Annotated in this window: 41 protein-coding genes; 25 read left to right on the top strand and 16 right to left on the bottom strand. The window is 65.5% G+C overall.

Going from position 1 to position 42,766, the window contains the following annotated elements:
* Positions 1-746 precede the first annotated feature (746 nt).
* The 5 genes from ACO6D5_RS20480 to ACO6D5_RS20460 all read left to right on the top strand — a co-directional run bounded on the left by ACO6D5_RS20480 (position 747) and on the right by ACO6D5_RS20460 (position 4,717).
* Entirely contained in the window at positions 747-1,538 is a 792-nt protein-coding gene (locus tag ACO6D5_RS20480; protein WP_485826376.1) for a response regulator transcription factor, read from the top strand.
* Positions 1,535-2,269, top strand: a complete 735-nt coding sequence (locus tag ACO6D5_RS20475; protein WP_485826375.1) for an ATP-binding protein — start codon at positions 1,535-1,537, stop codon at positions 2,267-2,269. The genes ACO6D5_RS20480 and ACO6D5_RS20475 overlap by 4 nt, the downstream gene beginning before the upstream one ends.
* Before the next feature lie 259 nt (positions 2,270-2,528).
* Positions 2,529-3,212 (top strand): imm11 family protein, encoded by a 684-nt coding sequence (locus tag ACO6D5_RS20470; protein WP_485826374.1) that lies wholly within the window; start codon positions 2,529-2,531, stop codon positions 3,210-3,212.
* Positions 3,213-3,371: 159 nt separating this feature from the next.
* The gene (locus ACO6D5_RS20465; RefSeq protein ID WP_485826373.1) at positions 3,372-3,662 is read left to right on the top strand and encodes a hypothetical protein; all 291 of its coding nucleotides are present in this window, start codon (positions 3,372-3,374) and stop codon (positions 3,660-3,662) included.
* Between the two features lie 143 nt (positions 3,663-3,805).
* Positions 3,806-4,717: a hypothetical protein gene (locus tag ACO6D5_RS20460; protein ID WP_485826372.1), complete on the top strand. Its 912-nt coding sequence runs from the start codon at positions 3,806-3,808 to the stop codon at positions 4,715-4,717.
* Positions 4,718-4,873: 156 nt separating this feature from the next.
* Here ACO6D5_RS20460 and ACO6D5_RS20455 read toward each other — a convergent pair whose 3' ends face one another.
* Both ACO6D5_RS20455 and ACO6D5_RS20450 read right to left on the bottom strand, forming a co-directional pair.
* Complete coding sequence (locus ACO6D5_RS20455) at positions 4,874-5,044, bottom strand: hypothetical protein (RefSeq protein WP_485826371.1); 171 nt, start codon at positions 5,042-5,044, stop codon at positions 4,874-4,876.
* Between the two features lie 238 nt (positions 5,045-5,282).
* Positions 5,283-6,140 (bottom strand): IclR family transcriptional regulator, encoded by an 858-nt coding sequence (locus tag ACO6D5_RS20450; protein WP_485826370.1) that lies wholly within the window; start codon positions 6,138-6,140, stop codon positions 5,283-5,285.
* A 200-nt stretch (positions 6,141-6,340) separates the two neighbouring features.
* On the opposite strand from ACO6D5_RS20450, the gene ACO6D5_RS20445 reads away from it, so the two are divergent.
* Together ACO6D5_RS20445 and ACO6D5_RS20440 are read left to right on the top strand one after the other, a co-directional pair.
* Positions 6,341-7,978 (top strand): GMC family oxidoreductase, encoded by a 1,638-nt coding sequence (locus ACO6D5_RS20445; RefSeq protein WP_485826369.1) that lies wholly within the window; start codon positions 6,341-6,343, stop codon positions 7,976-7,978.
* A gap of 78 nt (positions 7,979-8,056) precedes the next feature.
* Positions 8,057-9,397 carry an MFS transporter gene (locus tag ACO6D5_RS20440; protein ID WP_006224402.1) on the top strand — a complete coding sequence of 447 codons (1,341 nt, stop codon included), beginning with the start codon at positions 8,057-8,059 and terminating at the stop codon, positions 9,395-9,397.
* 19 nt (positions 9,398-9,416) lie between these two features.
* Here ACO6D5_RS20440 and ACO6D5_RS20435 read toward each other — a convergent pair whose 3' ends face one another.
* The 5 genes from ACO6D5_RS20435 to ACO6D5_RS20415 form a co-directional block, all read right to left on the bottom strand.
* Entirely contained in the window at positions 9,417-10,616 is a 1,200-nt protein-coding gene (locus tag ACO6D5_RS20435; RefSeq protein WP_315847094.1) for a M20 aminoacylase family protein, read from the bottom strand.
* 64 nt (positions 10,617-10,680) lie between these two features.
* A complete protein-coding gene (locus tag ACO6D5_RS20430; protein WP_485826368.1) occupies positions 10,681-11,637 on the bottom strand; it encodes a Bug family tripartite tricarboxylate transporter substrate binding protein in 957 nt (318 codons plus the stop codon).
* A 261-nt stretch (positions 11,638-11,898) separates the two neighbouring features.
* Entirely contained in the window at positions 11,899-13,359 is a 1,461-nt protein-coding gene (locus tag ACO6D5_RS20425; RefSeq protein ID WP_485826367.1) for an efflux transporter outer membrane subunit, read from the bottom strand.
* Positions 13,360-13,364: 5 nt separating this feature from the next.
* Complete coding sequence (locus tag ACO6D5_RS20420; RefSeq protein ID WP_485826366.1) at positions 13,365-16,514, bottom strand: multidrug efflux RND transporter permease subunit; 3,150 nt, start codon at positions 16,512-16,514, stop codon at positions 13,365-13,367.
* Between the two features lie 41 nt (positions 16,515-16,555).
* On the bottom strand, positions 16,556-17,737 hold the full coding sequence (locus tag ACO6D5_RS20415; RefSeq protein WP_485826365.1) for an efflux RND transporter periplasmic adaptor subunit: 1,182 nt from the start codon (positions 17,735-17,737) through the stop codon (positions 16,556-16,558).
* A 215-nt stretch (positions 17,738-17,952) separates the two neighbouring features.
* Here ACO6D5_RS20415 and ACO6D5_RS20410 point away from each other — a divergent pair, with 215 nt between their 5' ends.
* On the top strand, positions 17,953-18,525 hold the full coding sequence (locus ACO6D5_RS20410) for a TetR/AcrR family transcriptional regulator (protein ID WP_315847089.1): 573 nt from the start codon (positions 17,953-17,955) through the stop codon (positions 18,523-18,525).
* A 90-nt stretch (positions 18,526-18,615) separates the two neighbouring features.
* On the opposite strand, the gene ACO6D5_RS20405 is transcribed toward ACO6D5_RS20410, so the two are convergent.
* The 3 genes from ACO6D5_RS20405 to ACO6D5_RS20395 are packed head-to-tail and all read right to left on the bottom strand — an operon-like array spanning position 18,616 to position 21,937.
* On the bottom strand, positions 18,616-19,626 hold the full coding sequence (locus ACO6D5_RS20405; protein ID WP_485826364.1) for an aldo/keto reductase: 1,011 nt from the start codon (positions 19,624-19,626) through the stop codon (positions 18,616-18,618).
* 34 nt (positions 19,627-19,660) lie between these two features.
* Positions 19,661-20,716 (bottom strand): serine hydrolase, encoded by a 1,056-nt coding sequence (locus ACO6D5_RS20400; protein WP_315847087.1) that lies wholly within the window; start codon positions 20,714-20,716, stop codon positions 19,661-19,663.
* Between the two features lie 24 nt (positions 20,717-20,740).
* A complete protein-coding gene (locus ACO6D5_RS20395) occupies positions 20,741-21,937 on the bottom strand; it encodes a pyridoxal-phosphate-dependent aminotransferase family protein (RefSeq protein ID WP_485826363.1) in 1,197 nt (398 codons plus the stop codon).
* Between the two features lie 201 nt (positions 21,938-22,138).
* Here ACO6D5_RS20395 and ACO6D5_RS20390 point away from each other — a divergent pair, with 201 nt between their 5' ends.
* The 7 genes from ACO6D5_RS20390 to ACO6D5_RS20360 all read left to right on the top strand — a co-directional run bounded on the left by ACO6D5_RS20390 (position 22,139) and on the right by ACO6D5_RS20360 (position 29,873).
* Complete coding sequence (locus tag ACO6D5_RS20390; RefSeq protein ID WP_485826362.1) at positions 22,139-22,933, top strand: GntR family transcriptional regulator; 795 nt, start codon at positions 22,139-22,141, stop codon at positions 22,931-22,933.
* A gap of 107 nt (positions 22,934-23,040) precedes the next feature.
* Entirely contained in the window at positions 23,041-24,612 is a 1,572-nt protein-coding gene (locus ACO6D5_RS20385) for an ABC transporter substrate-binding protein (protein WP_315847490.1), read from the top strand.
* Positions 24,613-24,676: 64 nt separating this feature from the next.
* Complete coding sequence (locus ACO6D5_RS20380) at positions 24,677-25,594, top strand: ABC transporter permease (RefSeq protein WP_006224390.1); 918 nt, start codon at positions 24,677-24,679, stop codon at positions 25,592-25,594.
* A 1-nt stretch (position 25,595) separates the two neighbouring features.
* A complete protein-coding gene (locus ACO6D5_RS20375; protein ID WP_485826361.1) occupies positions 25,596-26,513 on the top strand; it encodes an ABC transporter permease in 918 nt (305 codons plus the stop codon).
* A gap of 2 nt (positions 26,514-26,515) precedes the next feature.
* Positions 26,516-27,505, top strand: a complete 990-nt coding sequence (locus ACO6D5_RS20370) for an ABC transporter ATP-binding protein (RefSeq protein WP_485826360.1) — start codon at positions 26,516-26,518, stop codon at positions 27,503-27,505.
* Positions 27,502-28,482 (top strand): ABC transporter ATP-binding protein, encoded by a 981-nt coding sequence (locus tag ACO6D5_RS20365; protein WP_485826359.1) that lies wholly within the window; start codon positions 27,502-27,504, stop codon positions 28,480-28,482. The genes ACO6D5_RS20370 and ACO6D5_RS20365 overlap by 4 nt, the downstream gene beginning before the upstream one ends.
* A complete protein-coding gene (locus tag ACO6D5_RS20360; protein ID WP_485826358.1) occupies positions 28,479-29,873 on the top strand; it encodes a M20 family metallopeptidase in 1,395 nt (464 codons plus the stop codon). Before ACO6D5_RS20365 ends, ACO6D5_RS20360 begins: the two co-directional genes overlap by 4 nt.
* Here the strand turns inward: ACO6D5_RS20360 and ACO6D5_RS20355 are convergent.
* Positions 29,870-30,754, bottom strand: coding sequence for a LysR family transcriptional regulator (locus ACO6D5_RS20355; protein ID WP_485826357.1), 885 nt, complete (start codon positions 30,752-30,754; stop codon positions 29,870-29,872). The two genes, ACO6D5_RS20360 and ACO6D5_RS20355, sit on opposite strands and share 4 nt — an antisense overlap.
* A gap of 110 nt (positions 30,755-30,864) precedes the next feature.
* On the opposite strand from ACO6D5_RS20355, the gene ACO6D5_RS20350 reads away from it, so the two are divergent.
* Both ACO6D5_RS20350 and ACO6D5_RS20345 read left to right on the top strand, forming a co-directional pair.
* On the top strand, positions 30,865-31,260 hold the full coding sequence (locus ACO6D5_RS20350) for a hypothetical protein (protein ID WP_485826356.1): 396 nt from the start codon (positions 30,865-30,867) through the stop codon (positions 31,258-31,260).
* Positions 31,261-31,411: 151 nt separating this feature from the next.
* Positions 31,412-32,386, top strand: coding sequence for a Bug family tripartite tricarboxylate transporter substrate binding protein (locus ACO6D5_RS20345; protein WP_485826355.1), 975 nt, complete (start codon positions 31,412-31,414; stop codon positions 32,384-32,386).
* 41 nt (positions 32,387-32,427) lie between these two features.
* On the opposite strand, the gene ACO6D5_RS20340 is transcribed toward ACO6D5_RS20345, so the two are convergent.
* Positions 32,428-33,078, bottom strand: a complete 651-nt coding sequence (locus ACO6D5_RS20340; protein WP_315845821.1) for a TetR family transcriptional regulator — start codon at positions 33,076-33,078, stop codon at positions 32,428-32,430.
* 111 nt (positions 33,079-33,189) lie between these two features.
* Between ACO6D5_RS20340 and ACO6D5_RS20335 the strand changes: the two genes are divergently transcribed.
* From ACO6D5_RS20335 to ACO6D5_RS20325, 3 genes are all read left to right on the top strand, one after another.
* A complete protein-coding gene (locus ACO6D5_RS20335) occupies positions 33,190-33,591 on the top strand; it encodes a carboxypeptidase regulatory-like domain-containing protein (protein WP_485826354.1) in 402 nt (133 codons plus the stop codon).
* Between the two features lie 119 nt (positions 33,592-33,710).
* Positions 33,711-34,313 carry a hypothetical protein gene (locus ACO6D5_RS20330; protein WP_315845819.1) on the top strand — a complete coding sequence of 201 codons (603 nt, stop codon included), beginning with the start codon at positions 33,711-33,713 and terminating at the stop codon, positions 34,311-34,313.
* A 127-nt stretch (positions 34,314-34,440) separates the two neighbouring features.
* Positions 34,441-35,430 (top strand): Bug family tripartite tricarboxylate transporter substrate binding protein, encoded by a 990-nt coding sequence (locus ACO6D5_RS20325; RefSeq protein WP_485826353.1) that lies wholly within the window; start codon positions 34,441-34,443, stop codon positions 35,428-35,430.
* A 22-nt stretch (positions 35,431-35,452) separates the two neighbouring features.
* On the opposite strand, the gene ACO6D5_RS20320 is transcribed toward ACO6D5_RS20325, so the two are convergent.
* The 3 genes from ACO6D5_RS20320 to ACO6D5_RS20310 form a co-directional block, all read right to left on the bottom strand.
* Entirely contained in the window at positions 35,453-35,785 is a 333-nt protein-coding gene (locus ACO6D5_RS20320) for a hypothetical protein (RefSeq protein ID WP_315845817.1), read from the bottom strand.
* Positions 35,775-36,281 (bottom strand): 2-thiouracil desulfurase family protein, encoded by a 507-nt coding sequence (locus ACO6D5_RS20315; RefSeq protein WP_315845816.1) that lies wholly within the window; start codon positions 36,279-36,281, stop codon positions 35,775-35,777. The genes ACO6D5_RS20320 and ACO6D5_RS20315 overlap by 11 nt, the downstream gene beginning before the upstream one ends.
* Before the next feature lie 101 nt (positions 36,282-36,382).
* Positions 36,383-36,658, bottom strand: coding sequence for a hypothetical protein (locus ACO6D5_RS20310; protein WP_485826352.1), 276 nt, complete (start codon positions 36,656-36,658; stop codon positions 36,383-36,385).
* A gap of 96 nt (positions 36,659-36,754) precedes the next feature.
* Here ACO6D5_RS20310 and ACO6D5_RS20305 point away from each other — a divergent pair, with 96 nt between their 5' ends.
* On the top strand, positions 36,755-37,549 hold the full coding sequence (locus ACO6D5_RS20305) for an AraC family transcriptional regulator (protein WP_485826351.1): 795 nt from the start codon (positions 36,755-36,757) through the stop codon (positions 37,547-37,549).
* Positions 37,550-37,561: 12 nt separating this feature from the next.
* On the opposite strand, the gene ACO6D5_RS20300 is transcribed toward ACO6D5_RS20305, so the two are convergent.
* Positions 37,562-39,334 (bottom strand): NYN domain-containing protein, encoded by a 1,773-nt coding sequence (locus ACO6D5_RS20300; RefSeq protein WP_485826350.1) that lies wholly within the window; start codon positions 39,332-39,334, stop codon positions 37,562-37,564.
* A gap of 126 nt (positions 39,335-39,460) precedes the next feature.
* Between ACO6D5_RS20300 and ACO6D5_RS20295 the strand changes: the two genes are divergently transcribed.
* The 4 genes from ACO6D5_RS20295 to ACO6D5_RS20280 all read left to right on the top strand — a co-directional run bounded on the left by ACO6D5_RS20295 (position 39,461) and on the right by ACO6D5_RS20280 (position 42,703).
* On the top strand, positions 39,461-40,018 hold the full coding sequence (locus ACO6D5_RS20295) for a GNAT family N-acetyltransferase (protein ID WP_485826349.1): 558 nt from the start codon (positions 39,461-39,463) through the stop codon (positions 40,016-40,018).
* 196 nt (positions 40,019-40,214) lie between these two features.
* Entirely contained in the window at positions 40,215-41,087 is an 873-nt protein-coding gene (locus ACO6D5_RS20290) for a motility protein A (RefSeq protein ID WP_006224372.1), read from the top strand.
* A complete protein-coding gene (locus ACO6D5_RS20285) occupies positions 41,084-42,028 on the top strand; it encodes an OmpA/MotB family protein (protein WP_315845810.1) in 945 nt (314 codons plus the stop codon). The genes ACO6D5_RS20290 and ACO6D5_RS20285 overlap by 4 nt, the downstream gene beginning before the upstream one ends.
* 78 nt (positions 42,029-42,106) lie before the next feature.
* The gene (locus ACO6D5_RS20280; protein WP_485826377.1) at positions 42,107-42,703 is read left to right on the top strand and encodes an HD domain-containing protein; all 597 of its coding nucleotides are present in this window, start codon (positions 42,107-42,109) and stop codon (positions 42,701-42,703) included.
* Positions 42,704-42,766: the final 63 nt, after the last annotated feature.

The raw sequence follows: 42,766 nt of genomic DNA, 5'->3' as shown, positions 1-42,766 counted from the left end.
CGGGCGTGTGGGTGCTGGCGTTGCGCACGGCGCGGACGTTGCGCTTGTAGCAGTGGCGATCCGACCACCCCGCGGCCTGGTCAATCGATAATCTAGAGAGCGCTTCGGCGGCCTACCCACCGCATCGCTCTGGCGAATGCCTGATGTCCAAGACGCCGAGAAAACGCACGCTGCCATCGGTCGGTGCATGTCGCTTTCGTTCCTTCTACCGATGACTGACTCTTGAAAATGCGAATCCCGACCGTCCAGGAGGCGATCCTGGCCGCCAGCGGATGCCGGATTCTGGCTGGAAACAGCAGTTGATGGCCGACCGCTCCCGACCCAAAGCGGCCCTACAGATGAACGCTCAAAAGCCGTCATTCAGCCGGGCTGCAAGTGCCAGGGCAACATGCCCAGAAAACACTCGATTTCCAATTGCACCCTTCCTCGCAGATGCCGCAAACCATGCATTGCACATAAGCCTGCCCGGTGTGTAAGCTATACTGTTTGTAACTAATACGCTCAGGGATCTGATCTCGCAGTGGCGAGCGACACGGGAGGGGCCGGTTACATGGGTGTATTTAGCACTGTATGTTTGTACAAAATGCATGCCGAAGTACTCGGCTTCAATTCCCGTTCCGCGTTTTTTTGTGCCAATTTTTTTCTGTGCCAATTTAGACCGCACGCGCCAGATATGGCCTTCGGTTTGGTGCTGTCGACATTAGGTTAGCCGTCCAGATCGCGTAAAAGAACTTTGGAGGAAGCTCGTGTTTGAAGAAATGAAGAAGAAAGGGATCCATCTCTACTGCACGATCTTGGCAAGGCATCGCGCGAAGACCACATACCCAGAAACTTTAACGGTCAACCTAAGTGATCTTCTTGCTTCACCTCGCCCAATAAAGGTTGCAATCGTCGACGATCGACCTTTTCCTTGGAAGGATGCGCTAGAGAGCCGGGGCTGCAGAGTCACCTATCTACCTGATTACACAAAGCCGATCAAGCAGGCCGACCAAAAGATAAAGGCTCATGATCTTTCTTCGCACGACATAATAATTTGCGATATCCATGGAGTCGGCTCCGCTCTGTATCCTGAGATCGATGGCCTAGGTGTGATTGAAGAGTTGAGAAGGAAGAATCCTCTTCACGTCATTTGCGCCTATACGGGGAATCCGGGAGCCATTTATTCAAGGTTCAAGAGGCAGGACGCATTGGACATGGTGTTTTCCAAAGAATGGGGAATAGACGACTTCCTCTTTAACTTTGATCAGGTGGCGCGAATATTTACATCGCCGAAATTTCGATGGGACTTCATTCGGAGGCGCCTTGTCTATCTTGGTCTCAGTGAGCGCGAGATAAGTGGTGTGCAGCGAGTGTTCGTCGAGAATACGCTGCTCAGTGAGATGTTGAATCAGCGATTCCACAGTGATGCTGTTGACACTAAGCGCCTTATCTGCAATACGCCATCTCGGATTGATGTTGCGTCATTGGCGAAGTTCGGGATTAAGGCGGCTGAGTTGGCTAGTTTGGTAAGTCCATTTATTCTGGAGGCGGGGAAATGATTGATTCTGGTCAACTCTTGGAAAGATTCCGATCTTTATCTCGTGAGATCCAAAATGGATTGCAGACCGCTCAAAAGCAGTTGGAGCCATTAAAGCGAGGAGGGGAGGCGCTTGAGGCAGGACGATTGGCTGGCACTCTTGATGGCATCAGCGAGGCGTGGCAGGATTTTTCCGGTTGGATCTTAATCAGTACGCTTGATGACCTTGGGGACGCCCGGACGAATTGTGCGCCCGGGCGGGTCGATCTTCAGTCGAAGATAACAAGATCAAAGATCAGGCGGAAAAATGACCTTGAGAGAAATGGGATAAAGATTGACACAAGTGGCGTCGAGTCCTTGGTTGTTGAAACTTACATTCCATACTTCGAGCAATTGCTGGACTTGCTATTTGGGAATGCGATTAAGTACTCGCCTCGCGCTGGCGTTGTGGAAATCAGCTGTTCAAGAAATAAGAGCGGAGCCACAATAGCAATTCAGTCTGTCGGCCCAATTGTTTTGAAGCATGAAGCGGGGCAGCTGGGCGTAGCAGGATTCAGGGCGGAGAATGCTAAGAAGTTGTCTTTGACAGGACAAGGGTACGGGCTGTTCAACTGTCTCCGCTTGGCAGACTTGCTCAACGCGAGTTTGGAGTTTCGTCCTGAAGCGCGTCCCATCTTTGAAATAGGCGGGGTTCAGTATGCGAACTTCACGGCCGTACTCTCTCTACCTGATGCTCCTGACCAAGACGGCTAACCCCTCCATTGAGCGGATACCCAACCGGCTGCGCCGGTCGGTCCCCGCTTATGTCATTCGTTGAATGTCTGCTTCTTGATCCCAGCAGTGTCGGCTCATGGCCGGGATCGGTCCTCGCATAGCGACTGCGCCGCACGCTGCGACACCGGCACCGTCCGCAGCAGGTCATCCAGCACGGCCCGAGCGGTAGATGCCTGGCTCGCCACAGCCGCGACACAAAGGTGTCAGGCTAAAATTTCGCAGCATCTAGATAGAAAAAATGTGGTCTGACACCATCGCTATGGAAGCCGCCGTGACCGAACCGACCGCCGTTGAGATTTCAGTCGAAACCGCATCTCATGAGGGCGAATTTTTCCTGATCGACGCCAGCTTCCTGGGCAATGGCGGGGTTCCCGGCATCGAAATCGCCAACGAAGAGAAGCTGATCCATCCGGGGATGAATGTCGTCTCGCGTCCTGACGGAATGCCAAATCAGTATCCGGAGCGTCCCCGCCTGGTTCATGTACCCGAGAAGGGCGGAATGCCACGCGATCTGGAAGAACTCGCCGGCATATGGATTGTGTCGGAAGCTTTGAAGCAGCTGTTTGAGCAGATGGACGCCGAGGCGTTTGCATTTGTGGCGTGCGACTTCAGCCTGGCTGACGGCAGCCCCGGTCCTCGGTACTACCTGGGCAATGTGCTGCGCGGACTCGATGCCCTGGATGAAGCCTCGTCTCGCGTGAGGATCAAGCTCGACAACAATTATCAGACCGGCGAGGACGAGAAGCTTTATAGCCTCGTCGGCGGAGCCAGCTTGGTGTTCAAACAGGATGTTGTGGGAGATGCCCATATCTTCCGCCAGGATCGCATGGGAGCACCTCCCATCTGCGACCGCGCGATGTATGACGCATTGAGAGCGGCCAACTTCTCCGGCGTACGGCTGCGCGATGTAGCCGATATCTAAGAATGGCCCCTGCAAACGGCGATCGGTCCATTTTCCTGCCCCAATGCCATGGCGCAAATTCGCGCAGTGCTGACCCAAACCCTATTTCGGGGGACGTCAGTGGCGGCTGACCCCGAGCAACGTAAAATGTCAGGTCTCCAGCCTCTACATGCATCTCTAATGAACCTTGAACGACTGCGTCGCGAATTTCCCGACTTTGACATAACAACCCTGCCGCCCATACCCGAAGGGTATTTCGACGCGTCGAGCTACATCGATGCAGCCCCTTCATTCGAGAACAAGGAGCGCGGTTTGAAAGTGTATGTCGACTACGCCAACTATGCCGACCGCGAATCCGGCAGGAGCCAGCGCTTCTGCGTTTCGCGCTACGACGAGGACGCTGGCGACTTCGAAGACGTCGCCCTGTCGACTAACGATTGGGCCGAAGTCACTCGCTTCCTGAGCGCGTGAACGCCCTCACCCGGGGCGATCGGTTTTCGCGCCGATCGTCGGATGATCGCCCCCGCGACCTCTAGCGCTCCTGCGGTCTTTCTTGATTTCGACGGCATCCTGCACTTCTTCAGAGACAAGCGGTTGACGAGTACTCTCGACTGTTGCCGAACCTGAATCTGTGCAATGGATTCCCGCATGAAATCGGCGGCCTGGATGTCAAACGACCGTTCCTGGCCGGGATCGGTCCTTGCGCCGCGGCACCTCCGCCGCGGGCGCTTGGCAGGCCCCTTCCGCCCCGCGTTACTATCGCGAGACCACGAGCCGCAAGGAAGGGAATGAACCAGAAGCCGCGCACGACCAAACGCCGCCGGATTCCACGCAAGGCCTGGGCCTTGGGTCTGGCCATCGCCGCAGCCGCAGGGTTTTATGTCTGGAAGGCATCACCGCTGGGTCCAGGCCTGACCGAAAGCAAGATACACAAGATCCTGGTCGCCGCCATGGCGACGCCCACCAATGCGCCAGACAGCGCCTGCGTCAAGGTGGTGGGTGTGCGGCCCTTGCCGACCGATGCCTACACCGCCTTCCTGCAAGAGCAGGACAAAATCGTGCAAGGGCTGATCAAACATCAGCTCATCACGGTCAAGCGCGTCAGCGCCAACGGCGACGGTTCGCCTCCAAGACCGGATGAGAATCCCGAGGACGCCACCAGCCACATCGCGCTGACCGAAAAAGGCCGCGCGTACTACACAGACGGCGAGACCCGCATCGGTTCGAAACTGGTCTATACCGCGAAGTTCTGCGCCCCCGGCCTTCAGGTCGGCAAGATCCTCGATTACTCCAAGCCGGGCAAGAATCCCTTCGACGACAACCCCAACACGGTTTCGGCGGTGAAGTTCGAATGGCGGCTAGATCGCGCCACCGCGGACTGGGCGGCTGACCCCGTCTTTTATCAGCAGATAAGCGGCTTTCCCTCCGAATACCAGCCGGACGAATGGCAGACCCGGCACATCATGCTGGAACGGAAAGACGGGGTATGGGGCCTGGGAGACAGGCCCTACACGATCCGCTGGTAAGCATGTCAGATAGAAATTGAGAATGCCGCTCAGTCGTCGGAGGCTCGGCCTCGACCTTCGGCGACTACGCAGAATGCGGGAGCTGTGGTGGACCGGCTGCGCATGCATCGCTCTGGCGGCTGATGCTGTCTCTCTCGCGATAAGTCGCGACATCCACTACGGTGCTTTCATCTCCTTCTTCTCCTTCTTCTCCTTTTTTTCTCCATCGTAATGGGACTTGATGGCGAAAAACATGCCCGTGCCCAACACGAAGAGTTTGAACGTACCGAAGACGACAGGGACCCAAAAATTCATCATTTCCTCAAAACACTGCTTCAGCAGCTTCATTTACGACTCGTGGGCCCGGCAAAGACAAACGAACGATAGCCATGAGGGCCACGAAAAGCATCAGCCCGATTCCGACGAGTGTGAGATCACGCTGCTCGATTTCACCCATAGACACTCAAATGTTACCGCCCAGTTCCGTACAAATTGTTGAAACGGGCGAACTCAATGAACCAATCTTCGTTAAGCGATTGATGTCTATGGATTGTTGTTCTCGCTTCGACTGGATCCTTGCAACCGCTCAGCCCCCCGGCCGATGCTGGGCCAGCACCTCGTGCAGCGATTGCGCGGCACGCTGCAACACGGGCACCGCCCGCAACAGATCATCCAGCATGACGCGCGCGGTCGGCGCATGGCAGGCCACGGCCGCCACGACCCGGTCTTCCGCATCCCTGACCGGCACCGCCACCGCGCTCATGCCGCGCACGAATTCCTCGTTGTCGATGCCGATGCCGCGCGCCGCCAGCCGTTCCAGTTCCTCTTCCAATTGCGCGGGATCGGTCAAGGTGCGCGGCGTGTTGCGCGTCAGCGGCAAGCGGGCCAGCACGCGGCCGCGTTCCAGCCGGTTCATGGACGCCAGGAATAGTTTGCCGCTGGCCGTGCAGTGCATCGGCACGTGGCTGCCCACCGCGAAGAACAGGCGCAGCGGCTCGGTGGTTTCCACCCGTTCCATATAGATCACGCGGTCGCCGTCCGGGGCCGTCAGGTTGCAGGTTTCGCCCAGCGTGCCGGCCAGTTGCGCCAGCACGGCGCGGCACGCCCGCGTGAACGCCGAGGCGCGCAACGTGGACAACGCCAGCGACGTGGCCTGCGGCCCCGGCACGAAGCCGTGCTCGGTCGGTGTCGCGGCGACGAAGCCGGCGCGCTGCATGGCGGCCAATAGGCGCATCAGCGTGGTCTTCGGCATGTCCAGGCGCTGCGCCAATTGCGCCAGCGTGGGCGGATGCTGGGCCCGGGCCAGATGCTCCAGCACCACCAGGGCGCGCAGCGATCGCGCGGCCTCTTGCCGCACGGCGGGCGTGTCGACCGATGCGTCAGCCGGCGCCTGCACCGATGCTGCACTGCGATTTTGAAACCGAAGTTGCATGTTCCGTTCCATTTTGCCGCCCCCACGCGTGTTGTGCTTTGCGCGACGCGCCCGCTTCCTAGAATCGCCACAGATCCCCGGCCCGCATGCGGCCTCGCAAGGCGATGTCGGGATCGACCCAGTATATAAGTGCGCCCCGCCGCGGCAAGCAGGGTAAACGCGCCGTCCCGCCGACGTGGCGCAGGCGGACGGCAACAGGGAGACAAGGCAATATGTCCGACACCGTGGATGTCATCGTGGTTGGCGCCGGCTCGGCCGGATGTGTGATGGCCAACCGGCTGAGCGCCGACGGCGCGCTGTCCGTCTGTCTGCTGGAGGCCGGCCCCAGGGACCGCTCCCCGTGGATACATATCCCCATCGGCTATGGCAAGACCATGTTCCACAAGGTGGTGAACTGGGGGTACTACACCGACCCCGACCCCAACATGCTGGACCGGCGCATCTACTGGCCGCGAGGCCGCACCCTGGGCGGGTCCAGCGCCATCAACGGGCTGATCTACATTCGGGGCCAGCGGCAGGACTACGACGCCTGGGCCCGCGCCGGCAACCCGGGATGGAGCTGGGACGATTGCCTGCCCACCTTCCGCAAACTGGAAGACAACGACCTGGGCGCGGGGCCCACCCGCGGCGTGGGCGGTCCTTTGAACGCCACCTCCATCAGGACGCCGCATCCGCTGGTGGAAGCCATGATCGCGGCGGCCGGCACGCGGGGCGTGCCACATGTGCAGGACTTCAATACGGGCGAGCAGGAAGGCGTCGGCTATTACCAGCTGACCACGCGCAATGGCCGCCGCTGCTCTACCGCCGTCGCCTATCTGCGCCCGGCCGAAGGCCGACCCAACCTGCGCGTGGAAACCGGCGCCCACACGATGGCCGTGCTGTTCGAAGGCAGCCGCGCCTGCGGCGTGCGGTATCGGCAGGACGGCCAGGTGCGCACGCTGCGGGCAAGGCGCGAAGTCGTGCTGTGCGCGGGCGCGCTGCAATCGCCGCAGTTGCTGCAATTGTCCGGCGTCGGGCCGGCCGCGCTGCTGCGGCAGTTCGGCATCGGCGTGCTGCGGGATCTGCCAGGTGTCGGCGAAAACCTGCAAGACCATCTGCAGATCAGACTGATCTACGAAACGACGCAGCCCATTACCACCAACGACCAGTTGCGCACGCTCGCCGGCCGCGCCCGCATGGGGCTGCAATGGCTGCTGTTCCGCAGCGGGCCGCTGGCCGTCGGCATCAACCAGGGCGGCCTGTTCTGCCGGGTGGACCCGGCCAGCCGCACGCCCGATACCCAGTTCCATTTCGCGACGCTGTCGGCCGACCTGGCCGGCGGCAAGGTGCATCCGTTTTCGGGCTGCACGTATTCCGTCTGCCAGCTGCGCCCGTCTTCGCGCGGTCAGGTCCGGCTGCGCAGCGCCGACCCGTTCGAAGCGCCGTCCATGCAGCCCAATTACCTGTCCACCGAGCTGGACCGGCGCATGACGGTGGCGGCCGTCAAGTACGCGCGCCAGCTGGCCGCGACCGAACCCCTGGCCGGGCTGATGAAGCGGGAATTCCGCCCGGGGCCCGATGTGCGCACGGATGACGAGATCCTGCACTTCTGCCGGGAGTATGGCGCCACCATCTTCCACCCTTCCGGCACCGCCAAGATGGGGCCGCGCAGCGACCCGATGGCCGTGGTGGACGAACGCTTGCGCGTGCATGGCGTGGCCGGTCTGCGGGTGGTCGATTGCTCCATCATGCCCACGCTGGTTTCCGGCAATACCAACGCGCCCGTCGTGATGCTGGCCGAACGCGCGGCCGGCTTCATGCTGGAGGATCTGAAGGCAACGCGGCGGCAGACCGAGCTGGTCGCCGCGTAAACGCGCAAGAAAACCCCGCAGGAAAGCATGGCGAGCGGCAACGCAGAGTGCCCCGCCCCCCCATCAAAGGAGACTGGAATGGCCAAGCAGAATGAAGCCGCAGTACGCCGTGTCGTCACCGCGTCGCTGATCGGCGCCACGATCGAGTGGTACGACTTTTTCCTCTACGGTGTCGTGGCGGGCATCGTATTCAACAAGCTGTACTTCCCCACCGGCGACCCGCTGGTCTCGACCATGCTGGCCTACACCACGTTCGCCGTGGGCTTTGTGACGCGGCCGCTGGGCGGCCTGATCTTCGGCCATTTTGGCGACCGCATCGGCAGGAAGAGCATGCTGGTGATGACGCTGATGATCATGGGCGTGTCCACGTTCCTGATCGGCCTGGTGCCCACCTATGACAGCATCGGCGTCTGGGCGCCCATCCTGTTGCTGCTGCTGCGCGTGTTCCAGGGCATCGGCCTGGGCGGCGAATGGGGCGGCGCGGTGCTGATGGCCTATGAATACGCGCCGCCGGGCAAAAAAGGCTTCTACGCGTCGCTGCCGCAGATCGGGTTGGCGATCGGCCTGTGCCTGGCCTCCGGCACCGTGGCGCTGCTGTCCACCTTGCTGACGGACGAACAGTTCATGGCCTGGGGCTGGCGCATCGCCTTCCTGGCGTCGGCCGCCATGGTGCTGGTGGGCATGTACATCCGCCTGAACATCAAGGAAACGCCCGAGTTCACTGCCGTCAAGGAAAGCAACGCTGAAAGCCGCATCCCGTTTTTCGACATGCTCAAGCGCTACCCCGGCAACGTCTTCAAGGGCATGGGGGCCCGCTACATCGACGGCGTGTTCTTCAACGTGTTCGGCGTGTTCTCGATCTCGTACCTGACGCAAACCGTGCAGATCACACGGACCGAAGCGCTGACGGGCGTGATGGCCGCAGCCCTGGTGATGTGCTTCTTCATCCCCTTCTTCGGCCGTCTGTCCGACCGCATCGGCCGCACGCGCGTCTATTTCTGGGGATCGCTGATCACCGCCGCGGCCTCCTTCCCGGGCTTCTGGCTGATGCTGCACAGCGAGGGTAGCGTGATGCTGATCTGGCTGGCGATCATCATCCCCTTCGGCATCTTCTATGCCGCCGTGTATGGCCCCGAGGCCGCGCTGTTCTGCGAGCTGTTCGACGCCAAGGTGCGCTACACCGGCATCTCGTTCGTCTACCAGTTCTCGGGAATATTCGCCTCGGGCATCACCCCCATCATCGCCACCGCCCTGCTCAAGACCGGCGGCGGCCAGCCTTGGCTGATCTGCCTGTACGTGCTGTTTGCCGGGGTGGTGTCGGCGCTGTGCGCATGGCTGATCGGCCGCGGCAGGCCGGCGGACGAGCCCGCCAGCCATCCGGCGGCGCCCCTGCCCCGCGCGGGGTTGCGCAAGGCGTAAGCGGGGCGCGGCGCCGTGCTCAGGCGCGCGGCGGCCGTGCGAACCAGGCTTCGGCCAGCTTCACGAACGCGCTGGCGCCAATCGGCAACAGCGCGTCGTTGAAGTCGTAGCTGGTGTTGTGGACCAGGCACGGCCCCTCGCCGTGGCCAAGCTCGCGGTGCCCGCCGTCGCCGTTGCCGATGAAGCAATAGCTGCCCGGCACCGCTTCCAGCATGAAGGAGAAGTCTTCCGCCGCCATGATGGGCGTCTGCGCCAGCAGCCGCTCCTGGCCGACCACCTGCGCCAGCGCCTCGCGCATGAAGGCGGTCTCGGCCTCGTGGTTGATCGTCGACGGATAGTGGCGCGTGAAGACGAAATCGCATTCGGCGCCAAACATCGCGGCCACGTGCTGCGCCACCTCGCCCATGCGCCGCTCGATCAGGTCCAGGGTCTCGGCGGTGTAGGCGCGCACCGTGCCGCCCAGTTCGCAAGTGTCGGGGATGACGTTGACGGCCTCGCCCGCCCGCAGCGTGGTCACGGAAATGACGGCCGTCTCCAGCGGCTTCTTGTTGCGGCTGATGATGGTCTGGAAGGCCTCGATCATCTGGCCCGCCGCCGGGATCGGGTCGACGGCCAGGTGCGGCATGGCAGCGTGGCCGCCCTTGCCGCGTATCGTCACGTGGAATTCGCTGTTGGACGCCAGCACGGGGCCGGGCGACGACGCGAAACAGCCTTCCGGGATGCCCGGCATGTTGTGCATGCCGAACACGGCCTCCATCGGGAATTTCTCGAACAGGCCGTCGCGCATCATCTCGCGCGCGCCGCCGCCGCGTTCTTCGGCGGGTTGGAAGATCAGGTAGACGGTGCCGTCGAAATTGCGATGACGCGCCAGGTACTGGGCGGCGCCCAGCAGCATGGCGGTGTGGCCGTCGTGGCCGCAGGCGTGCATCACGCCTGCGTGCTTGCTGGCATGCGCGAACTGGTTCGCCTCTTGCATCGGCAGCGCGTCCATGTCGGCGCGCAGCCCCAGCGTGCGCGACGACGTGCCGTTGCGGATCACGCCCACCAGGCCGGTCTTGCCGAAGCCGCGGTGCAGTTCGATGCCCCAGCTCTCCAGCAGTTCGGCTACCCGTTGCGCGGTGCGGTTCTCCTCGAACGCCAGCTCAGGGTGGGCGTGGATGTCGCGCCGAACTTCTCGGATGGCGGGGGCGTTGTCAACAATCTCTTCAATCAGGTTCATGGCTACCGGTGCCGGCGCCCCGCAGGGCGCCGTTGATTCCAGGGTTGGAGGGAAAGGATGCGGATCAATCGGGCTTGATGCCCAGCTTGCGCAGCACGGGGCCCGTGGCCTCGCGCTCATCGGCGACGCGCTGTGCGAAGGCGCTGGCCTCCAGATGGTACGGCAGCGAGCCATGGCTGGCGTACATCTGGCGCATGGCGCCGTCCTGCTGCGCGCGGCCGATCTCGGCGTTCAGGCGCTGGATGATGGCCTGGGGCGTGCCCGCACGCGCGGCCAACCCCAGCCACACCGCGCCTTCGAAGCCGCGGAAGTCCTGCTGCGCCAGCGTCGGCGCGCGGCCAAAGGCGGCATCGGGCACCGCGTCGCTGATGGCCAGCACGCGCAGGCGCCCTTCCTTGACCATCGGTTCGACCAGCGCGGTGCCGGCGAAATACATCTGCGTATCGCCGGCAAGCACCGAATTAAGCGCGCCCGTACCGGTTTTGAACGGCACGTGCATGATGTCCGCGCCGGCCTGTTCGCGCAGCATTTCGAACAGCACGTGCGGCGGGCTGCCGTTGCCCGACGACGCGTAGTTCAGCCGGCCCGGCTGCTGGCGCGCCAGCGCGAACAACTGCGCCAGCGACTGCGCGGGCACCTTGTCGTTGACTGTCAGCGCCATGGGAATGACGGCCAGCGGGCTGACCGGCACGAGGTCGCGGACCGGGTCATACGTCAGCGCGGGAAAGATATAGGGATTCCAGACCAGATGGGCGTTGGTGACGAGCGCCAGCGTGTACCCGTCGGCGGGCGCCGACTTCAACTGCTGCATCGCCAGCAGGCCGCCGGCGCCAGGCTTGTTTTCCACGACGACAGGCTGGCCGAAAGCGTTGTGCAGCCGCTCGGCCAGCGGCCGCGCGAACAGGTCGGGCAGGCTGCCCGGCCCGCCATTGACCACGATGGTCATCGGCCGGGCCGGCCAATCGGCCGCCACGGCGGGCGCACCCGCCGCCAGCGCGGCGCACGCCGCCAGACTGTGCAAGGCCCGTCGTAGCCAGGACCGCAAGCACCCGCCCTCGCGTGCCGAGTGCGCACGGCCGGCACGCGGGGACGCCGCGCGGGATCGCTGCCGGCCCGGCCGGCTGTCGCATGGACGTATCACTGCTTGTCTCCTCGTGCGCCTGCCGCCGGCGAAAAGCCAGGGAATGGCAGCCGGCTATCTGGCGGCGCTTTTTTTCTACGATAAGCAGCATAAATCTCGACGTCAATATCTTTTATCGAGATTTTTGAAAATAAGGCTAAATCATCCCTCCCCGGCTCCCGCCGCCGCGACCGGCGGCCGTTCGCCTGGCCATCCTCCGCCCAAGGCCTTGAACAGGCTCGCCAGGGCCATCTGGCGCTGGGTGCTGACCTCGATGTAGCTCAGCTGGTCGGTAAACGCGCTGCGCTGCGCGTCCAGGTAGCGCAGATGGCTATCCACGCCGCCGCGGTAGCGGGCTTCCGACAGGCGCATGGCTTCCAGGCTGGACTCGGCCAAGGCGCGACGCGACGCTTCCTCGCGCCGCAGGGTGTCGGTGGCCGCCAACGCGTCGGCCACTTCCTTGAACGCCGTCTGGATGGTCTTTTCATAAGCGGCCACGGCGATGTCCTTGCGCACGTGCGACAGGTCCAGGTTGGCAGTGTTGCGGCCGCCCGCGAAGATCGGTAGCGTGATCTGCGGCGTGAACGACCAGGCGCGCTGGCCGCCGTCGAACAGGTTGGACAGGTCGGCGCTGGACGAGCCGAACAGTCCGGTCAGCGAAATGCTGGGGAAGAACGCCGCCCGCGCCGCGCCGATGCTGGCGTTGCGCGACTGCAGCTGATGTTCGGCGGCCAGAATGTCCGGGCGGCGCTCCAGCAGTTCAGAGGGCGCGCCTGCCGCGATCTCCTGCAGCAGCACGGGCGACGCCGCCAGTTGCTGCGGCAGGTAGGGACCCAGATCGTTCACGCCCACCAGCAGCGCCAGCGCGTTGCCGGCCTGCCGCACTTCGCGGTCCATGCGTTCCAGTTCCGCCCTTGCCTGCTCGGTCAAACCCAGCGCTTCCTGGTAATCCAGCGCCGTGGCCGCGCCGGCCTGGCGCCGTTTGACGATCAGTTCCAGCGACGATTCGCGGCTGGCCAGGGTCTGGCGCGTGACCAGCAGGCGGCGCTGCGCGCTGTCGCGCGTCAGATAGGCCTGGATCACTTCGGCCACCAGGCTGATCCGCGTGCTGTGCGCGGTTTCTTCGGTCGCCAGGTACTCCTGCAACGCGGCGTCCGACAGGCTGCGCACGCGGCCGAACAGGTCGATCTCGAACGCGGTCAGCCCGATTCCCGCCTGGTAGGTGCTTTGCACGCCGGCGCTGCCGGTGCTGCTCAAGTCGCCCGGCACCCGCTGGCGCGTGCCGGTGCCTTGAGCGTTGATGCCCGGCAGCCGGTCCGCGCGTTCAATCCGGTACTGCGCGCGCGCCGCTTCGATGTTCAACACGGCCTGGCGCAGGTCGCGGTTGTTCTCAAGCGCCAGCGCCACCAGTTGGCGCAAGGGCGCATCGGTCACGAACGACTGCCAATCCAGCGTGGCCGCCGCCGACGGCGCGGCAGGCGCGGCAGACTGGTTGAACTGCGCCGGATACTGCGCGGGGATCGGCGCATCGGGCCGCTGGTGCACCGGCGCCAGCGAGCATCCCGCCAGCACCGCGCTCAACGCCAGGGCGCCAAGGCGCAAGGGGAAGAAGGTTTGCATCATGAGTCTTACTCCTCTGCCGTGCGCGGGGCCGGCAAGGGTTCGGATGCCGGCCGGCCGCGTTGCTTCGACACCAGCGACAGCACCCACACAAAGAAGATAGGCACGAAAATCACGCCCAGCAGCGTGGCGGTCAGCATCCCGCCGATCACGCCCACGCCCAGCGCGCGCTGGCTGGCGGCGCCCGCGCCGCTGGCCAGCGCCAGCGGCACCACGCCCAGGATGAACGCCAGCGACGTCATCACAATGGGGCGGAAGCGCAGCTTGGCGGCCTGGATGGCGGAATCCATCAGCGAATGGCCCTGCTCGCGCAGGCTCTTGGCGAATTCCACGATCAGGATCGCGTTCTTGGCGGCCAGGCCGATGATGGTGATCAGGCCAACCTTGAAGTACACGTCGTTCGACATGCCCAGCACCGTCACCGCCAGCACCGAACCGAGCGCGCCGATCGGCACGATCAACATGACGGACGCGGGGATGGCCCAGCTTTCATACAGGGCGACCATCAGCAGGAACACCACCAGGAACGCCAGCGCGAACAGCATCGGCGCCTGCGCCCCGGCGAACTTCTCCTGGTAGGACAAGCCCGTCCATTCGTAGCCGATGCCGCTGGGCAGTTCCGACACGATGCGCTCGATCTCGGCCATCGCTTCGCCGGTGCTGCGCCCCGGCATCGCGTCGCCGGCGATCTTGAACGCCGGATAGCCGTTGTAGCGCGAGATCTGCACCGGGCCGTTTTCCCAACTGGTCTGCACGAACGCGCTCAGCGGGACCATGCCGCCCGACTTGTTGCGCACGTTCAGCATCAGGATGCTTTCCGGCGTCATGCGGTCGCGCACGTCCGCCTGCACCACCACGCGCTGCAAGCGCCCGGCGTTGGCGAAGTCGTTGATGGTGGCGGACCCGTAGGCAGACGAGATCGCCGTGCTGATCGTGTCGAACCCGATGCCCAGCGCTTCCGCCTTCTGGCGGTCGATGTCCAGGCGCAGCTGCGGCGCGTCGGCCAGGCCTTCCATCATGGCATAGGCGATCACCGGCGAACTGTTGGCCTTGGCCAGCAGCTGGTTGCGCGCGTCCGTCAGGGCCGCGCGGCCCAGGCCGCCGCGGTCCTGCAGGCGCAGCGCGAAGCCGCCGGAGTTGCCCAGGCCGTCGATGGGCGGCGGGTTCACCGCCATGATCGAACCGTCGTCGATGGCCGCGAAGCGCGCGTTCACGCTATTGGCCACGTCGCTGGCGGCCTGCCCCTTGCCGCGCTCGGACCAGTCCTTCAACGTCGGGAACGCGATGCCGGCGTTCTGGCCCGTGCCCGAGAAGCTGAAGCCCATCACCGTGAAGGCGTCGCCCATGGCGTCCAGCGACATCAGGTGCTGCTCGACGTCCGCCACGACCTTGTCGGTGCGCGTGTGGGTGGCCCCCGGCGGCAACTGGACGTCGACAATGACGTAGCCCTGGTCTTCCGGCGGCACGAACGATTCAGGCACGCGCACGTACAGCACGCCCAGCACCGCCACGATCGCCACGTAGATCACCATGTAGCGGCCGGTGCGCTTGACCAGCCGCGTGTTCAGCGCCTCGAAACGTCCGGTCAGGCGGTTGAAGCTGCGGTTGAACCAGCCGAAAAAGCATTTCTTTTCATCGTGATGGCCCTTGGGGATGGGCTTGAGGAACGTGGCGCACAAGGCGGGCGTGAAGGTCAGCGCCAGAAAGCCCGAGAACAGGATCGACACCGCCAGCGACAGCGAGAACTGCTGGTAGATCACGCCGACCGAACCGCTCATGAACGCCAGCGGCAGGAACACGGCGGACAGCACCAGCGTGATGCCGACGATGGCGCCCGACACCTGCTCCATCGCCTTGACCGTGGCCTCGCGCGGCGGCAGGCCTTCTTCGGCCATGATGCGTTCCACGTTCTCGACCACCACGATGGCGTCGTCCACCAGGATGCCGATGGCCAGCACCATGCCGAACATCGTCATCATGTTCACCGAGAAGCCCAGCACGGACATCACAGCAAAGGTGCCCAGCAAACACACCGGCACGACGATCGTCGGGATCAGCGTGTAGCGGATGTTCTGCAGGAACAGGAACATCACCAGGAAGACCAGCACCATCGCCTCAAGCAACGTGTGCACCACCTTTTCGATGGCCACGCTGACAAAGCGCGACGTGTCGAACGGCACCGAGAATTCCACGTCTTCGGGGAATGAGGCGGACAGCTCCTGCAGGCGCGCCTTCACGGCCTTGACCGTATCGATCGCATTGGCGCCCGGTGCCAGCTGCACGGCCGCGCCGACCGACTTCTTGCCGTTCAGGCGCGTCTCGAAGTCGTAGCTCTGGCGGCCCACTTCCAGGCGCGCCACGTCGGCCAGGTGCACGGACGAGCCGTCGTCGTTGGCGCGCAGCACGATCCTGCCGAATTCTTCCGGCGAATCCAGCATGCCCTTCACGGCCAGCGTGGCCGTCAGTTCCTGCTCGGCCGAACCCGGACGGCTGCCGAAGCTGCCTGCCGGCACCTGCACGTTCTGGGCAGCGATGGCCGCGTTGACGTCGGCCACCGACAGGCCCAGGCCCAGCAGCTTCTGCGGGTCGATCCATACCCGCATGGCGGCCTCGGCGCCGAAGAACTGCACCTTGCCCACGCCGTCGACGCGACGGATCTCGTTGTTGATGTGGCGCGCCGCGTAGTCGGACAGGCCCACTACGTCCTTGTGCGCATCGTCGCCCTTGTAGGTCAGGGCGTAGATCATCAGGAAGTTCGAGCTGGCCTGCTCGACCTGCAGGCCCTGCTGCGTCACGGCGGACGGCAGGCGGGCTTCCGCCTTCTTGATGCGGTTCTGCACGTCCACCTGGGCCAGGTCCGGGTCCGTGCCCGGCTCGAACGTGACGGTGATTTCCGCGCTGCCGCTGGAGCTGCTGGACGACTCGTAGTACAGCATGTGCTTGGCGCCGTTCAGCTCTTCTTCGATGACGCTCGTCACCGAATCCACCAGCACCGACGCGGAGGCGCCCGGGTACACGGCGGCGATGGTCACCTGGGGCGGCGCCACTACCGGAAACTGCGAGACCGGCAGCGACGGGATCGCCAGCAGGCCGGCCAGCGAAATGAAGATGGCCACCACCCACGCGAAATTGGGGCGGCCAATGAAAAACTTGGACATGATCTATCCTTGCGAAGGCATGGGGATGCGCGGGCGGACGGTCAGTTCGCGGCGGGCGCGGACGGTCCGCCGGCGGCCGCGACCTTGGGCTCGGCCGCCGGCGTCACGCTGACCTTCTGGCCGGGCACGGCGGCGTTGACGCCGCCCACGATGACGCGGTCGCCCGCGTTCAGGCCCTCGACGATGTGCCAATCGCCGCCGCGCATCGTGCCGGTCTGCACCAGGCGGGACTCCACTACCTCGTCCTTGCCCACCACCATCACCTGCGGCTTGCCGTCGGTGCTGCGCAGCACGGCGCGCTGCGGCACCAGGATGGCCTCGGGATCCACCCCTTGCCGCGTCTGCACGCGCACGTACATGCCCGGCAGCAGCAGCACGTCGGGGTTGGCGAATTCGCCGCGCACGGACACCTGGCCCGTGGTTCGGTCCACCGCGATGTCCGAGAACAGCAGGCGCCCGTTGCGTTTCTGGTCGGTGCCGTCGATGGAGAGGGAAATGTCGGCGCCCTCGCCTTGCCCCAGGCTGCCGTCCTGCAGCGCGGCGCGCATGCGCAGCATGTCCGCCACCGGTTGGGTGAAGTCCACGTAGATCGGGTCCAGTTGCTGGATCTTCGCCATGACGGTGGCTTCGTTCTGGCCCACCAGCGCGCCCTCGGTGACCTGCGCGCGTCCGATGCGGCCCGAAATCGGCGCCTTGACCGTGGCGTAGTCCAGGTTCAATTGCGCGGTTTCCACATCAGCCTGCGCGGAGCGGCGCGCGGCCTGGGCGCTCTTGAGCGTGGTGGTGGCGGTGTCGAAGTCCTGCTGGCTCACGGCTTCGATCTTGACCAGCGGCGTGTAGCGCTTGACGATGGCCTGGGCGTCCGACACGGCGGCATCCGCCTTGGCCAGTTCGCCCTGGGCGCGCGACAACGCCGCCTTGAATGGCGCCGGGTCGATGCGAAACAGCACGTCGCCCGCCTTCACGTCGGCGCCTTCCTCGAAGTTGCGGCTGAGCACGATGCCCGCCACGCGGGCGCGCACTTCCGCCACCCGCATGGGCTCCACCCGCCCCGGCAACGCGCTGGTCAGCGCGTAGCGTTCGGGTTGCACCGACAGCACTTGCACCGCGCGCGGTTCGGATGCTTGCGAATGCGCATCCTGATCACCGCCGCATCCTGCCAACACGATTGACGCCAACAACGCCGTCAGGGGCCACTGCCGCCTGGTTTGATTCTTCAACATCTGTAACCCCCGCCCGCGGCGACCTGAATTCAACAAGCCGCTGATGCTACCGCAGAGTTCAATTTGAATCAATGATGATTCATATGATTCTGTTAAGTTGATTACATTCTGCTTAACAAGTTTTTACTTGCCAATTCGGCCAAAGTTTGTACAAAGTGAATCACCCGTGATTCAATAGCGCCTGATCAAGTTCGAAAACAGAACAGGGGCAGAGCATGTCTGACGAGGCGGGGCACGAGAAGCTACTGGTGGCATTGGCCATCGCAATGGTCGACCAGCCGCGGGCCACGTTGCAGGAACTGGCGAAGGCCGTGGGCGTCAGCAAGGCGACGCTGTACCGCTTCTGTCAGACGCGGGACCAACTGGTCCTGCGCCTCACGACGCACAGCGCCCATGTCATGAAAAAAGCGCTGGCGGACTCGCATCTGGAGACCGCGCCTGCGCGCGAGGCGCTGCGAAACCTGATCGATCAGAATCTCGCGCATAAGGAATTGGCGACCTTTCTGACCTACAACTGGAAGCCCGACAACGAGCAACAGCCCGACATCATGAACAGTTGGTCGGGCTACGTGGAATCCCTGGACGCGTTTTTTCTGCGCGGACAGCGCGAAGGCGCCTTCCGCGTGGACATCACGGCGGCGGCGTTGACGGAAATGTTCTTCGGCGTGCTGACCAGCCTGATGGACGCCGAACGGCGCGGACGCGTCGCGCGGCTGGGCATCGCGTCCGTGGTCGAGCAGATGATGCTGCACGGCATCGCGGCCGAGCCGGTGCGCGCCCCGGCCTGAGGCGCGCGCGGGACATCGGGACGCGGCGCGTCGCCCGGCCTGACAGGCGGGCCGAGATGCAGCCCGCCCTCCAGCCTGGCATGCCGCCGCTTATGCGCCGGCTACCGGCCGCCCGTAGAACGGGTAGTTCGGGTCGTTGTAGCCATGCGTCGACGCATGGCCGGGCGTTACCCAGCCGTCCACGACGGCTTCGTCTTCCGCCGTGATCTTCACGTCCAGCGCGGCGTAGTAGTCGTCCATCTGCGCCAGCGTGCGCGGGCCGGCGATCACGCTCGTGATGACCGGATTGGCCAGCACCCAGGCCGTGGCGAAGTGGCCGGGCTGCACGCCGCGCGCCGCGCTGTGTTGAACCAGCTGCTGCGCGATCTGCAGGGACTCTTCACGGAATTCGGTGGCCAGGATGCGGCGGTCGCCACGCCCCGCGCGGGTGTCGGCGGCCGGCGCCTGACCCGGCAGGTACTTGCCCGTCAGCACGCCGCGCGCGATGGGACTGTACGGCACCACGCCCAATCCGTAATGCTTGCATGCGGGCAGGATTTCCACTTCCGGGCCGCGGTTCAGCATGTTGTAGTACGGCTGGCACACCACCGGTTGCGGCACGCCCAGCTTTTCGGCGAGGCGCATGGCCTCGGCAATGCGCCATCCGCGGAAGTTCGACAGGCCGAAGCTGCGCAGCTTGCCCGCGCGGATCAGGTCGCCCAGCGCCCAGAGCGCTTCTTCCAGGTTTTCCTCGTGGTAGTCGCGATGCAGGTACAGGATGTCCATGAAATCCGTGCCCAGGCGCGAAAGGCTTTGCTCCACGCCGCGCATCAGCCACTGGCGCGAATAGTGCGCCTGGTTCGGGCCCTTGCCCACCGGGTTGCCGATCTTGCTGGCCAGCACCCAGTCGTGGCGCTGCCCCTGCAGCAGCTTGCCCACCACTTCTTCCGAACGGCCTTCGTTGTAGACGTCGGCCGTATCGATGAAATTCAAGCCATGGTCGCGCGCCGACGCGACAATGCGCGCCGCCTCGTCGTCAGGCGTCTGCTCTCCGAACATCATGGTGCCCAGGCATAGCGGCGAAACACGCAGATTGCTGGTTCCCAGTCGGCGGTAGTTCATGGCTTCATTCCTTGGTCGGTAAGAGGTCAGAATGTTACGCCTGTGGCGCGTCCACCGCTGCAAGGATCTTGCCGAACAGCGCATCCGCATGGGCGGAATTCAACCAACGCACGATCACCACCATCTTGCGCTCCGGCTCCACCCAGGTGAACGAGCTGCCCGCGCCCACGCCGAAAAAGCTTGAGGCCGGCACGCTGGGGAAGACGCGGCCTTCGTGGTTCAGCCAGATCAGGTAGCCGTAGTACGGCGCGATGGCGCAGGGGGTGCGCATCGCTTGAATCCATTCCCGCGACAGGATCTGCTTGCCGTTGGCCTGGCCGTCGGCAAGCAGCATCTGGCCGATCAGCGCCTGGTCGCGCGCGCTGATGGACATGCCGCCGCCCCAGTGGGAGCCGCCCGGCACCGACGGCATGCGCTGGCCGTCGATCTCGACCCAGGCGGTGTCGTAGCCCACCCATTGCCAGTCTTCGCTCGCGCCGATGGGGCGCGTGACGGCTTCGCGGAAGACCTCCGGCAGCGGCTTGCGGAACAAGTGCAGCAACGCATAGGACAGCTGGTTGATGCGCACGTCGTTGTATTCCCAGTACGTGCCGGGGCGCTGCAAGGGGCGCGCGTCGCCCTTCTTGCCATCGGGCGGCACGCCGAACGTGACGGCGCGGTAGCGGTCCGCCTGGTCCGACACGCCAAAGCGCTCGCCTTCCCATTCGCTGGTCTGCTGCAGCAGGTGACGCCACGTGATGTCGGCGTTCTGCCCCTCGTCGAAACCGATGCCGGGCACCCGCTTGCCGACGGGCTCGTCCACGTCGGGCAGCAAGCCGCGGTCATGCGCCACGCCTGCCAGGATCGCCAGATACAGCTTGGCCACGCTGAAGGTCAGGTCGGCGCGCTCGGGTTCGCCCCAGGACGCGACGGTCTTGCCGTCGACCACGACCACGCCCGATACCGGGCCGCGGTCATGGATCGGCCCCAGCAGGCGGTTCCAGGGCGGCGGATCGTTCAGGTGCACGCCGAAGTTGCCCTTGACGCTGCGGTCCCAGGTGGATTCGTGTTCATTGGCGAACTGGATCGCCTGCTGCATAAGCGTGTTCATTGCTTCCCTCGTTATTGTGGTGTGTCAGGCCGTGGCGCCTTCGGGCGTACGGGCCAGGTATTCCATCGCGGCCTGCATGCCGCCTGCGCGGTGCGGCACGCCGGCGGCGGCCAGGCCCATCTCGACGCCGGCCAGGGTGCCGCACAGGGTCAGGTCGTTGAAGTGGCCAAGGTGGCCGATGCGGAAGACCCGGTCGGTGAGCTTGCCCAGGCCCTGCCCCAACGACATGTCGAAGCGGTCCAGGATGATCTTGCGCAGCGCATCCGCGCCGTGGCCGTCGGGCATCAGCACCGCGGTCAGCGCGGGGCTGTGCGCGGCCGGATCCAGGCTTAGCAGTTCCAGCCCCCATCCGGCCACGGCCAGGCGCGTGGCGCGCGCATGCCGTTCGTGCCGCGCGAACACGCGCGGCAGGCCTTCGGCTTGCAGCATGGCCAAGGCCTCGTGCAGGCCGTACAGCAAGTTTGTCGACGGCGTATACGGAAAATAGCCTTTGGCGTTGGCGGTCAGCATGTCGCGCCAGTCCCAATAGGCGCGCGGCAGGCGCGCGGTATCGGCGGCGGCCAGCGCCCGCGTGCTGACGGCATTGAACGCCAGGCCGGGCGGCAGCATCAGGCCCTTTTGCGAGCCGGCCACGGTCACGTCCACGCCCCATTCGTCGTGGCGGTAGTCGATCGAGCCCAGCGACGAAATCGTGTCCACCATCAGCAACGCGGGATGCGCGGCGCGGTCGATCGCGGCGCGCACGGCGGCGATGTCGCTGGTGACGCCCGTCGACGTTTCGTTGTGCACCACGCACACGGCCTTGATGCGGTGTTGCGTGTCTTCGGCCAGGCGCGCGCCGATGACGGCGGCGTCCACCGGGTGGCGCCAGTCGCCTTCGATGTAGTCGACCTCAAGCCCCAGGCGCCCCGCCAGCTTCTTCCACAGGCTGGCGAAGTGGCCGGTTTCCACCATCAGCACCCGGTCGCCAGGCGACAGCGTGTTGACCAGCGCCGCTTCCCACGCGCCGGTGCCCGACGACGGAAAAATGACCACGGGGGATTGCGTCTGGAAAACCTGCTTCACTCCCCCCAGCACGGCCAGCCCCAGCGCGCCGAACTCCGGCCCCCGATGGTCGATGGTGGGCTGATCGATGGCCCGCAGCACGCGGTCAGGCACATTCGTCGGCCCCGGAATCTGCAGGAAATGCCGGCCGGACGGATGGGAGTTCAGGGTAAGCATGCGTAGCCCCAGAGTGGAATTTTTTGTATACCAACGAAAGATGCGCGACGCATAAACGGCGTTTGTCTCGCATGCGGACTTGCGGCATGCGCCACTCTATCCCATTGTTTTTACATCGATAACCTAGGGTATACACCCATGATTGAACCGCCGGCCACAGGTTTATAGTCTAGAAAAATACGGGGAAATGTTGGTATACCAATGAGCAGCAATCCTAGCCTGATGCCGGATCTGGCCGGGCCGGCAGATGCCGGCCGCGCCGATTCCGATGCGACGCCGAACGCCGGGGCCCAGCCTTCGGCGCCGCGCGCCGCCGGCAACGGCCGCACGCTGCCCGGCGCGGTCGCCGGCCAACTGCGCGAACGCATCATCCAGGGCGAATTCCCGCCCGGCTCCCGCCTGAACGAACGTGCGCTGTGCGACCTGCTGGGCGTCTCGCGCACGCCGATGCGCGAAGCGTTCCGCGTGCTGGCGGCCGAAGGGCTGGTGCAGATTGAACCGAACCGCGGCGCGCAGGTGGTGGCGCTGTCGGAAGCGAACATCCGCGAAGCCTTCGAAGTGATCGGCGGACTGGAGGCCATGTCGTGCCGGCTGGCATGCGAACGGGCGACGGATGTCGAGATCGCGGAAATCCGCGCGCTGACTTACGAAATGATGGCCAGCCACGCCCGTCACGACCTGCCCACCTACTTCCGCACCAACCGCGAAATCCACGAACGCATCAGCCTGGCCTCGCACAACAGCCTGCTCAAGCAGCTCTACGACGCCCAGAACGCGCGCATCCAGAACCTGCGCTTCGTGTCGAACGAAAACCGCCAGAAATGGGATCTGGCGATGCGGGAGCACATCGAAATGGCCGACGCCCTGCACGCGCGCGACGCGGACCGGCTGGCGGGCATCATGCGGCAGCACTTGCAGCGCAAGTGCGAGGCCGCGCTAAAGACGTTGAACGCAGGGCAGGCCCCCGCGACCGCGCAGTCGTCCGGATCGGGTTGAAGCCCTTCCCTGCCCACGGACGACAACGATAAGAACCAGGGTGGCGCGGCCCGGAGCGAGATGATGGATACGCAGTACATGTAGTGCCTTCCAGAGGAGCCTTCACCATGGCTGATTGTCGCTTCACACCCGTCTCACCCGCCTTGCCCTCCCGCCGCACCCCTGCCCTGCACGCGCTTGCCGCCGCCTTGCTGGCCTGCGCCACGCTTGCCTCCCAGCCTGCGCTGGCCGGCAAGAAGGACGACACCCTGCGCATGGCCTACGACCAGGCGCCGGAAAGCGTGGACCCGTATTTCAACAACGTGCGGATCGGCGTCATCATCGCTGCCAACGTCTGGGACACGCTGCTGTACCGCGACCCCGTCACCAACGAGTACAAGGGCCAGTTGGCCAAGAGCTGGAAGCAGGTCGACGACAAGACGATGGAATTCGAGTTGCGCGAAGGCGTGAAATTCCATAACGGCGAGGAGTTCGACGCGGATTCGGTCGTGTACACGCTGAACTACGTGGCCGACCCCAAGAACAAGGCCGTCACGCAGCAGAACGTGGCCTGGATCGACAAGGTCGAGAAGATCGACAAGTACAAGGTGCGCCTCACCACCAAGGAGCCCTTCCCCGGCGCCAAGGAATACCTGTCCACCACCGCCGCCATCCATCCGGCCAAGTACTACCAGGAAGTGGGTCCCAAGGGCATGAACGCCAAACCCGTGGGGTCGGGCCCGTACAAGGTCACCGACTACCAGCCCGGCAAGTCCATCACGCTGGAGCGCAACGCCGATTACTTCAAGGACTCGCCCAAGGCGCAGCCGAAGATCGGCCGCGTCGTCATCCGCTTCATCCCCGACCGCCAGACCCAGATGGCCGAGGTGATCTCGGGCGGCGAAGACCTGATCATGAGCGTGCCCAAGGACCAGGCCGAACAACTGGGCCAGATGCCCAACCTGCAGATGGTCACCGGCAACACGATGCGCATCGTGTTCATGCAGATGAACATCCAGGACGGCACCCCGGCGCCCCAGCTGAAAGACGAACGCGTGCGGAAAGCCATCATCCACGCGATCGACCGCGACGCCATGCTGAAGAACATCGTGGGCGAAGGCGGCGGCCTCATCAACACCATCTGCACGCCGTCGCAGGTGGGCTGCACGCAGGACGGGGCGCCCACCTACAAGTACGACCCGGCGCTGGCCAAGAAGCTGCTGGCCGACGCCGGCTACGCCAACGGCTTCGACATCGACATCGTGGCGTACCGCGAACGCAACCAGACCGAAGCCATCATCAACTACCTGCAGGCCGTCGGCATCCGCGCCAAGCTGAACTACCTGCAGTACGCCGCCATGCGCGACATGATCCGCGCCAACAAGGCGTCGCTGACCCACCAGACCTGGGGCTCCAACCTGGTCAACGACGTCTCGGCGTCCACGCCCGTGTACTTCGCCTTCGGCAACGACGACGTCACGCGCGACGCCCAGGTGCGGGACCTGCTCAACAAGGGCGACCACACGATCGACCCCGCGCCGCGCAACGCGGCCTACAAGGAAGCGCTGGACCTGATCGCGCAGAAGGCCTATGCGGTGCCGCTGTGGACGCTGCCCGCCTACTACGTCGCCACCAAGGACGTGAACTTCAAGCCCTACTCGGATGAGCTGGTGCGCTTCTGGGACATGAGCTGGAAGTAAGGCGCAGGGTTGCGCCGGGCAGGCATCGCGCCGCCCGGCGCCGCGAAACGATAGAGGAAGTCCTATGCTTTATTTCACGATCAGGCGCCTGGGCCTGGCGGCGCTGGTGGCGCTGACCGTTTCGATCCTGGCGTTCCTGCTGCTGCACCTGTCGGGCGATCCGGCCCTGGCCCTGGCGGGCGAAGGCGCGCGCCAGGCGGACATCGACATGATCCGCAAGACCTACGGGCTGGACCGGCCGCTGGCGGTGCAGTACGCCGACTGGCTCTGGCACATCCTGCAAGGCGATTTCGGCACCTCGGTGTATTTCAAGACCGAAGCCGGCCCGTTGATCCTGTCCAAGCTCAAGACCACGCTGCTGCTGGGCATGGGCGCGCTCGGCTTCGCCCTGCTGATCTCCATTCCGCTGGGCGTGCTGGCCGCCCTCTACAAGGGCAGCCTGATCGACCGCATCTGTCTGGCGATCGCGGTGCTGGGCCAGGCGCTGCCCAATTTCTTCTTCGCGCTGATCCTGATCATGCTGTTCTCGATCTCGCTGCGCATCCTGCCCGTGTCGGGCAGCGGGACGTGGCAGCATTTCGTGATGCCGGCCATCGCCCTGGGCTATTACGTGGCGCCCGCCTTCATGCGGCTGATCCGCGCCGGCATGATCGAAGTGCTGGGCGCGGACTACATCCGCACCGCCCGGGCCAAAGGCCTGCCGGCACGCAAGATCATCTTCAAGCATGCGCTGCGCAACGCCATCGTGCCGGTGGTGGCCCTGGCCGCCGTGCAGCTGGGCTACCTGCTGGGGGGCTCCGTCGTCATCGAAACCATCTACGCGCTGGACGGGCTGGGCTACCTGGCCTACCAGAGCATCACGTACAAGGACTACCCCGTCATGCAGCTGATCGTGCTGCTGCTGTCCGTGCTGTACGTGCTGCTGACGCTGGCCGCCGATATCGCCAACGCGTGGCTGGATCCGCGCATCCGGGTGTCTTGACATGAACACGCCTATCCTTACCCCCGCCGCGTCCGGCGCCCCCGCGCCGGCCCCGCTGGAACTGTCCGCCTCCACCCTGCGCTGGCGCCGCCTGCGCCGCAACAAGGCGCTGCTGGCCGGCGGCGGCATCTTGCTCGTCATCGTGCTGATCGCGCTGCTGGCGCCGTGGATTTCTCCGCACGACCCCTACTTCCAGGACCTGGCCTACCGCACCGCGCCGCCCGTCTGGTACGAAAAGGGCACCTGGCTGCATCCGCTGGGCACCGACCAGCTGGGCCGCGACTATATGTCCCGCCTGTTCTACGGCGCGCGCATTTCGCTGTTGATCGGCATCAGCGTGGCGCTGATCTCGGGGCTGATCGGCACCGCCATGGGCATGGCCGCCGGCTACTTCGGCGGCAAGGTCGACATGGCGGTGTCGTTCCTGATCACGACCCGGCTGTCGATGCCCGTCATCCTGGTGGCGCTGGCCACCGTGGCCATCGTCGGCGGCTCGCTGTGGGTGGTGATCCTGGTGCTGGGCCTGTTGAAATGGGACCGCTACGCCGTCGTCATGCGCAGCGCCACGCAGCAGGTGCGGTCGCTGGAGTATGTGGCCGCGGCGCAAGCCGCGGGTGCATCCACGTGGCGCATCGTGTGGGGCGAGGTCCTGCCCAACGTCGTGCCGCAACTGATCGTCATCGCCACCCTGGAAGCCGCCAGCGCCATCCTGCTGGAGGCCTCGCTCTCGTTCCTGGGCCTGGGCGTGCAGCCGCCGTTGCCGTCCTGGGGCCTGATGATTTCCGAAGCCAAGGCCTACATGTTCTTCTCGTTCTGGCTGATCGCCATCCCGGGCTCGGCGCTGGCGCTGCTGATCTTCGCGATCAACCTGGCCGGCGACGGGTTGCATCAACTGCTGACGCCTGAAGAGAGGGCCTGACCATGAACGACAACGAAATCGTCCTGGACGTGCAAGGACTGACGGTCGACATCGCCACGCCGCGCGGGCCCCTGCATGCGGTGCGCGACGTGTCCTTCCAGGTGCGGCGTGGCGAAACGCTGTGCCTGGTGGGCGAATCCGGCTGCGGCAAGTCGATGACCTCGCTGGCCATCATGGGGCTGCTGCCCAAGGCCGCCCAGCGCAGCACGCGCCGGCTGTCGGTATTGGGCGAAGACCTGTCGGCCGCGCGCGGCCGCCGCATCAACGCCTTGCGCGGCAGCAAGATGGCGATGATCTTCCAGGAACCGATGACGGCATTGAACCCCGCCTACGCCATCGGCGAACAACTCACCGAACACTACATCCATCACCGCCATGCCACCAAGCAGCAGGCGCGCGACCGCGCCGTCGAGCTGCTGGAGAAAGTCGGCATCGCGTCCGCCGGCCAGCGGCTGACGCAGTACCCGCACCAGTTGTCCGGCGGCCTGCGCCAGCGCGTGATGATCGCGATGGCGCTGATGTGCGGCCCTGAACTGCTCATCGCCGACGAGCCCAGCACGGCGCTGGACGTCACCATCCAGGCGCAGATCCTGCGCCTCTTGGCCGACTTGCAGGCCGAACTGGGCATCGCCATGGTGCTGATCACCCATGACCTGGGCGTGGTGGCGCGCATCGCGCGGCAAGTCGCCGTGATGTATGCGGGCCAGATCGTCGAGGAAGGCCCGGTTGAAAGCATCTTCGCCACCCCGCGCCACCCCTACACGCAGGGGCTGCTGGGCTGTATCCCCGTTCCCGGCCGCACGCCGCCCGGCGAATCGCTGGGCACCATCCCCGGCGTCGTGCCGTCGCTGGTAGGCGACCTGCGCGGCTGCGCCTTCGCCGACCGGTGCCGCTATGCCGAGCCCCAGTGCCGCGACACGATCCCCGTCTACGGCCACCCGCCCGAACAGCAATGGCGCTGCATCCGCCAAGAGGAAGGAGTCCCGGCATGACCGCGCTCTTGCAAGCCGACGCCGTCAGCCGGCAGTTCTCGATCCGCGCTGGGCTATTCCGCCCGCGCAGCACGCTGCATGCCGTCAACGGCGTGGATCTCGCCGTCGAACGCGGCGCGGTGCTGGGCATCGTGGGCGAATCCGGTTGCGGCAAGTCCACGCTGGCCCGCATGCTGCTGGGCTTGACGCCCCCCACCGAAGGCGCCATCAAGCTGGACGGCCGGGACATCCGGCAGATGGACCGCCGCGCGCTCGCCCGCCGGGTGCAGCCGATCTTCCAGGACCCGTATTCGTCCTTGAACCCGCGCCGCTCCATCGCGTCGATCGTGTCGTTGCCGCTGGAGGTGCACGGCATCCCCAACCCCAAGCTGCATAGGGCGATCGAGATGCTGGAACGGGTCGGGCTGCCGCCGCGCCTGGCGCACAACACGCCGGGGCAATTGTCCGGCGGACAGCGGCAACGCGTGGCCATCGCCCGGGCGCTGGTCATGCACCCCGAGATCGTCATCTGCGACGAACCCACCTCGGCGCTGGACGTCTCGGTGCAGGCGCAGATCATGAACCTGCTGATGGACCTGCGGCGCGAGTTCAACCTGACCTACGTCTTCATCAGCCATAACCTGGCGGTGGTGGAGCATATCGCCACGCACGTCGCGGTGATGTACCTGGGCCGCGTCGTGGAGTCTTCCCCCACGGCGCAACTGTTCCATGACCCGCGCCACCCCTACACCCAGGCGCTGCTGGCATCGGTGCTGACGCCCGAGCCCGGTCTTGGCATCCCCGACATGGGGCTGGGCCTGTCGTTTCCCGACCCGCTGCATCCGCCGGCGGGCTGCCCCTTCCATCCGCGCTGCCAATACGCCATGGCGCAATGCAAGACCGACCGCCCGGCGCTGGCGCGGCGCGACGAATCCGTGGTGGCCTGCCACCTGTACCCGACCTCTTCCTCTCATCCCGACGGAGCCCGACCATCATGACCCGTGAGCAAGCCATCGCCCAAGCGGAACACTGTTTTGATTCGGGCGCGTTCCGCGCGCTGTTGGCGCGCCGGCTCGCGCTGCCAACGGAAAGCCAGAACCCGGACCGCGCGGCCGTGCTGGCCGACTACCTGGAATCCGAGATCCGCCCCGCATTCGAGGCCTTGGGATTCACCTGCCGCACGTTGACCCATCCGAAGGCGCTGGCGCCTTTCCTGTATGCCGAGCGCATCGAAGACCCCGCCCTGCCCACCGTGCTGGGATACGGGCACGGCGACGTCATCCGCGGACTGGAAAAGGAATGGAAAGAGGGCCTGTCGCCATGGGCGCTGACCGAGACAGAGGGCCGCTGGTACGGTCGCGGCATCGCCGACAACAAGGGCCAGCACACGATCAACATGGAGGCGCTTCGGCTGGTGCTGGAAACGCGCGGCAAGCTCGGCTTCAACGCCAAGTACCTGATTGAAATGGGCGAAGAGACCGGCTCGATGGGGCTGCGCGAGTTGTGCGCCGAGCACCGCGACATGCTGGCCGCCGACCTGCTGATCGCCTCCGACGGCCCGCGCCTGGCCGCCAAGCGCCCCACCATCTTCCTGGGCGCGCGCGGCAGCCTGAACTTCGACCTGAGCATCGAGGCGCGCGCTGGCGGCCATCACTCCGGCAACTGGGGCGGGCTGATCTCCAACCCCGGCATCCAATTGGCGCACGCCATCGCCACCCTCGTCTCGCCCACCGGGCAGATCCGCATCCCGGAATGGGTGCCGGCCGAACTGCCGGCCGCCGTGCGCCGCGCGCTGGCCGACTGCCAGGTCGACGGTGGCGCGGACGGCCCGGAAATCGAACCGGAATGGGGCGAACCCGGTTTATCGCCGGCCGAACGGGTGTTCGGCTGGTGTTCCTTCGAAGTCCTGGCCTACAAGACGGGCAACCCGGAAACGCCCGTCAACGCGATCCCGCCGCGCGCCTGGGCACGCTGCCAACTGCGCTTCGTGGTGGGCGTGGACCCGGACGACCTGATCCCCGCGCTGCGCCGGCATCTGGACCGCCAGGGCTTCCCGATGGTCAAGATCGCACTCACGCGTGAATCCATGTTCTGCGCCACCCGCATCGATCCCGACGACGCCTGGGTGCAATGGGCGGTGGATTCTCTGGAACGCACCTCCGGCGAAAAAACCGCGCTGTTGCCCAATCTGGGCGGATCGCTGCCCAACGACATCTTCACCGACGTATTGGGCTTGCGCACGATCTGGGTGCCGCACTCGTATCCGGGCTGCTCGCAGCATGCGCCCAACGAACACCTGCCGCCAGAGTTGCTGCGCCAGGCGCTGGGGCTGATGACCGGGCTGTACTGGGACCTGGGCGCAGGCGGCACGCCTGCGGTCGCGCGCTAAGGCTGGTCCGGCGCTCGCAGGAAATCGATAAAGCGCCGGACCTTCGCGCTGACGTGGCGGGTGTCGGGGTAGACGGCATACACCGGTTGCGGCGGCAGCGACATCGTCGGCAGCACCCGCTGCAACCTCCCCCGCGCCAACGGTTCTTCCAGCAGCCAGTCCGGCAGCGCGGCCACCCCGCAGCCGGCTTCGGCAAACGCCAGCAACGCCGACGCCGTGTCGGCATGCGCCACCGGCGCGACACGCAACGCGTGCTCACGCCCCCTGCCATCGGTCAGGCGCCACTGGGCGCGGCGCGCCGGGCGGTTGGCCAGCCAGGGCATCGCAGCCAAGGCCTCAAGTGTGCGCGGCGCGCCGTGCTCCGCCAGCAACGCCGGGCTGGCCACAACCACCAACTTGAATTGCCCGATCGGCGTGGCGCGATAGCTGGAATCGGCCAGCATCCCGACACGGATCGCCAGGTCCAGCCGGTCGCCGATCAGGTCGGCGTGCGCGGAACTGGCCTGGTAGCTGACCCGCAACGCGGGATGCCGCCGCGCGAAGGCCGCCAGCGCGGGCGCCACGATACGGTTGCCGTAATCCACCGTGGCGGTCACGCGCAAGCTGCCCGACAACGCGGCCTGCCCCGACCGCGCCTGATCCACGGCCGCTTCGGCCTCGCGCAGCAGGCGCGCGCATTCCGCATGGAATCCTTCGCCGGCCTCGGTCAACGCCAGCCGCCGGGTGCTGCGGGTCAATAGCGCCACCCCCAGCTCTTGTTCCAGCTGCTTGAGGTTGAAGCTCAGGACCGCTTTGGTCGTGCCCAGCGTGTCGGCAGCCGCCGTGAACGAGCCGGCTTCGACGACGGCGACGAACATCCCCAGACGATTCAGGTTGATCACGGGAGGATCCAATTGTCAAAAAAACACGAACAGTATATCTAGCCATTCGGCCTTCTTTCAGAACAGCGGCCTACCTAGAATGGCGCTCCTTATCGTCTTTGAAGCCCGCCATGATGGACCTGTCTACCCCCTGCCTGCGCCTGACGCTGGCCGCCCACGCCCTGATCGAACAATGGATCGGCCAGCCCGACGCGCCGGACCACGTACTGGCCGACCTGCTGTCGCGCTTTGCGCCCGGCTTCACCATGGTCGCCACCGACGGCCAGCGTCTGGCCGCGAACGCGTTGCCGGCCTTGTTCGCCGGTCTGCGCGGCGCGCGTCCGGGCCTGAAGATCGACATCGACGAAATGACGGTACGGCATGCGGACACGGCTTCGGTGCTGCTGAGCTACCGCGAACGGCACGCCTGGACCACAGGCGCGACACAGCGGCGCGCGACCGTCCTGTTCACCGGCGGCGCGGACGGCCTGCCGCAATGGGCGCATCTGCACGAAACCTGGGCGTGACCCGGGCGGGGGCGGGCATGGCCATATCCCCTGCAGCTATATGCAAGCGGGGAATAAATCGTTGGCGCGGGCGGCCTGAATCATTAGAGTCCAACGCCGTCCCGTCGCGCCGGCAGTCCGCCAGCGCGCGCCCCCGATACGAGCCGCTTTCATGCCCTTTCCCTTCCAAGCTGTACGCCGCACCACCCTGTTTGCCCTGACGCTGGCCATCGCCGGCGTCGGCGCCGCCCATGCCGAACAACGCGTCATCCGCATCGTCGTCCCTTACGGCACCGGCGCCGTCCAGGACACCATCGCCCGGGCCATCAGCGACGAACTGGGCCAGGCCTTGAACGCGTCCATCGTGGTGGAAAACCGGGCCGGCGCAGGCGGCACCGTGGGCACCTCGCAAGTGGCCCGCGCCACGCCGGACGGCAGCACCTTGGTGCTGGCCGCGGCCAGCCACAACATCGCCGGCTATCTGTACAAGAACCTCAGCTACGACCCCTACAAGGACTTCACGGGGGTCGCGTACCTGGGCAACACCGGCTACATCATCTTGGCGTCCGCCGGCTTGCAGGTGAAGAACACGGCTGAATTCATCCAGGCCGTGAAAGCGAAGCCGGGCGCTTACGACTACGCCTCGGCCGGCAACGGCAGCGCCTCCCATCTGGGCATGGCGTCGTTCCTGACCGCCGCCGGCGTCCAGATGCAGCACATCCCGATGAAGTCCACGGGCGACGCCGTCACGGAACTGCTGGCCGGACGCGTGCAGGCCGTCACCGCCGCCACCATCGGCGTCACGGCCTATCGCAACGACCCGCGCGTGACGTTCCTGGCCTATACCGGCAAAACGCGTTCGCGCTTTGCGCCCGACCTGCCCACCGTCGCCGAAAGCGGCTTGCCGGGCTACGCCTTCGATTCGTGGCTGGGCCTGCTGGCGCCCGCCGGCTTGCCGCCGGCCGAACGCGCCAAGATCAACGCCGCCGTCAACAAGGTGCTGGCCGACCCCAAGGTGCAAGCTCGCCTGGCATCGCTGGGCGTCGAAGCCGAAGCCAAGTCCCCCGAACAGTTCCAGGACCTGTTGAAGGCGGATTGGGAAGCCGCCGGCAAGCTGGTTTCAGCATCCGGGGCGCGGGTCGAATAACCTTGAGGCGCGACGGCGGCGGCCAAAAAAAAAGCCTCCGGCTAGGAGGCTTGGCGTGGCGGTTGCCGGTCGCGTTGGCGATCCGGGTCCGGGTCCTGTATGCCGTCCAATAGCAGGTCGGTGATGAATTCCGCCAACGCCTGCTGCTGCGCGGCGTCCGGCATCTGGCGCGTGAAGCGCTCGATAATGCCCATCAGCGATTGCGCGAACCAGTCGGCCGGAATTGCCGCCCGGAACAGCCCCGCCTGTTGTTCGGCGCGGACGTTGTCGGCGATCATCGCCACCAGCTCGTCCTTCAGCGCTTCGGCCGCCGCCACCTGGAAGAAGCCGATGCGCGTCAGGTTGGGATCTTCCTGCAAGATGGCAAGCAGGCCGCGGACCCCACGGCGGATTCGGTCCGACATTTGCGTGCCGTCCAGGTCGGCAGGCAGACGCGCCAGGCTGATGGCCTGCCGCAAGCGCTGCGCGAACATGCCGACCAGTTCGTCGTAGGCCGCTTGCTTGCTTGAGAAGTATTGATAAAAGACAGGCTGGGTCACGCCGGCGCGGGCGACGATGTCGCTGATCCGCGTTTGCTGGAATCCGCGCTCGGCGAACTCCGCCGCGGCGACCTGCAGAAGCTGTAACCGAGTGCGTTCACCTTTCGTGAGCCGCTTGTCTTGCAATAAAGAAGAGGGTCGTGCCGTAATCATCGCGAGAAAGTACTACCCTTCCTGGCTTTCCGCCAGTTTTTCTCAGGCCTGCCTTTCCACTTGATGTCAACATTGATACAAACGTTGTGCGCATGGCGCACCTGGCAGCCAATGATGGCGGCCGCGCTTGCCGCCACCGCCCCGGGGTGTGTGCCCTACCCGGTCTACAAGACGATGCAGCCCGCCGCGCGCGTCACCGTGATGGACACGCAGTCGCAGCCCCTGAGCGACGCGCGTGTCGTTCTTATCAGCAGCTCCTATCCCTACGGCCGGGAACGATCGCGCCTGGAAGTGCGGACGATGCCGACCGGCAAGGCAAGTTTCTCCGCGCAAACGGAATGGCGCGTTGAATCGTTGATGCTGCACGGTTCCGAAATCTATTTTTGGAATTGGTGCATTGAGAAGACGGGCTACGAGACTTACGAAACCCTGAACAATGCGGCGTCGCAATTCGACGACACACTGATCGTGCAACTGCCGCCCGGCGAATCGCGGTCGTGCGACAGGCCCTGAAGTCACTTGAAATGACCGTAGCGTTTGCAACATATTTTGGTGCTCGCGCAGCAGTAAAGTAACGCTATCGCCGTGGGTCTCTTATAGAGGCTGGTGCGAGGCGACTCAGGAGCAAGATCATGAAGCGGTTTACAGGCCGGATGGTTGTCGTGGCGTTGGCGCTTGCCGTTGCAAGCGCGCCCGTGATGGCTGGCGGACGCGGGGGCGGTTGGGGTGGCGGCGGTTATGGTGGCGGCGGCTATGGCGGCGGCTACCACGGCGGCTATCACGGCGGTAATAACTATCACCACCATGGCGGCGGCGGCAGCAGCTCGGCGGGCTGGTGGGTGGGCGGCGCCTTCGCGTTGGCGGCGGTCGGCCTGTTGCTGGCGGCTGACTCTGGCCCCAATTATGTGCAGACTGGCGTGTATGCCTCGCCGGGCGTGGCTTATACGAGCCCGCCGGTGTATGCCGCGCCCGTCTACGAAGCCCCCCCCGTCTACAGCGCCCCGCCCGTTGCCTACGCGCAACCGCAGCCGCAATACGCGCCCGTGCAATATGAATCGGCGCCCAAGGTCAATTCAGCCCAGGCCAACGCCACCAGCGAATGCCAGCGCTGGGCCATGAACCAAAGCGGTTACGACCCAGCCACCATTTCGCAATGGACCACGCAGGTGATGGTAGACACGTACAACCGTTCGCTGGATTCCTGCATGACCAGCCGGGGCTACCGCGCCAACTGAGACCGCAAGCAACCCCGGGCTTTCCCGATTGCCCCCACGCGCCGGCCTGCACACACTGCATGCCGGCGCGTTGCTTTAGACCGCCATCATCACGCGCGGCCATGCAGCCGCGCAACAAGGGGAAGCCATGTTGAAGTTCAAGCGGCTAGCCGGTCTGTGCGCCGTCAGCGCGTTATGCGCCGTCTCGTTCACCGTCGACGCGCAAGCTCAAACCCAAGCCGATACCAAGCCGCAAGCCATGACCATCATCGTGCCGTATGGCGCGGGCGGCATCGTCGACAACACCGCGCGCGCCTTTGCGCAGAAGCTGGCCGCCGAACTCGGCCGGCCCGTCGTCGTTGAAAACCGCGGAGGCGCAGGCGGCATGATCGGCATGAACAGCGTGGCCCGCGCCCACGATGAAAACACGCTGGGCTTTACTGCCGTCAGCCCGGTCACGCTGTCGCCGCACGTCATGAAAACGCTGTACGACCCGCTGAAGGACCTGGCGCCGGTGGCCGCCGTGATGTATTCGCCCGTGTACCTGGTGGGCGGCCCGAAATTCACGGGCAAGGATTTCAAGGACATGCTGGACCAGGCCAAGGCGGACCCCGACGGGCTGTCGCTGGCGACAGCCGGCGTCGGGTCGCTGGGGCACCTGATGCTGGAGCAGATCAACGGCCAGGCCAAGGTACGCATCACCCACGTCCCCTACAAGGGCATGGCGCAGATGGTGCCGGACGCCCTGGGCGGCCAGTTCACGCTGATGCTGGTCAACGCGTCCGCCCCCGTCAACACGCTGATCGACGAAGGCAAGCTCAAGCTGCTGGCGGTGGGCTCGCCCGCCCGCCTGCCCGGCCGGCCGGACGCGCCGACCTTTGCCGAACTGGGTTATCCCATGGCCAACATGACGTCCACCTTCGGCTTTTTCGCTCCGGGCACATCCAGCGCCGATTTCCGACGACGCATGAACACCGTCATCAACAAGGTCGCCGCCATGCCTGACATCAGCAAGCCGCTGACCGATGCCTTGAACATCATGTCGCCCGGCAGCGTCGAGCAATTCGCGCAACAGGTGCAGCGGGAATACACCGACAACGGCAAGATCGTAAAGGCCGCGAACATCCGCAGCGAGTGATTCGCCCTGGCGCGCGTCGGGGTCAGCGGCGCCAGCCGCGCCAGGCGCAAAGCAGCCCAGCGGCCAGCAGCAGGGTCGCCGGCACCACCCAGACAAATCCCGACGACGTGTAGACCACCTGGTCGTCGGGATCGTAGTAACGGCCCAGTTCGTTGAAATCCCACTTCAGGTAGAACGCGTACCAGACGTAGTAGAAGAACGCGGATAGCGGCAGGCACAGCGCGGCGGCGACACGCGCCGGCCACCGGCGGCCGCTGGCAACGGCGCCGGACCGCCCGGCGGGCGACCCGAGCCGCCCGGTCAGCACCAGGACTGCCAGCAGCGCCAGGACCCCGACGCCCGCGCTAATCCACATGCTGCGCCTCCCATTGCGCAAGAAAGGCCTGAGCCTCGCCCCATTGCTTTTCGCTGAAGACCTGCACGCCCGCCCGCGTCAGCAACTCCGCCGTCACGCCCACGCCCGGCTGGCGGCGGCCCGCGAAATGGCCGTCGTACACATAGCCGCTGCCGCAGGACGGGCTGCCTTCTTTGAGCACGGCGAGACGGATGCCGCGCTCCCGCGCCGCCGCCAACGCCGCCTGGGCGCCCTGCACGAACGGCAGCGTGACGTCTTCGCCCGTCACCGCCACGACTCGGGCGCCAGCATCCAGCACCGCTGCGGCCCCCTTGCCGGGTTCGATCTCGGCAGGCGGCCGGGGAATGGGCATGCCCCCGGCCACCTCCGGACAGACCGGCACGACGCGGCCTTCGGCCAGCCATTGCGCCAGCACGGCGTCGCCGTTCGGCACGCCGCGCCCGTCGTAGCGGACGGGATTGCCAAGCAGGCAGGAACTGATCAATACGTATTGCATGGAAAATCCGGCAGCCAGAAAGCCAAGGGGCGGCCCGAACACCGCGGCGCAGGCCCAAAACGTGGAATCATAGTCCACCGGCGCCCTGCACTTTTGCCCGCCTACTTGCCTTGGTCCACGCCGCTTTCCACCGCCAGCATCCAGGCGCGTAACGCCGCATCCTTGACCTGCAGGATCTCGAACAGGCCCAACGCCCGCAGCGCCGGCAGCGCGTCCTGGATATCGCGCCGGGCCGCGTCCACCGCCTGTTGCGCCGCCTGGGAGTCCAGGCACACCCGCGCGTTCGCCAGGAAAGCGCCCACCGTCCCCTTGCGTACGGTTACGCCGTTGAAGTCTCCTTGGTCTACGCCGTCCGGCAAAACGTCCTGTGCTTGCATGGTTCGCTCCTGAGTGTTGGGCACAAGCGCTACGATAGACGTTGCCGACTGGCATTTCTGCGGTGTTTCTGACATTCAATACGGTATTTCGGCCACATGAAAATCTTGGCTCCGCCCCCGCCCTTGCTCGCGCCCGAACGCGCCCGTTCGCGGCACGGCCCCCCTCTGATCGCCGTCCGCCGCGCAGACGGCGCATTGCGCGACACGGCCATGCATCGGCACGCGCGGGGGCAATTGCTGGGCGCCTATCAGGGCTTGTTGACCGTCTACGCGGGGGAGCAGCAATGGGTGGTGCCGTCCCTGCACGCCGTCTGGATTCCGCCCGACCACCCGCATGGCCTGCGCTCGCATGGCCCTTATGCCGGCTACAGCGCCTACCTGAGCCCGGCCGCCTGCGCCGGACTACCCGCCTCGCCCTGCCTGCTGCGCGCTTCCGCATTGCTGTTGGCCGCCGTGGACCGCGCGGCATCGTGGGAAGCCGGCGCACGCGTTACGGCGCGCCGCCACATCGAAGCATTGATCCGGGACGAAATCCGCACGCTGCCACGAGCGGGCGCGGCGCTGGTGCTGCCGCGCGACCAACGGCTGCGGCGCCTGGCGTTGGCGCTGTCGGACGAGCCGTCCGACACCCGGCAGCTGGACGCATGGGCCAACGCGATAGGCATGGCGCCGCGGACGGTGGCGCGCCGCTTCCAGGCCGAGACCGGCATGACGCTCGGCGCATGGCGCCAGCACGCCCGCCTGATGCGGGCGCAGGAAATGCTGGCGGCCGGCGCGCCGGTCACTACCGTAGCGTTGGATCTGGGCTACGACAATGTCAGCGCGTTCATCGCCATGTTCAAACGCGAATTGGGCGTGACGCCGGGCCGCTACCGCGACCCGGCGATCTGAACCCGCGGGGCCTCAGGATTCCGAGGCGGCCGTCTTGCGCGATTGGCGCGGACGGCTCGCGGTCTTGCTGGCCGTCTTGCTGGCCGTCTTGCGGGCGGGCTTGGCGGCCACCTCGGTAGCGGTTTCAGCTTGCGGCGCAGCGGCCTCCACCGCCTTGGCCGGTTCGCCAGCGTTAGCCTGCGCAGTCCGGCCCATGTCGCGGTCGCCGCCCTTGGTTGCGGCCGTCTTGGTGGCGCTGCGGCCACGGGTGGCGGCACGCTTGACCGCCGGGCTGGCCGGCGCCTCCTCAACCTGCCTGGCCGGGGCGCCGGCGAACGGATCCGCCGCCTTGGCGGGCACCTTGCTGGCGGGCTCGCGGCGCGGTTGCTCGGCAGGTTCGACAAAGGTCCATTCGGCGATGTCCACGGCCGGCAGCGGCTGGCGAGCCTGCGGCAACGGCGTGGGCATGGGCGGCAGCCGCGAGGCCTGGACCGGCTTGGGCGCCTGCGCGCGGGCCAGCGCATCCGCGCGCATGGCCTCCAGCGCGGCCGCTTCCTCGGCCAGTTTCTTGGCGGTTTCCTTATCGGCTTGCGCTTGCTTGGCGGCGGCCACCTGCTTGTCGGCCTCCGCCTGTTGGTCGGCTTCTGCCTGTCTACCGGCCTGGGCCGGGGCCTCGGACGCTGCGGCCGGCGGCGCCACTGCCGCGGCTTGGGGCTCGGCGGATGCCGTGGCCGGCTCATTAAATGCCGTGTCCGACGGCTCAGCCACCGCAGCTTCCGCATGCTGGCTGGCGCCCCGACCCGACTTGCGGCCGCCGCGCGACTTGCGGGAGGGGCGCGGATTGGCTTCCTCTTGCACCACGCCGGCTTGCGTATCGTCGGCTTCGGCCTCAGCCGGCGCCGCCTGGCGGCCTTGCGCGGAACGGGACCCGCCATGGCCGCCCGAGCGGTTCACGGCCGGCGCGCTGTCGCCGCTGTCGGCGCTGTCGCGATAGACATAGGTGCCGGACTTCTCTTCACGGCCGACGTCCAGAAAGCCGCGCGACTGCGCTTCGTCCAGCAGATTGCCGAAGGCGCGAAAGCCGTAGTACGACTCGTTGAAATCCGGTTTGCGGCGCTTGAGCGCATCCTTCAGCGCCGACGCCCAGATCTTGCCGCTGTCGCCGCGTTCGGCCATCAGCGCCTCGAAGGTCTCGACGACCATTTCCACGGCCTGGGTCTTGCGGGCCTCGAGCTCTTCCTTGCGGCGGCGCTCTTCGTCCGGCGTCCGGCGCTGGCCGGTGTTGGCGCCGCCCCGGTTGTCGCGCCGCGCGTCGGCGGTGCGCTGGCCTTCGCGGGCCAGGTCGTCATAGAAGATGAATTCGTCGCAATTGGCGATCAGCAGGTCGGACGTGGATTGCTTGACGCCCACGCCAATGACCTTCTTGTTGTTTTCGCGCAGCTTGGACACCAGCGGCGAAAAGTCCGAATCGCCGCTGATGATCACGAACGTGTTGACGTGCGACTTGGTGTAGCAAAAGTCCAACGCATCGACGACCAGGCGGATGTCGGCCGAATTCTTGCCCGACTGGCGCACGTGCGGAATCTCGATCAGCTCGAAATTGGCTTCGTGCATGGGGGCCTTGAATTCCTTGTACCGCTCCCAGTCGCAATAGGCTTTCTTGACGACGATGCTGCCCTTGAGCAGCAGGCGCTCCAGCACAGGCCGGATGTCGAATTTTTGGTATTTCGTGTCGCGCACACCCAGCGCTACGTTCTCGAAGTCGCAGAAAAGCGCCATGCTGACGTTTTCGTTGGGGGTATTCATGTGGTTCTCCAATGCTGCGGCGGCTGTAGCGGCTGACCGCCAGATACCGCTCATGATATACATATCCGGCTACGCCACCCGCCGGCCGCTTTCGCAGCCCCACCCGCGTCCGCCCTCAGCCGCCCCATGTCCTACCCCGCCCTGACCACCCGCCGCCTTACCCTGCAGCCCCTTGGCATGGAGGATGCCGACGCCATCCAGCGGGTGTTTCCGCAATGGGAGATCGTGCGTTTCCTGGCGGATCAGGTGCCCTGGCCGTACCCGGACAACGGCGCAAACGACTACCTCGAGCATGTAGCGCTGCCGGCCATCCGCCGGGGCGAACAATGGCATTGGACCGTACGCACGCTGGACGCCCCCGACCGCCTGATCGGCGTCATCAGCCTGATGGACGACGAATCCCATAACAACCGCGGCTTCTGGCTGGCCCCGGACTTCCACGGCCGCGGCTACATGACCGAAGCCAGCGACGCCGTCACCGCCTATTGGTTCGAGGTGCTGGGCAAGCCGCTCCTGCGGGCGCCCAAGGCCGTCGCCAACAGCGGATCCCGCAAGATTTCAGAACGCGGCGGGATGCGCGTCGTGGGCATCGAAGAACGCGGCTTCGTCAGTGGCCGCCAGCCCGCGGAAATCTGGGAAATCACCCGGGATGAATGGCAAGCGTGGCGCCGGCGCCCAGCCTGAGCGGGCGAATCTGAGCGAACGGATGTGGCCCCATTTTTATCCTGGAGCCGCCCTTTCGCTGACCAACCCGTTAAGCCGGCGCTTACCGGCCCTTTCGCCCTCTTTTCCGGCGGATTGACTCGCGCGGGTCCTGGCTAGAATTTCCCGAAAATCCGGCATTCCGCGTACGGGGTGCCTTCCCTTTCGGGCAAGATCCATGAATCCGTCTTCCGTCATCGGCGCCGTCGTCGGCCTGCTTACCCTGCTGATCGTCGTCGCGCTGTCCGCCACCGACGCCAGCATGTACTTCAACCTGCCTGGCCTGGCCATCGTCCTGGGCGGCACCTGCGCCGCGCTGTTCATCGCCTACCCGCTGCCTGAAGTGCTGCGCATCTTCAAGCTGGTGCGCACCGTGTTCCGCAACGACCAGCACGACCAGCAACGCGACATCGAAGAACTGGTGTCGATGGCGCAACTGTGGATGAACACCGACGTCCACAAGGTCGAGCAAGAGCTAAAGAAGGTCTCGAACCCGTTCCTGCGCACGGGCGTGCAGCTGATCATCGACAACACCCCCGAAGACCAGATCATCGAGGTGCTGCAGTGGCGTGTCGCCCGGCTGCGCGCCCGCGAACAGGCTGAAGCGCAGATGTTCCGCGTGATGGCCACCTTCGCCCCGGCCTTCGGCATGCTGGGCACGCTGGTCGCCCTGATCAACCTGATGGCGGTGTTGGGCGACGGCAGCATGACGATGATCGGCCAGCATCTGGCCGTGGGCCTGATGACGACGTTCTACGGCATCCTGCTGGCCAACCTGGTCTGCAAGCCCATCGCCTTGAAGCTTGAACGCCGCACCGCCCGCCGCATCGAATCCATGAACATGGTGCTGCAGGGCATCTCGATGATGTGCGAAAAGCGCGGCCCGGCGGTCGTGCGCGAGACCCTGAATTCCTTCGTCATGCACGTCGAAGACGAAATCTACGACGGCGGCCTGGCCGCCACGACGCAGCCCAAACCCAAGACGGAAGGCCAGGTCAAACCCGCCGCCCAACCCGTCTCCATCACCCGTCCGGCCGCCGCGCGTCAATGAGCCTGATTTCCCCCTCCCTGGCGCAGCGGATCGAGCAGGCCCGCCAGGCCCAGTTACGCGCCCAGAAAGCGGCGGACAACAGCGGCTGGCGCCCCAGCCAGACCGACCGCAAGGATCGTTACGCCCGCTGGCACGTCGAAGAAACCGTGGAACAGGACTCCGAGAACTGGCTGCTGAGCTATCTGGACCTGATCACCCTGCTGCTGGCCATGCTGGTGGTGATGCTGGCCGTGGCGCGCCTGCACGGCCAGGCGCCTGCCGCCTCCGATACGCCGGTCGAGCTGGTCGGCACGCTGGCCACAAGCGGCCTGCCCAAGTACGACGGCGAATACGCCGAATTCGACGCCACGCCGATTCCTGCCAGCTGGGCCGAACCGCCCGCTGACGCCCCGGCCGCCGAAGCGCCGCCCGCCGACGACGGCGTGAAAGTGGCCGACGCCGCCCCGCCGCTGAAGGCGCCCTCCAAGGAATCGCTGGGCCTGGGCGACCTGGGCAAGTCGGTGGACGTGATCATCAACGAGCAGTCCGTAAGCTTCCGCATCAGCAACGAACTGCTGTTCCCCTCGGGCCAAGCCACGCTCAGCCCTGCCGGCCTGGATGTCATCAAGCGCCTGGCCGCCATCCTGACGAAGAACGAATACCAGGTGTCGGTGGAAGGCCATAGCGACCCGGTGCCGATCCAGACCCGGCAATTCGCCTCCAACTGGGAACTGTCCAGCAGCCGCGCCACCAGCGTGCTGCGTGAACTGGTGCGCGACGGCGTGTCGGCCCAGCGGCTGCGTGCCGTGGGCTACGCCGAAACCCGGCCCATCGAGTCCAACGACACGCCAGCCGGGCGCGCCGCCAACCGCCGGGTTGAACTGATCATGGACATCGCGCCGCAGCAGACGCCGGTCAAGCAAGCCCAAGCCCCGGCCCAACCTGCCGCCCAAGCGCACTGAACCGCCGGGGCCGGCGCCCCGCCCGTGCGACGCCGTTCCGTACACTTGAGGGCGGAAAACCTCTGGACGGGCAAGATGATGCAAACGACGGCACTGGAAAAGCAGCTGGATTTCCTGCGGGAGATCGACCGGCTGAAGACAGTCATCCGGCAATCGCCGCTGCTTGATGGCAGCCGAAAGGAAAACACCGCCGAACACTCCTGGCACCTGGCGATGTACGCCCTTGTCCTCGGCGAGTACGCCGCCGGGTCGGTCAATATCAACCGGGTCATGCAAATGCTCTTGCTGCATGACGTCGTCGAGATCGACGTCGGAGACACGCCGATCCACGGCGGGCATTCCGCACAACGGCAGGCCGAACGCGAGTCCCAGGCGGCAACGCGGCTGTTTGGCCTGCTACCGCAGGCGCAACGCGACGAATTCCTGGGCCTGTGGCAGGAATTCGAACGTGCGGAAACCGATGACGCGCAGTTCGCGAAGGCCCTCGACCGTTTTCAACCGCTGCTGATCAACATCCATACCGGCGGCGGGACCTGGACAGAGAGCGGCGTGTCGCTTGAGCAGGTTTTCTCGCGATATGGCCCCGCCATCAAAAAGGGCGCGCCCGACCTATGGACGGTGTGCGAGCGATGGGTGACCCGGCATTTTTCGGGCCAGAGGCCAAAAGGCGGCTAGCCAGCACGGAATCGATTTTCCAGGAAGACTCACGTAAGCTTTCGGGATCCACAATCGTGAGCC

The sequence above is a fragment of the Achromobacter sp. genome (assembly GCF_057314935.1).
The sequence above is the reverse complement of the archived record's forward strand: the minus strand, read 5'-3'. Positions and strand labels throughout refer to the sequence as shown.

Coding starts and splice junctions, on each gene's coding strand:
- ACO6D5_RS20440 (WP_006224402.1), top strand. CDS start 8,057: ATGGCCAAGCAGAATGAAGCCGCAGTACGCCGTGTCGTCACCGCGTCG.
- ACO6D5_RS20375 (WP_485826361.1), top strand. CDS start 25,596: ATGAACACGCCTATCCTTACCCCCGCCGCGTCCGGCGCCCCCGCGCCG.
- ACO6D5_RS20405 (WP_485826364.1), bottom strand. CDS start 19,626: ATGAACTACCGCCGACTGGGAACCAGCAATCTGCGTGTTTCGCCGCTA.
- ACO6D5_RS20385 (WP_315847490.1), top strand. CDS start 23,041: ATGGCTGATTGTCGCTTCACACCCGTCTCACCCGCCTTGCCCTCCCGC.
- ACO6D5_RS20420 (WP_485826366.1), bottom strand. CDS start 16,514: ATGTCCAAGTTTTTCATTGGCCGCCCCAATTTCGCGTGGGTGGTGGCC.
- ACO6D5_RS20390 (WP_485826362.1), top strand. CDS start 22,139: ATGAGCAGCAATCCTAGCCTGATGCCGGATCTGGCCGGGCCGGCAGAT.
- ACO6D5_RS20370 (WP_485826360.1), top strand. CDS start 26,516: ATGAACGACAACGAAATCGTCCTGGACGTGCAAGGACTGACGGTCGAC.
- ACO6D5_RS20450 (WP_485826370.1), bottom strand. CDS start 6,140: ATGGAACGGAACATGCAACTTCGGTTTCAAAATCGCAGTGCAGCATCG.
- ACO6D5_RS20455 (WP_485826371.1), bottom strand. CDS start 5,044: ATGAAGCTGCTGAAGCAGTGTTTTGAGGAAATGATGAATTTTTGGGTC.
- ACO6D5_RS20290 (WP_006224372.1), top strand. CDS start 40,215: ATGAATCCGTCTTCCGTCATCGGCGCCGTCGTCGGCCTGCTTACCCTG.
- ACO6D5_RS20470 (WP_485826374.1), top strand. CDS start 2,529: ATGTGGTCTGACACCATCGCTATGGAAGCCGCCGTGACCGAACCGACC.
- ACO6D5_RS20310 (WP_485826352.1), bottom strand. CDS start 36,658: ATGCAAGCACAGGACGTTTTGCCGGACGGCGTAGACCAAGGAGACTTC.
- ACO6D5_RS20380 (WP_006224390.1), top strand. CDS start 24,677: ATGCTTTATTTCACGATCAGGCGCCTGGGCCTGGCGGCGCTGGTGGCG.
- ACO6D5_RS20435 (WP_315847094.1), bottom strand. CDS start 10,616: ATGAACCTGATTGAAGAGATTGTTGACAACGCCCCCGCCATCCGAGAA.
- ACO6D5_RS20335 (WP_485826354.1), top strand. CDS start 33,190: ATGATGGCGGCCGCGCTTGCCGCCACCGCCCCGGGGTGTGTGCCCTAC.
- ACO6D5_RS20340 (WP_315845821.1), bottom strand. CDS start 33,078: ATGATTACGGCACGACCCTCTTCTTTATTGCAAGACAAGCGGCTCACG.
- ACO6D5_RS20285 (WP_315845810.1), top strand. CDS start 41,084: ATGAGCCTGATTTCCCCCTCCCTGGCGCAGCGGATCGAGCAGGCCCGC.
- ACO6D5_RS20400 (WP_315847087.1), bottom strand. CDS start 20,716: ATGAACACGCTTATGCAGCAGGCGATCCAGTTCGCCAATGAACACGAA.
- ACO6D5_RS20330 (WP_315845819.1), top strand. CDS start 33,711: ATGAAGCGGTTTACAGGCCGGATGGTTGTCGTGGCGTTGGCGCTTGCC.
- ACO6D5_RS20445 (WP_485826369.1), top strand. CDS start 6,341: ATGTCCGACACCGTGGATGTCATCGTGGTTGGCGCCGGCTCGGCCGGA.
- ACO6D5_RS20425 (WP_485826367.1), bottom strand. CDS start 13,359: ATGATGCAAACCTTCTTCCCCTTGCGCCTTGGCGCCCTGGCGTTGAGC.
- ACO6D5_RS20345 (WP_485826355.1), top strand. CDS start 31,412: ATGCCCTTTCCCTTCCAAGCTGTACGCCGCACCACCCTGTTTGCCCTG.
- ACO6D5_RS20360 (WP_485826358.1), top strand. CDS start 28,479: ATGACCCGTGAGCAAGCCATCGCCCAAGCGGAACACTGTTTTGATTCG.
- ACO6D5_RS20395 (WP_485826363.1), bottom strand. CDS start 21,937: ATGCTTACCCTGAACTCCCATCCGTCCGGCCGGCATTTCCTGCAGATT.
- ACO6D5_RS20325 (WP_485826353.1), top strand. CDS start 34,441: ATGTTGAAGTTCAAGCGGCTAGCCGGTCTGTGCGCCGTCAGCGCGTTA.
- ACO6D5_RS20475 (WP_485826375.1), top strand. CDS start 1,535: ATGATTGATTCTGGTCAACTCTTGGAAAGATTCCGATCTTTATCTCGT.
- ACO6D5_RS20315 (WP_315845816.1), bottom strand. CDS start 36,281: ATGCAATACGTATTGATCAGTTCCTGCCTGCTTGGCAATCCCGTCCGC.
- ACO6D5_RS20350 (WP_485826356.1), top strand. CDS start 30,865: ATGATGGACCTGTCTACCCCCTGCCTGCGCCTGACGCTGGCCGCCCAC.
- ACO6D5_RS20465 (WP_485826373.1), top strand. CDS start 3,372: ATGAACCTTGAACGACTGCGTCGCGAATTTCCCGACTTTGACATAACA.
- ACO6D5_RS20365 (WP_485826359.1), top strand. CDS start 27,502: ATGACCGCGCTCTTGCAAGCCGACGCCGTCAGCCGGCAGTTCTCGATC.
- ACO6D5_RS20320 (WP_315845817.1), bottom strand. CDS start 35,785: ATGTGGATTAGCGCGGGCGTCGGGGTCCTGGCGCTGCTGGCAGTCCTG.
- ACO6D5_RS20300 (WP_485826350.1), bottom strand. CDS start 39,334: ATGAATACCCCCAACGAAAACGTCAGCATGGCGCTTTTCTGCGACTTC.
- ACO6D5_RS20305 (WP_485826351.1), top strand. CDS start 36,755: ATGAAAATCTTGGCTCCGCCCCCGCCCTTGCTCGCGCCCGAACGCGCC.
- ACO6D5_RS20415 (WP_485826365.1), bottom strand. CDS start 17,737: ATGTTGAAGAATCAAACCAGGCGGCAGTGGCCCCTGACGGCGTTGTTG.
- ACO6D5_RS20410 (WP_315847089.1), top strand. CDS start 17,953: ATGTCTGACGAGGCGGGGCACGAGAAGCTACTGGTGGCATTGGCCATC.
- ACO6D5_RS20295 (WP_485826349.1), top strand. CDS start 39,461: ATGTCCTACCCCGCCCTGACCACCCGCCGCCTTACCCTGCAGCCCCTT.
- ACO6D5_RS20280 (WP_485826377.1), top strand. CDS start 42,107: ATGCAAACGACGGCACTGGAAAAGCAGCTGGATTTCCTGCGGGAGATC.